The sequence below is a fragment of the Clostridium sp. Marseille-P299 genome, from assembly GCF_900078195.1.
In the GTDB taxonomy this organism is placed as follows: domain Bacteria; phylum Bacillota; class Clostridia; order Lachnospirales; family Lachnospiraceae; genus Lachnoclostridium.
In genome coordinates this window covers 1845485-1903155 of record NZ_FJVE01000007.1, presented here as the reverse complement: position 1 = coordinate 1903155, position 57671 = coordinate 1845485, and the positions used below count along the sequence as shown (strand labels likewise).

At 34.3% G+C, this 57671-nt stretch carries 49 protein-coding genes and 1 pseudogene (2 of these 50 running past the window's edge); 27 read left to right on the top strand and 23 right to left on the bottom strand.

Translation table 11 applies throughout. The features are described 5' to 3' along the window. Window positions 1-231: the 3' portion of a hypothetical protein gene (locus BN4220_RS16215; RefSeq protein ID WP_066718822.1), read on the top strand. It extends 180 nt beyond the left edge of the window; only the last 231 of its 411 coding nucleotides appear in the window; its start codon lies off the left edge, out of view; its stop codon occupies window positions 229-231. A 255-nt stretch (window positions 232-486) separates the two neighbouring features. Here BN4220_RS16215 and BN4220_RS16210 read toward each other — a convergent pair whose 3' ends face one another. Continuing rightward, window positions 487-2499 (bottom strand): SPFH domain-containing protein, encoded by a 2013-nt coding sequence (locus BN4220_RS16210; protein ID WP_066718820.1) that lies wholly within the window; start codon window positions 2497-2499, stop codon window positions 487-489. 285 nt (window positions 2500-2784) lie between these two features. Continuing rightward, the gene (locus BN4220_RS16205) at window positions 2785-3609 is read right to left on the bottom strand and encodes a MerR family transcriptional regulator (RefSeq protein ID WP_066718818.1); all 825 of its coding nucleotides are present in this window, start codon (window positions 3607-3609) and stop codon (window positions 2785-2787) included. Window positions 3610-3811: 202 nt separating this feature from the next. Between BN4220_RS16205 and BN4220_RS16200 the strand changes: the two genes are divergently transcribed. Next, window positions 3812-5149 (top strand): MATE family efflux transporter, encoded by a 1338-nt coding sequence (locus BN4220_RS16200; RefSeq protein ID WP_066718815.1) that lies wholly within the window; start codon window positions 3812-3814, stop codon window positions 5147-5149. Window positions 5150-5152: 3 nt separating this feature from the next. Here the strand turns inward: BN4220_RS16200 and sfsA are convergent, their stop codons facing one another. From sfsA to BN4220_RS16185, 4 genes are all read right to left on the bottom strand, one after another. Continuing rightward, complete coding sequence (gene sfsA, locus BN4220_RS16195; RefSeq protein ID WP_066718813.1) at window positions 5153-5833, bottom strand: DNA/RNA nuclease SfsA; 681 nt, start codon at window positions 5831-5833, stop codon at window positions 5153-5155. A 261-nt stretch (window positions 5834-6094) separates the two neighbouring features. Further along, window positions 6095-6244, bottom strand: a complete 150-nt coding sequence (locus BN4220_RS20135; protein WP_156476424.1) for a hypothetical protein — start codon at window positions 6242-6244, stop codon at window positions 6095-6097. Continuing rightward, on the bottom strand, window positions 6245-6826 hold the full coding sequence (locus BN4220_RS16190) for a methyltransferase (RefSeq protein ID WP_066718810.1): 582 nt from the start codon (window positions 6824-6826) through the stop codon (window positions 6245-6247). A 75-nt stretch (window positions 6827-6901) separates the two neighbouring features. Then, window positions 6902-7789 (bottom strand): LysR family transcriptional regulator, encoded by an 888-nt coding sequence (locus BN4220_RS16185; protein ID WP_066718806.1) that lies wholly within the window; start codon window positions 7787-7789, stop codon window positions 6902-6904. A 113-nt stretch (window positions 7790-7902) separates the two neighbouring features. Between BN4220_RS16185 and BN4220_RS16180 the strand changes: the two genes are divergently transcribed. The 14 genes from BN4220_RS16180 (at window position 7903) to BN4220_RS16115 (ending at window position 19563) form a co-directional block, all read left to right on the top strand. Continuing rightward, a complete protein-coding gene (locus BN4220_RS16180; protein ID WP_066718804.1) occupies window positions 7903-8406 on the top strand; it encodes a flavodoxin in 504 nt (167 codons plus the stop codon). Window positions 8407-8428: 22 nt separating this feature from the next. Then, window positions 8429-9208: a dihydrofolate reductase family protein gene (locus BN4220_RS16175; protein ID WP_066718801.1), complete on the top strand. Its 780-nt coding sequence runs from the start codon at window positions 8429-8431 to the stop codon at window positions 9206-9208. Beyond that, window positions 9171-9581 carry a cupin domain-containing protein gene (locus BN4220_RS16170; RefSeq protein WP_066718796.1) on the top strand — a complete coding sequence of 137 codons (411 nt, stop codon included), beginning with the start codon at window positions 9171-9173 and terminating at the stop codon, window positions 9579-9581. The genes BN4220_RS16175 and BN4220_RS16170 overlap by 38 nt, the downstream gene beginning before the upstream one ends. 27 nt (window positions 9582-9608) lie before the next feature. Further along, on the top strand, window positions 9609-9935 hold the full coding sequence (locus BN4220_RS16165; RefSeq protein WP_066718793.1) for a carboxymuconolactone decarboxylase family protein: 327 nt from the start codon (window positions 9609-9611) through the stop codon (window positions 9933-9935). A 300-nt stretch (window positions 9936-10235) separates the two neighbouring features. After that, window positions 10236-11798 carry an amidohydrolase gene (locus BN4220_RS16160; RefSeq protein WP_066718790.1) on the top strand — a complete coding sequence of 521 codons (1563 nt, stop codon included), beginning with the start codon at window positions 10236-10238 and terminating at the stop codon, window positions 11796-11798. A 29-nt stretch (window positions 11799-11827) separates the two neighbouring features. Then, entirely contained in the window at window positions 11828-13324 is a 1497-nt protein-coding gene (locus BN4220_RS16155; protein WP_066718788.1) for a methyl-accepting chemotaxis protein, read from the top strand. A gap of 133 nt (window positions 13325-13457) precedes the next feature. Beyond that, window positions 13458-14003 (top strand): hydrolase, encoded by a 546-nt coding sequence (locus tag BN4220_RS16150; RefSeq protein ID WP_066718785.1) that lies wholly within the window; start codon window positions 13458-13460, stop codon window positions 14001-14003. 45 nt (window positions 14004-14048) lie between these two features. Beyond that, complete coding sequence (locus BN4220_RS16145) at window positions 14049-14438, top strand: GyrI-like domain-containing protein (protein WP_066718782.1); 390 nt, start codon at window positions 14049-14051, stop codon at window positions 14436-14438. A 158-nt stretch (window positions 14439-14596) separates the two neighbouring features. Further along, window positions 14597-15481: a DUF4085 family protein gene (locus BN4220_RS16140; protein WP_066718779.1), complete on the top strand. Its 885-nt coding sequence runs from the start codon at window positions 14597-14599 to the stop codon at window positions 15479-15481. Then, window positions 15478-16476 (top strand): C45 family autoproteolytic acyltransferase/hydolase, encoded by a 999-nt coding sequence (locus tag BN4220_RS16135; RefSeq protein ID WP_066718777.1) that lies wholly within the window; start codon window positions 15478-15480, stop codon window positions 16474-16476. Before BN4220_RS16140 ends, BN4220_RS16135 begins: the two co-directional genes overlap by 4 nt. A 192-nt stretch (window positions 16477-16668) precedes the next feature. Then, window positions 16669-17343, top strand: a complete 675-nt coding sequence (locus BN4220_RS16130) for an HAD family hydrolase (protein ID WP_066718774.1) — start codon at window positions 16669-16671, stop codon at window positions 17341-17343. A 334-nt stretch (window positions 17344-17677) separates the two neighbouring features. Then, on the top strand, window positions 17678-18607 hold the full coding sequence (locus tag BN4220_RS16125) for a dienelactone hydrolase family protein (RefSeq protein WP_066718771.1): 930 nt from the start codon (window positions 17678-17680) through the stop codon (window positions 18605-18607). Window positions 18608-18633: 26 nt separating this feature from the next. Next, the gene (locus BN4220_RS16120; RefSeq protein WP_066718768.1) at window positions 18634-18954 is read left to right on the top strand and encodes a hypothetical protein; all 321 of its coding nucleotides are present in this window, start codon (window positions 18634-18636) and stop codon (window positions 18952-18954) included. 135 nt (window positions 18955-19089) lie between these two features. After that, a complete protein-coding gene (locus tag BN4220_RS16115; RefSeq protein ID WP_066718764.1) occupies window positions 19090-19563 on the top strand; it encodes a hypothetical protein in 474 nt (157 codons plus the stop codon). 96 nt (window positions 19564-19659) lie between these two features. Here the strand turns inward: BN4220_RS16115 and BN4220_RS16110 are convergent, their stop codons facing one another. After that, the gene (locus BN4220_RS16110; RefSeq protein ID WP_066718761.1) at window positions 19660-20715 is read right to left on the bottom strand and encodes a tyrosine-type recombinase/integrase; all 1056 of its coding nucleotides are present in this window, start codon (window positions 20713-20715) and stop codon (window positions 19660-19662) included. Between the two features lie 443 nt (window positions 20716-21158). Further along, a complete protein-coding gene (locus tag BN4220_RS16105) occupies window positions 21159-22775 on the bottom strand; it encodes a DEAD/DEAH box helicase (protein ID WP_066718758.1) in 1617 nt (538 codons plus the stop codon). Window positions 22776-22967: 192 nt separating this feature from the next. On the opposite strand from BN4220_RS16105, the gene BN4220_RS16100 reads away from it, so the two are divergent. The 4 genes from BN4220_RS16100 to ltrA (BN4220_RS16085) all read left to right on the top strand — a co-directional run bounded on the left by BN4220_RS16100 (window position 22968) and on the right by ltrA (BN4220_RS16085) (window position 28065). Beyond that, the gene (locus BN4220_RS16100) at window positions 22968-23750 is read left to right on the top strand and encodes a hypothetical protein (RefSeq protein ID WP_066718755.1); all 783 of its coding nucleotides are present in this window, start codon (window positions 22968-22970) and stop codon (window positions 23748-23750) included. 232 nt (window positions 23751-23982) lie between these two features. Continuing rightward, window positions 23983-25230 carry an alpha/beta hydrolase gene (locus BN4220_RS16095; RefSeq protein WP_242867807.1) on the top strand — a complete coding sequence of 416 codons (1248 nt, stop codon included), beginning with the start codon at window positions 23983-23985 and terminating at the stop codon, window positions 25228-25230. 399 nt (window positions 25231-25629) lie between these two features. Beyond that, window positions 25630-26172 (top strand): beta-class carbonic anhydrase, encoded by a 543-nt coding sequence (locus BN4220_RS16090; RefSeq protein ID WP_066718749.1) that lies wholly within the window; start codon window positions 25630-25632, stop codon window positions 26170-26172. A gap of 480 nt (window positions 26173-26652) precedes the next feature. Then, window positions 26653-28065 (top strand): group II intron reverse transcriptase/maturase, encoded by a 1413-nt coding sequence (gene ltrA, locus BN4220_RS16085; protein WP_066713335.1) that lies wholly within the window; start codon window positions 26653-26655, stop codon window positions 28063-28065. 111 nt (window positions 28066-28176) lie between these two features. Here the strand turns inward: ltrA (BN4220_RS16085) and BN4220_RS16080 are convergent, their stop codons facing one another. Then, a complete protein-coding gene (locus tag BN4220_RS16080) occupies window positions 28177-29316 on the bottom strand; it encodes a peptidoglycan DD-metalloendopeptidase family protein (RefSeq protein ID WP_066718742.1) in 1140 nt (379 codons plus the stop codon). A 348-nt stretch (window positions 29317-29664) separates the two neighbouring features. Here BN4220_RS16080 and BN4220_RS16075 point away from each other — a divergent pair, with 348 nt between their 5' ends. From BN4220_RS16075 to BN4220_RS16065, 3 genes are all read left to right on the top strand, one after another. Further along, window positions 29665-30372, top strand: coding sequence for a hypothetical protein (locus tag BN4220_RS16075; RefSeq protein ID WP_066718740.1), 708 nt, complete (start codon window positions 29665-29667; stop codon window positions 30370-30372). Window positions 30373-31610: 1238 nt separating this feature from the next. Then, window positions 31611-33023, top strand: a complete 1413-nt coding sequence (ltrA, locus tag BN4220_RS16070) for a group II intron reverse transcriptase/maturase (RefSeq protein WP_066713335.1) — start codon at window positions 31611-31613, stop codon at window positions 33021-33023. Window positions 33024-33544: 521 nt separating this feature from the next. Then, window positions 33545-34813 (top strand): SLC13 family permease, encoded by a 1269-nt coding sequence (locus BN4220_RS16065; RefSeq protein ID WP_066718737.1) that lies wholly within the window; start codon window positions 33545-33547, stop codon window positions 34811-34813. A 1099-nt stretch (window positions 34814-35912) separates the two neighbouring features. Here the strand turns inward: BN4220_RS16065 and BN4220_RS16060 are convergent. Continuing rightward, window positions 35913-36473 carry a recombinase family protein gene (locus BN4220_RS16060; RefSeq protein WP_066718734.1) on the bottom strand — a complete coding sequence of 187 codons (561 nt, stop codon included), beginning with the start codon at window positions 36471-36473 and terminating at the stop codon, window positions 35913-35915. 97 nt (window positions 36474-36570) lie between these two features. Further along, entirely contained in the window at window positions 36571-37323 is a 753-nt protein-coding gene (locus BN4220_RS16055; RefSeq protein WP_197467949.1) for a hypothetical protein, read from the bottom strand. A 665-nt stretch (window positions 37324-37988) separates the two neighbouring features. Here BN4220_RS16055 and tnpA point away from each other — a divergent pair. Further along, a pseudogene (gene tnpA / locus BN4220_RS16050) lies at window positions 37989-38460 on the top strand (IS200/IS605 family transposase). 350 nt (window positions 38461-38810) lie between these two features. On the opposite strand, the gene BN4220_RS16045 reads toward tnpA, so the two are convergent. The 8 genes from BN4220_RS16045 to BN4220_RS16010 form a co-directional block, all read right to left on the bottom strand. Next, window positions 38811-40250 carry a S8 family serine peptidase gene (locus BN4220_RS16045; protein WP_066718730.1) on the bottom strand — a complete coding sequence of 480 codons (1440 nt, stop codon included), beginning with the start codon at window positions 40248-40250 and terminating at the stop codon, window positions 38811-38813. After that, window positions 40231-42066, bottom strand: a complete 1836-nt coding sequence (locus BN4220_RS16040) for an ABC transporter ATP-binding protein (protein WP_066718723.1) — start codon at window positions 42064-42066, stop codon at window positions 40231-40233. Before BN4220_RS16040 ends, BN4220_RS16045 begins: the two co-directional genes overlap by 20 nt. Window positions 42067-42073: 7 nt before the next feature. Further along, entirely contained in the window at window positions 42074-42736 is a 663-nt protein-coding gene (locus BN4220_RS16035) for an ABC transporter ATP-binding protein (RefSeq protein WP_066718720.1), read from the bottom strand. Between the two features lie 12 nt (window positions 42737-42748). After that, a complete protein-coding gene (locus BN4220_RS16030; protein WP_066718717.1) occupies window positions 42749-45856 on the bottom strand; it encodes an FtsX-like permease family protein in 3108 nt (1035 codons plus the stop codon). 188 nt (window positions 45857-46044) lie between these two features. Continuing rightward, a complete protein-coding gene (locus BN4220_RS16025; protein WP_066718715.1) occupies window positions 46045-46254 on the bottom strand; it encodes a hypothetical protein in 210 nt (69 codons plus the stop codon). 84 nt (window positions 46255-46338) lie between these two features. Beyond that, window positions 46339-46617, bottom strand: coding sequence for a hypothetical protein (locus BN4220_RS16020; protein ID WP_066718711.1), 279 nt, complete (start codon window positions 46615-46617; stop codon window positions 46339-46341). A 15-nt stretch (window positions 46618-46632) separates the two neighbouring features. Further along, window positions 46633-47733, bottom strand: coding sequence for a hypothetical protein (locus tag BN4220_RS16015; RefSeq protein ID WP_066718706.1), 1101 nt, complete (start codon window positions 47731-47733; stop codon window positions 46633-46635). Further along, window positions 47730-49181 carry a radical SAM protein gene (locus BN4220_RS16010; protein ID WP_066718703.1) on the bottom strand — a complete coding sequence of 484 codons (1452 nt, stop codon included), beginning with the start codon at window positions 49179-49181 and terminating at the stop codon, window positions 47730-47732. The genes BN4220_RS16015 and BN4220_RS16010 overlap by 4 nt, the downstream gene beginning before the upstream one ends. Window positions 49182-49479: 298 nt before the next feature. Here BN4220_RS16010 and BN4220_RS16005 point away from each other — a divergent pair, with 298 nt between their 5' ends. The 3 genes from BN4220_RS16005 to BN4220_RS15995 all read left to right on the top strand — a co-directional run bounded on the left by BN4220_RS16005 (window position 49480) and on the right by BN4220_RS15995 (window position 52293). After that, window positions 49480-50364: a helix-turn-helix domain-containing protein gene (locus tag BN4220_RS16005; protein WP_066718699.1), complete on the top strand. Its 885-nt coding sequence runs from the start codon at window positions 49480-49482 to the stop codon at window positions 50362-50364. 166 nt (window positions 50365-50530) lie between these two features. Then, the gene (locus BN4220_RS16000; protein ID WP_066718695.1) at window positions 50531-51724 is read left to right on the top strand and encodes an IS110 family transposase; all 1194 of its coding nucleotides are present in this window, start codon (window positions 50531-50533) and stop codon (window positions 51722-51724) included. A gap of 95 nt (window positions 51725-51819) precedes the next feature. After that, entirely contained in the window at window positions 51820-52293 is a 474-nt protein-coding gene (locus tag BN4220_RS15995; protein ID WP_066718691.1) for a hypothetical protein, read from the top strand. 1061 nt (window positions 52294-53354) lie between these two features. On the opposite strand, the gene BN4220_RS20540 is transcribed toward BN4220_RS15995, so the two are convergent. The 4 genes from BN4220_RS20540 to BN4220_RS15980 all read right to left on the bottom strand — a co-directional run. Next, a complete protein-coding gene (locus tag BN4220_RS20540) occupies window positions 53355-53612 on the bottom strand; it encodes a hypothetical protein (protein ID WP_242867843.1) in 258 nt (85 codons plus the stop codon). 68 nt (window positions 53613-53680) lie between these two features. Beyond that, the gene (locus BN4220_RS20535) at window positions 53681-53875 is read right to left on the bottom strand and encodes a hypothetical protein (protein ID WP_066718688.1); all 195 of its coding nucleotides are present in this window, start codon (window positions 53873-53875) and stop codon (window positions 53681-53683) included. Between the two features lie 1594 nt (window positions 53876-55469). Beyond that, window positions 55470-56375, bottom strand: a complete 906-nt coding sequence (locus BN4220_RS15985) for a cation diffusion facilitator family transporter (protein WP_066718685.1) — start codon at window positions 56373-56375, stop codon at window positions 55470-55472. Between the two features lie 696 nt (window positions 56376-57071). Next, window positions 57072-57671: the 3' portion of an ABC transporter ATP-binding protein gene (locus BN4220_RS15980; protein WP_066718682.1), read on the bottom strand. Its footprint extends 1275 nt past the window's final position; only the last 600 of its 1875 coding nucleotides appear in the window; its start codon lies off the right edge, out of view — the gene reads right to left on this strand; the stop codon is at window positions 57072-57074.

The following is a 57671-nucleotide window of genomic DNA, read 5'->3' as shown; positions in this document are numbered from 1 at the left end:
GAATTAACCAAAATACTGAATGATGTAGTTATATATAACAAGGACAATTCATATAAAGATTATGATGGTCAAGCAGTTATCTATACAATTATCAAGACAGATGGGACTAGAATCACAGTAACCGCTTACAATCCATTCTTAATCATTGATGGTGTTGGATATAAAACCAAATATGAACCATGTCAAGCGTTAAATTCATTAGCAAACAGCATTAGAAATAAATATGAATAATGATAGTTAAGGCTCACCGCTGGAAGGAACGAATGTATATAAAATATAGATAAAAAATAAAAATGTCCCCAAAAGATTTATCATTTCTAGAATGTTTTCAAATCTTGTAGGGACATTTTATTCATAAATATTGGTGTGTTGTGCTTATGCTTTTTCTATATGAGACACAGCTTTTTATGTATGCTTATAAGAGATAGCAAAAGACTTAAATTGTCGTTTCCAGTTCGTACATCTATATAATTCCATTCATCTGATCTACTCTATTGCTTGATCTACTTCATTTGTTGATTTTGCTCCACTTATCGATTCTACTTCACTCACTTTTTCTATTTCCTTTGGAAGGGATATTCCAAGCTTTTCAATTGTAATAAGCTTAAGGAGAGTATCTATAATGGAAGCATTCGAGGAAGTCTCATCCTTTGATGAGCTTCCCATCGTAACTATAGTCTTTGGAACGATATCAACATTGGTGTACTTAATTGCATCTGCTAATTTCTCTGTGATTTCCTGAGTGATTCTGTATTCCGCTCCTCCGTATGCCTTAACCTGTGCGTCAATAGCCTTAGCTTTTGCAAGACCAATATTGGTTTCTTTTGAAGCATCGGCCTCACCTTCTAAGCGGACTTTTGAAGCATTGGCTTTTGCAAGGGCAATAATTTGATTAGCCTCTTGTTCGGCCTTACTTGCTAAAGCAGCACCGATATTACCTTCAATTTGAATTTGGATGCTGGACTTCGTTAAGTAGCTTTGTTGCTCTGCAATGGCTTGTGCTTCACGAAGTGATTTCTCGCTCTCAGCAGCGGATTGTTGTTTTTGATATGTAATTTTCTTTTCCTCTGCAATTTGCCGTTCCCGAAGCTGCGTCAAAATATTTTCTATTTGAATATCATCTTTTGAAGATTTTGGGGTACCGATTAATACTTCTTCTAGTTGAAGGTTGTATTTTTCGAATTTATCCTTCATTTCAACAACAGCTCGCTCTCTAATTTCGCTACGTTCTTGGATTAACTCAATTAAAGTTTTCGTTTGGGCGACATCTTTAAAATATGCGCTTACCAAAGGGTCTAGAGACTGATTTACAAGCATGCTGATATCTCCAAAACGTTGAATTACCCATGGAGCCTGTTTATAATCAATATGCATAACTACCGAAAGTGGGAGAGAAGGTTCAAAGGCATCTTTCGTTATAATGTCGACTTCCGATAGATTCTGGTCATATTTATGTTCTCCTACTTCTCCACGGTTCCATTTTAAAATAATGTTTGTGGTAGGTACTAGAATTACTTTACCTGCATCGGTATTGAAGGCATATTTACCCGGCATCAAAGGCTTTTGTAATACACCTTTGCAGCCAGTTTCCACTAACTCTCCATGTCTATAATTATCACCAGTGGTATCGACTCCTTGATTACCAAAGAAACTTACGACAACGCCGACATAACCAATTGGAACGACAGTTTTAGCACGAAATTCCACTGTTGCAAATAGACGGTTTATATAATAAGTACCATCTGTTAATATTTCAATTTGTTTACCTCGGCGTCCACCGAGTTCAATGAATTTCTCGGGATCTTGATAACTGGAATGCCCTTCACCAACCGATGGTGCAATAATTTCACCCTGCTGAAGAGGTAAGCTATCATGTACTGTAACAATACCCATTAAGTCACTGGTTTCATTTCCTTTCCCCATAATGACAACTGGAGCAAAGGCATTTCTTTGAATTAAAGTCTGTTGCATGCTTTCTAATTCCAAATGTTCCTGTTTGGAACCATTAAAAATTGCCTTGATATCATTTTGTGTAATAACAATGAACTGGGCGACGTTAATGGCATAGGTACCTTCTCTTAGGAAGCCTCTTTGCGGCCCTTTTTGACCACCATTTTGAAGAAAGCCTCGAACATCCTGGAAGTTATTTGCTTCCATAACTACTTTACCTAAAGTCTGAGTCGGTGAAAGTGGAATACCATCCTTCGCAAAGATGTAAGCAATTTGACCTTGTGGTATTGTAATCAAAGGGTACTTATGAATACGGTACATTAAAGTAGAACGAAAATGGATACCACCTCGTAGTAAATCAGGAGAATAGCCAGCTTCGCCATTCAAAGCGATAATAGAGTTTTTTAAAGAACCATGGATACTCCACCATTTTTCGACTACCGCTACTTCATTTGACTTAATAATACGAAGCCCTAGAATATGAAAGATAAGCAAATAAAGAGCAAGTAGAATGCCACCAATCATTATTACAATAAAATATGAATCCATAAAGTACTCCTTCCGAAGAATAAAATGTTGTTGCTAATTGTTCTTAAATCTCGTTTTATAGCTAATTCATTATATTCGGTGAAAGTGATGTTTAGAATTTGCTAGTAAAAATATTGAGACATAAGATAGATGGGTGAAAGTTCTTCAAAGGATTAGAAGAGATGAAAGGTAAGTTTTGAGGATAGAATTCAGAAATTATAGAAAATAAAATAAGGTCTTTGCGAATTATATTATGCAAAGACCTCTTTTGAACTTCTAAAATATCGAGGGGTTTCAAGTATGCATTTATTTTTTTCTTTCAACCTGCATGGAAATTTGTATCACAAAATCATTGGTATTACAAGTTGCAAGGTAGCTTAAAACATCATAACAATAGGCATTTCCAATGAGTTCAAGGTTGTTTTTTTCAATGTAATCAAGCATAAGCTTATAGGAATCTTCAATGGTCTCCATAGAACCACGATGCAGCATGGTTAAATAAGTTCCCTTTGGTTTCACAAATAAACGCTCACTTTTTACTGACTTATAAATCTTACTGTAATAATAACTATCATAACTTTGTCCAGACAACAGGGTTTCTTTTAATACAATACTTCCAAGAGGAAATTCATCCCCCAGCTTATGACTAAAGCAATATTTAAAATGGTCAGCGATTTCGTATATTTCATCGATTTCACTGATTGGCTTTGCCGTATTTAATTTTACAACAATAAAATATTCTTCCTCACATTCCTCCAGTTTTGGTAAACCAACAGGAGTCTGCATGGCATATTTTGTAAGTTGTTCGGAGTTTTTTAGCAGCCGTTCCATACGCATAAGCTTTAATCTCTCTTGTCTTAACTTTTCACGATTCATCTCCAAAATTTTAAGATAATTTTCTGGTGTATAAGTCTCAATATATTCTTTAATCTGGGCCAAAGAGCTGCCAGCTTCTTTTAAGGTTGCTATTAAATCAAAATCATAGAACTGCTTTGGTGAGTAATACCGATATCCATTTTTAGCTACATAAGTAGGTTTTAAGATACCGATTTCATCATAATGGAATAGTGTTTCTTTTGTAGTCCCACAGACTGTGGCAAATTCACCGCTTGTAAAGTATTTTTTGGACATCATAACCTCCATATGCTAATTTATCAAATACTAGAATTACTAATAGGGAATCGTATAAATGAGTCCTTTAAAATTGTAATTTAGTTTGTATAACTTTCAAATGAAAATATATTTTAATTTCTTCTTGACTATAGGGTTTCACCATACTTTAGAATACCGTAAGTATAGCTTTTTTGCAAGTTAAGGATAAGGAGTATTTAAAATGAATCATGAAGTATTATACGAAAAATCATCACCGATAAAGTTATTTTTTCTGGTAGCTATTCCAAGTATTATTAGTATGCTAATGTCATCTTTTTATGTGATTGCAGATGGCATCTTTGTAGGACAGTTACTTGGATCACAAGCCCTCGCAGCAGTAAATATTGTTATGCCATTAGTAATTATAGGTTTTTCTATTGGTGATATGATTGGTGTAGGTTCTTCCGTACCAATTGCAATTCGCTTAGGAGAAAAGGATAACGCATCTGCAAATCAAATTTTCACATTGTCTTGTTTCTTAATAATAGGAACTGGACTTTTAACCGGAGCTATCTTTTTTATATTTGCAGAAGATTTAATTCGCTTAATGGGAGCGGATGAGGAACTAATAAATCTTTCTGTACAATATTTATATGTATATGCAATACTTGCACCATTCCTCTCAATCTTTTTTGCAGTGGATAATTATCTTCGAATCTGTGGTAAAATCAAATACAGTATGTGGGTAAATATCACAATGGCAATCGAAGGGGTTTTTCTTGAATGGTTGTTTCTTGGTGTATTTAAGTGGGGAATTTGGGCAGCTGCTCTTGCGTTCAGCCTTAGTATGATAATTAGTACAGTTGTCGCATTTTATCCATTTTTTCGAAAGAAATTATTATTACAGTTCGTAAAACCAAAAGGGTCTATAAAAATGGTGGGTAAAATAATTGCTAGTGGTAGCCCAACTTTATTAAATAGTATTTCAGGACGTGTTACATCTATACTAATTAATGTCATATTGCTAAGAATGGCAGGAGAACTGTCGATTGCAGCCTTCAGCGTTGTTTTATATATTGACAACATAGTGCATTCACTTATATATGGACTTAGTGATTCCTTGCAGCCAGCCATCAGTTACAATTTAGGTGCGAAAAATTATAAGCGAATACACGCATTGATGAGGCTTTGCTATCTTGCAGGTTTCCTAATATCACTTATATTTACGCTATGGATTTTCTTTGGTGGAGAAAGTGCAGTATTGTTGTTTGTTCAAAAAAGTGATACAGAGCTCATTGAACTATCTCTTCATGCATTACAGCTATTTGCCATTACGTTCCTTGTACGCTGGTTTTCCTCGGCTACACAGTCGTATTTTACAGCAATCAATCGCCCAGAATATGCAATTGCAATTACGGTGACTATGACCATTGTATTTCCAATCGGATTTTTATTAATTTTACCAAAGACGATGGGACTTGACGGAATTTGGCTTACAACGCCATTTGCCACAATCGCAACCACCGTGTTAGCTGCTATATTATTAATTCGTTCAAAGAAGAAAGGTTTTGCGAAGTAATTATTAAAGTTTAATTTCAATTGGATTTCGAATATTCATGCTATTGGGTGTAATCTCACAATCATAGGCCATGATATGAGTACCTTCTTGTTTTGCTTGTCGAAGAGCCTGTGCAAATTCAGGATGCATTATTTCATTTGGAGTAAAATAAAGGATACCATCCATTTGAATGACAAATAGAATAGCAGTTACAAATCCTTCTTTTGAATGCCTTGCCAACCCTTCAATATGCTTTACTCCACGAAGGGTTGGAGCATCTGGAAACAGAGCTACTCCATCTTTTTCTAAGGTAACCCCTTTCACTTCAATGAGCCAGCGTTTATTATCGTGCTCCAGATAAAAATCGAAGCGGCTATCTTCATATTGATACTCTGGCTTTACTATGTCTGGTATGAAACCAAGTCCTCCTAATAATAGCCATTCCTTTACGGCTTTATTTGGCGCTTGACTGTCCATATTTATTAAAACTTCTCCTTTTTTCACAGCAATCAAATCCCAACTTGTCTTTCTTTTAGTATTTGGAAAATGCTGTACATAAACAGTAGCGCCAGGAAGCAAAAGTTCTTTACATCTTCCTGTATTTTTCACATGGCAAATCTCTATTGTGTTTTCTATTTTTACATGGGCTATAAAACGGTTTGGACGGCTTATAAATTCTCCCACTTGTATATTTTTGTATTCCATAGGTACTCCAATCTAATATGTTAATAGTTTTTTCTATTATAGTTTTTAGAAGATCTTTTAATTGTAAAATTATAAATGTAGTATTATAAAATGTCTAATATAGTTTGCATCTGTCCATTAGCATAAGTCAATATCAAATATTATGTTTACATATTATATTAATGTAGACAATTCTCTTGACATTGTAATTTATTAGAAAACTCCTTTAGCCGTGAGTTGATAAGTGAAATATATAATATGGAATTAAACATTATTTTAAATTTAAATTAGTTCATTTTTCAATCCTATCATAGCAAAGGAAGATTCGATATAATCTTTATTTCCATAGATACCAATAATTTTATTAAATTCATTGCTGTTCCAGAATCGAAGTCCTTTCCAGTTCTTTAGATAAATCCCTAATTCATCCATCTATAATTCATTTGTATAAATACAGAAACATTCACGAACATCTTTTGCCAACGAGATTGTTATTGTCTCTTCAAGTTGAAAAATAGTATTATTTTGTAAGTAAAATGTATATTCAGGATCTGGATAATATAAGATTAATTTACATTTTCTTGGATTATCTTCTAAACTTGTTAGAATGTTTCCAATTACTTTACGAAACAATTCAATGGAAAAAGGATTAAAAAAGTAAAAATAATTTTCTTTCTCAGTAACAATATAATTTTGGGCAGGGATACATTCAAAATGAATCTTTTGTTTGAAGGACCCGTTATAGGTGTTTAGATTATCAAGTGCATCTTGGTAATATGCAGCATTGAGCTCGATACCTACCGTGTGACAGTGAAAACGGGAATTTACATAAAAATTTAATCTTCCTTTTCCACATCCATAGTCAACAAGTGTATCTTCTGGTGTAAGCATATATTCATCGAACAAGATGTCTAAAATCTCATAAGAAGTTGGTTCATAACGATGGTTGTAATAGGAGTGCCTATCATCTAATTGGACACCTTCAGTCTTGATACAAAGTTTCTTATCTGTCATTTGTTTACCTCAATTTATATATAATACATATTTTATCTTGAATAATAGTTGGCTTGAAGGAATCTAAGTAAAAATCTACATTTTCCTTTCCAAAGTATTAACAAATCTGAGTACATCTTCTGGTGCATCTAAACTATATAATAATCCATAAGGAATACTGTAATCCCAATTTACGGGAATGGTCACTAGTCCTGGGTGAACGTCTTGCCAGCACTCGGTAGTAAGCAAAACCTTTCCTGTTTCCGCACAATGATTAAACACAGATAAATCATAAAACTGAGTAGTATCTTCTATGTGGACTTTAGGGTGATGTCTTTCTAAATCGTTGCGAATAAAATCATTGACGTCCGAATCTCCCGGTTTTACCATCATCAATGTTTCACCGTATAAATCTTCTAGGTTTATACGACTTTTTTCTGCAAGAGGATGTTCTCTTGAGACGGCTATCATTTTTTTATATCTGCCAATGGGAAGCATATTACAGAGATTCAGCCATGCTTTGGAATCACATACTCCAATGAGAAAATCGAACTTCTCTCCCAGTTTACTAATTTCAGATAGGATGCCCTCGTGGTTATCTTCAAAAGGAACAAGGTGCAGCTTGTATTCTGGAAAATCTTTGTTTACTTGATACCATAAATCCATAAAGGGCTTGGCAGGATTTAAAAGGGAAGTTCCGACACAAAAGGTCGTATCATTAGCGAATAAAGTAGCTCTTGCACTTGAAATGGATTTTTTTGAGTAGTCTATCATAAATTTTGCATCCTGATAAATTAAAGCGCCTGCTTCTGTCAAACGTATGCCAGAGGGGGTGCGCTCTATCAGCTTTAAATCCAAATGACTTTCCAGTGCGTTCATTTGCTTCATAACAGCTGTGGGTGAGATATATAAACGTTCTGCTGCTTTTGTAAGGCTACCACAGTCGGCAACCGCTATAAATGTATCAAGCATTTTATTATACATAAAGCACCTCCTAGGTTTTTAGTATTAACTATAAGTTTATACAACGATAACATATCGGAAATTCTATGTCAAGAAAATCTATGCTATGATGAATGCATAAAGGAGGAAGCAAAATGGGGAATAAACTTATTGCTTTTTATTCAAGAGCAGATGAAAATTATGTAAATGGTATGATTAAAAAACTTGATATAGGTAACACAGAGGTTGCTGCTAGTATAATTAAAGAGTTGACAGGTGCACCACTTTTCAAAATGGAACAACAAAAAGGTTATTCAAAGGATTATAACGTGTGTATCGCTGAGGCACAGGCTGATCAGAAACGCAATGCCAGACCCGAACTAAAAACCTATCTCGAAAGCATTGACGATTACGAGGTGATTTACTTAGGGTTTCCTAACTATTGGGGGACGATGCCAATGGCGGTGTTTACCTTTTTAGAGCATTATGATTTTGGTGGAAAAATTATCAAACCATTCTGCACACACGAGGGTAGCGGGCTGGGAAACAGCATAAAGGATATTAAAATATTGTGTCCAGATGCAACGATTGAAAGCGGACTTGCCATTCACGGTGGCAGTGTTTGGCAAGCTAAAAATGATATTAAAAAATGGATATAAATTTTGAAAGGATGAGATTACAATGAACAGACCTTATATTTTTTGTCATATGATGACTTCTCTTGATGGTAAAATTATGGGCAAATATATGGATACTCCTAAGGGAAGTGCGGCAGGAGATGTATTTTACAACATAGCATTCGGTAAAAATCCTTATTATAAGCATCAAGGCTGGCTGTCGGGACGTGTTACAACCGATGACAATTTTACATTTTATGAAAAACCGCAGCTAGACGACAACGCACCCGAAGTTCCTGCTGGAGATTTTATTGCTGAACCTAATGCTACTATGTACTACGTGTCGGTTGACCCTACCGGAAAACTTGGCTGGAAAAGCAGTACCATTACTTATATTGACACTACAGCCCATGTGATTGAAGTACTGACAGATAAGGCAAGCAACGCATATAAAGCGTTTTTAAGAAAGCTTGGCATATCGTATATTATTGTTGGCAAAGACAATATTGATTACGGTCTGACATTAGATAAGTTGGCTAATGCGTTTTCCATCAAGACGTTAATGCTAGGAGGTGGCGGAGTGATTAACTGGTCTTTCTTACAGGCTGGGATGTGTGACGAACTTAGTGTTGTCATTGCAGCGTCTGCCGATGGATCTGATAAAACTCCTGCCTTGTTTTCCACAAAGGAAGGATTAAGCACAGATAATCCAATTAGCTTTGAACTTGAACATATAGAAAAAACAGATGGCGATAGCATTTGGCTCCGCTATAAAGTAAAAAATGCAAATAAAGGAGGAATTGGCAATGAGTGTGAAAGAGATGAGCGTTTTTCCCATAGGTAAATCAAATGATGGATTTGCACAGTATTTCAAAGGACAAAGCTATCTGAATATGTTGTCAACTGAGCAAGTGGTTATAGGAAATGTCACATTTGAACCAGGCTGTCGGAATAACTGGCATATTCACCACGCAGACAAGGGTGGCGGACAGATTCTGCTTGTTACAGCAGGTCGTGGTTATTATCAAGAATACGGTTGTGAACCGAAAGAATTACACCCCGGTGATGTGGTAAATATTCCAGCAAATGTAAAGCATTGGCACGGTGCTGCACCGAATGAATGGTTTCAGCATTTAGCAGTCGAAGTTCCCGGAGAAAACTGCAATAACGAGTGGTGCGAACCTGTGTCTGATGAAGATTATAGCAAGCTGAAATAAAAATTGTAAACAGGAGGTATTATCAATATGACAAAGATAACTGCAGGTAGGGATGAACTAGGCAAATTTGCACCAAAATTTGCTGAATTAAATGATGATGTATTATTCGCAGAGGTATGGTCAAGAGAGGATAAACTCTCTGCAAGGGACAGAAGTATTGTTACGGTAACATGTCTTATGGCAAGTGGTATATTAGATAATTCTCTAAAATTTCATCTCCAAAATGCTAAAAATCATGGCGTAACAAAGGAAGAAATTTCGGAAATTCTGACCCACGCAGCTTTTTATGCAGGATGGCCAAAAGCGTGGGCTGCTTTTCGTATGGCAAAAGAGATTTGGAAAGAAATTGATTAAATAAAAAGTGTATAGATTAGTTCAGTAAGTCCGAGAAAAAAAGGCAATTCTAAACATTTCATATGTTAGAAACTCAATAACTGCGTTTTAAAAAGATTATCTTATAATGTGAAAACATTATTAGGTAGTCTTTTTTGTTGTCTGGAAAGTTTTTAGTAGGTTGATTTATTAATAAATACGAATTGCATAGATTACCTTTTTGTATGTAAAAACAGGAATTAATATGTAGAATTAATGTAAAAATATTCTATAATAGGAAAATATAGTTATAACAATGAGTTCATTGGGAGGCATAAAAACATGAAGATATACGAAGGTACAATCATAACATGCGATGAACATAATACAGTCGCACGTTATTTGATAGAAGATAAGGGGAAAATACGTTTCATAGGAAATGATATACCTTCTGAATATGAAGGAGTAGAAAGAGTATCTCTTGGAAAGAAGGCTTTAATACCGGCATTTGCAGATACGCATATTCATTTTGCAAGTTTTGCTATCTTTCATGCAGGGCTGAATGTTATGGAGGCTAGAAGTAATAAAGAGATATCTTTCATGTTATCAGAGTTTGTAAAGAAAAATAAAGATAAGTTAATTATCGCTTTTGGGGCATCTCCCTATTCGGTGAGTGAAAGAAAGCTTATTTCAAAGGAAGAGATAGATGCAGTCTGTTCTGACCGGCCAGTGATGGTAGTAAAATACGATGGACATGCGTGTACGATTAACTCGGCATTATTAAATATTTTGAAAGATAAGATAAAAGGTTTACGTGGTTACAATGAGGAAACAGGGGAAATGCAGCAGGAAGCATTTTTTAGGGTATCAAATTACGTTACAAAATCAGTTTCTGTGCTTAAATTAGTCTCGAATATGAAGCAAGCTCTTGATTATATGGCATCCAAAGGAATTGGAATGATACATACTGTTAGTGGGGTTGGATTTACCAAAGATCTTGATGTAGATTTGGAACGGTGGTTTGGTAGGGGATTAAATAATGGAATGCAGCTAAGAGTGTTCTTCCAAACATTAAATGTTAAAAATGTAGTAAAAAGAAAATTACCACGAATTGGAGGCTGTTTTGCCACAGCCCTTGACGGTTGCTATGGCTCCCAAGATGCTGCTATGAAAAAGCCTTATGAAGGAACGGACCAAAAGGGCGTTTTATATTATTCAGATGAACAAGTTATCGAGTTTTGTAAAAAGGCAAATCGTGCAAACCTGCAGATTGAGTTACATGCCATTGGAGATGCAGCCTTTGACCAGGCAACGAAAGGGATTCAGGCGGCACTAGATGATTACCCAAGGAAAGATCATCGTCATGGAATCATACATGCCTGCTTGCCAACGAATGAGGGACTTAAGATATGCAAAGATTATCACATTCAGATACCACTTCAGACTTCATTTATTAACTGGAAACAAGAGCCAGATGAGTATTTGGAAGAGATATTAGGGCAGCGTTGTGAAGCCTTAAATCCCCTTGCGACATTATTAGATAATCATATAAGGTTTAGTGCTGGTTCAGATGCACCTTGTACAGCTCCTGATCCATTGCTTTGGATTCATAATGCTTGCAATCATAGCAATAAAGTTCAAGCAATCTCTGTATATGAGGCATTAAGAATGAGTACCTATCATGGGTATGCCGCAACCTTTGATGAAAAGGAAAGGGGGAGCCTTGAAGTAGGAAAGATTGCAGATATGGTAATTTTGTCAGAAAATCCATTTGAGATAGAAAAAGAGAGATTAAAGGAAATAAAAGTGCAACAATTATATTTATCAGGGAAACCATACAAAGGAGTAAAGACGAACTCGGTACTCTTGTTACTTAAGGGAATGTGTTCCAGAAGAAAGATATAAAAAAGAACATACATTTTAAGGAGAATATAATGAAAACATTCGAAAAAGAACAGAGGAAAAGCGCAGCTCTTTTGCAGCAAAGTAGTGTTACAAAGTTTACAACCATAGCATTTATCGTGCTTAGTTTTTATATTATGGGAACGATTTGTAATACAGTGTTGTTTGGTTCAAAGGACATCACCCATATAATATTAGCAATTCTTATATTTCTAGTGGGGACATTAATCAATCTTTATGTATATTTTAAAACAGATGGAACTTTCATTTGTTATACTGGTATGGGAATGTACTTAATATTACTTACCTATTTAATGTTTTATGGGCTAAATACAAGTACATATATCTATCTATTTCCTGCATTATTTTTATCCATGATGTATTTTAGACCAAAGTATTCCTTGGGTGTTGGGATTATTGTTTCCTTTGTTAATTTTATCGATGTAATCTTACTGTTAAAAGCAGATACGACAACTAAATTTACGTTGGATACACCATATGCAGTGCAGATTTTTGGTATTGTGTTATGCAGTGTTTTAACATATGCGGTAACTAGAATCTCCAAGAAAAATAATGACAATGTGCTTTTTGAAGCAGTTGATGAAAAGAAAAAACAAGAAGAGTATGCAAAAAATATACTTGCGGTAGCAGAGAAGATAAAGAACAAGATTGATAATAGTGATTCAATCATTAATGAAATGAATACATCCAACGATGTGATGAATTCAGCTGTAAAAGAGATTTCAATGAGTACGGCAAATAATGCAGAAAGCATTATGCATCAGACTATGATGACTCAGAATATTCAAGGAATTATTGATGAAACCAATCACACAGCAAATGATATGACGAAGTTAGCAAGTCAGTCGATAGAGGCAATTAAAGAAGGACTTGAGGCGATTCATATTATTAAGAATAAGTCAAATTATTTAGAACAAGCGAATCAGAAAGTATCAAAAGTTATGGAGAATCTAGAAGCAAAGATGCAGGAAGTGCAGCAAATTACAGATATGATTTCAGGTATCACCAATCAAACAAATTTGCTAGCGTTAAATGCATCCATTGAAGCAGCAAGGGCTGGGGAATATGGAAAAAGTTTTGGAGTAGTGGCTGAACAGATTAGAGATCTTGCACAGGGAACTAGAAATTCAACAGAATCAATTAACACCTTGCTTGCTGAATTAACTGAAAATACAAAAGATGCAAAAGAAGCCTCAAACAATGTTTTGGAGATTACGTCTGAAGAGACAGACTTAATCATGCATGCGGAGTCAAAGTTTACGAATATCGATCAGGTTATCAATCAGCTGACGAATTTAATAGATGAAACATCTAGCAAGGTAACCGACATTAAACAATCGAATAATCAGATCATTGATAGCATAACTCAGTTAGCTGCTATTAGTGAGGAAGTTAAGGCAAGTTCAGACGAAGCATATGAATTATGTAGTCATAATGCAGAATGTGTAGCAAAAGAAACTAACTTGCTAAAAGAGGTAGATCAATTGATTCAAGGGTTTAAATTATAAAAAGTTTGTCTACATTATGAGATGGCGAATTACTTTATTTAAAATTCAGTTTTAATGTTGACTAAGCTATCGTATGATAGAGAGAAGTAAGATCATAATATATAAAATTTTTAAATAGGACAGGTGTTTAGAAATGATAAGAGATGAAGCATGGAATTTATTAACAGAATATAATCAAGACAAATTTCATTTAGAGCATGGACAAATAGTAGAACAGACTATGAGATATTTTGCACGGAAACTTGGATATGCAGAGGAAGAGGATTTCTGGGGCATCGTGGGATTATTACATGACTTAGATTTTGAACAATTTCCAGAGGAGCACTGTATCAAACAACAGGAAATTATGCGTGAACGAGGGATTGATGAAAATATCATTCATGCAGTCGCAAGTCATGGGTACGGAATTACGGTGGATATCAAACCAGAACATATGATGGAAAAAGTCCTATATGCCGTAGATGAATTGACTGGTTTGATTGGAGCGGTGGTCCTTATGAGACCATCAAAGAGCGTGCAAGATTTGGAAGTGAAATCCGTAAAGAAAAAGTTTAAAAGCAAAGGATTTGCAGTGGGTTGTTCCAGAGACGTAATCCAAAATGGAGCAGATATGTTAGGCTGGTCCTTAGATGAACTTATAGAACGAACCATTGAAGCATTAAAAACCTTTCAGGACTAAATAAGAAGAATCTCATGTATTAACAGAGACAAAACAAAGCAAGCAATGACAGGAAAAATAACACACAATCCATTTCCAGAAGGTAAGAAAGATTTGTATGGCTTGTGCAGTCCAAAAGATAAGGAATCTGCAACGTTTGATTATGGGATAGCGGTTCTAAGTGATAAAGATACAGATACGAGTAATTTAGAAGCACTATATGCAGAAGGATTTACAGTGTGGAAAATAGAACCTACCGATTATGTCGTGTTTAAATGCTATGGGAATGATGGAAATAGCATAAGTGAAATGTGGAGTAGATTTTTCAAGGAGTTCCTACCACAATCAAGCTATGAACATACGGATGACACGGATTATGAAATATACTTTGAACATGGCGAAGAAGGGCTTTTTTGTGAACTTTGGATACCGATTGTAGAAAAAGGAAAACGTTAAATAAATCTGAGTAACCATTAAAAATATCTTAGTAACTAAGAGCAGTACATCAAAAAATCTAGAAAGGTAGATTTATTCTAAAGGACGATGTATATGCACTTAGTTTTTATTAGTATAAATATAGATTTTATTATAAAAGTCATGGGGAGGCGTTTCTTATGAAGTATCTTACAAAAGAATGGTACAAACTATGTCAGCGTACCTGTTTACACTTTGGCATGAAGGTAATAAAAGGTGCATCTGTCTATAACGAGGAACTTTATAATCGCTTATATAAGAGAAAAGAAAATGAATTTGTAAGAGTGCAACATAATTTTTATGACTTTGACCCACGTATAATGTTAGAAGACGATGGAAAGGTTTTTAAACCTTTGATGATACTTTCCAATAGTGAAATGTTTGAGGAGGATGAAATAGTCTATCACATGCCAATTGAGGAAAGGGAACGTATTCAGAAATTGATAGAGGAGTACGATGTACGACCACCCTTTGATGAGGTGAAATGTAGAGAAGAGTTCCGAGATATTCAAGAAACATTTAAAATTATTCAAGTGAAAGAGAAACTGCCAATGGAACTTATTGATCAAATTGCGGACATACGTCTATTTGCTTTGGGGTATTGTACAAGGAAAGTTCTTAATCAGTTGGAAGGAATCAGCAATGAGAATGAAATGAAGGTGAATAGTATCTCTAAGGAATGTATGAATGCGCAGCAGGCAGAGAAAATACCACAATCTATAAAAGAGGCATTTGGTTTCCATGACTGCAGGGTAACGGATTTTATTGTAGACAAAGATATTGTCATGCGTCTCAATACGCAGGGGGGATTCACCAATCTGAATAAAATAACTTTTGTTTCTTCTGAAATTATTAAAGATGATAAGTTTATAGTTGGTAGTGTTTGGATTTATCATGAGCTGTATTGTATGGAAAATGGTTATGAAGCTCATATACTTCTTGAGAGGAATGAGCTATCAGAGCTAATTATTCGGTGTAAGGATATCGTGATAGTGAAAGAAGATATGAGAAAGGAAACACAATGATTCATTTAACTTTAAAAGGAACTCCATATGAAATTGGATATCAACATGGGAAACAATTAATGCCTTTGGTGGATGGGATTATGAAATCTCTTTCCAAAGACTATATGATGAAAAGAAATATTTACGAAATGGAAGCGAAAAAAGTCTTAAAGAATTTAGAAAAAAGAACTCCAGAAATAATAGAGGAGCTACATGGAATTGCAGATGGGGCAGCAGTTGATTTTATGAGACTTCTCTATGTTAATATCAAATATCTTACATATTGTACTGTTGTATCATTTGAAGATTCCGAAGATGGTCCTATCTTAGGTAAAAATATGGACTTTCCCGGTTATGCGTTTCAAGTATTATTTACGATCATACCGGATAAAGGCAATCCTATTGCCCATATTGGCTGTGCTGGAACAGTAAGTTCCTATGGTGGAATTAATTCAAAAGGTTTGGCAATGGGACATTCAGTTGTATTCTTAAATGACGATTCATTAATAAATGAAGAAGGAATACCATTATCATTTTTAAGAAGATTAGCGTTACAACATCAAAACAATACTGAGGATGCGATTAAGTATTTGTCTGAGATTCCATGTGATAGTAATGGTGATAACATAGTGTTTTTAGACAAAAACGGTAATGGTATGGCAATAGAAAAAAGCCCATTCAGTCATCAGTTACGTTATTCCAGTCAGCGCTGCATTTACAGCTCAAATACATTTACTCATGATCAAAACGCACACTTAGTAGATTATAAAGAAGAAGCGGTGAAGAGATATGAAAACCTTAGCGAGATAATTCGTTTAAATAACCAACCATTAAACAATCAATTTTTAAAGAGTATACTTAGCCAAAGGGAAGGAAGTTTTCCTATCTGTAGAAAAACCACACAGCTTAGTTATGTTGTATATCCAAACAAGTTAATGATGGAAGTGTCAGATGGACTTCCGTATGTTAATGGATATAATGATCATATTATAAGCTTGTTGGATATAGAAAAATAAATATAGTAATTAATGAAACAACTTTCTGCTGTGAATTCACACGGTAGTGTAACAGATGACCGTTCTTGGAAATAAAAGTTTCCAATGCAAGAATATAACGTCTTGAATTAAATTAGTTATATATAACGTCTCGTATTCATTTGGTTATTTTGCTTTACTGTGATAAAATTAAATTTGTAGGAGGGAGAAACAATGACACGAGCAGTAATTTTTGACATGTTTGAAACGTTGATTACGCACTATTGTAGTCCATTATATTTTGGAACACAAATGGCAGAGGATGCAGGAATTCCAGAAGATAAATTTCAGTCACTTTGGCGTCCAACGGAGCACGTACGCACGATAGGAAAGTTAACATTTGAAGATACATTGGAATTAATACTTAGAGAAAATGATTGTTACTCCGAAACTCTTTTTAAGAAAATCGTAGAAAAACGTATCGTGACAAAGGAAGAATGCTTTAAACATTTACATACAGAAATAATTCCAATGCTTTATACATTGAGAAAAAGGGGAATTTTAGTGGGGTTAATAAGTAACTGTTTTTCAGAAGAAGCGGAAGTAATCCGAAGAAGCGAACTATTTAAATATTTTGACGCTATTTATCTTTCCTATGAACAGGGGATTCAAAAGCCAGATGAGGAGATTTTCCAAAGATGTATAAAGGACTTATCTGTGAAGGCTGAGGAATGTATATATGTTGGAGACGGTGGCAGTTATGAGTTGGAGACTGCTAGAAAGCTTGGAATGAAAGCAGTTCAAGCAGTTTGGTATTTAAAAGAAGGAACATCACAACCTTCTAAGCGAAAGCATGATTTCCTTCAAATAGAAAAACCGCTTGATGTGATGAGTCTTGTGCATATGTAGGTTATAAAAGTTAATAGCACTCACAGACTTTGTAGGTGCTATATCTGTAAATAAAATTAAAGTGTATACTTGGCGATACCACTATCATAAGCACGGACTTCACAAACGATACTTAAGCTGATAAAGACTGTATGAAAGTAATGAATATAATCGTTTATAGTGCATTAAGATTTATAGACTTCTAAATTATGCAATATCAAAAAAGTAATCTATATTTGCATAATTTTCATAAACTTACATTGACATCTCTTTGAAATTATATTAGAACAACAAATATTCGTGTTTGTTAGATATCATAAAGTGCTAAAATTTTATATTAAGCAAGGTGGTTAACATGGAAAATTTAAGAAATGAGATAACAGAAGCCATTGGAATTACATGTTCTAATAACATACCCCATATTGATTACAGACTGCTTGATTCTACAAAGGAAAGTGGATATACAAGACATTTAATAGAATATGATTCTTACGAAGACAAAGTCATTGCTTTTCTTTTGCTTCCAGATATACTTGACAAAAATCCCGCAATTCTTATCAATCATCAACACAATGGGGAACGTCATTTAGGTAAGAGCGAAGTTTGCGGTTTAACTGGAAATCCCTTGCAAGCTTTCGGGCCTGAACTAGCGAGAAAGGGATTTGTTGTGTTGGCGCCTGATTCCATTTGCTTTGAAGAAAGACGCAAAAATGCACATGGAACGGAACCTCTTTCAGACGATGGAGACTTTTTACAGCATTATAATGAAATGTGCTATCGTATCATAAAAGGCGATTGCCTGATGAAAAAAGTGATTAATGATGCTATAAATGGAATTACTTTGCTTTCAGGGCTTACTTATGTCGATAACAAAAATATTGGCACACTTGGACATTCATATGGCGGGAATACTGTTTTATTTCTTTCTGCGGTTGATGAACGAATTGCTTATAGCTGTGCAAGCGGCAGTGCTTGTACTTATGAAAATCGAATTTTAAACAATGTAGGGATTGAAATGGCGAGTGTAATTCCGAACTTCCATAGTAAATATGATATATTCAATTTGGTATCATGTATTGCACCAAGACGGCTACTTATTGTTTCTACAGAAGATGATAAATATTCAAGAGATGCGAATTATATCGTTGAAAAAGCCAGCCCGGCTTATGCAGAGCATAATGCTATAAACCACCTATGCCATAAGAGGTATCAAGGTGGTCATGGATTAACAAAAGAAAGATTCGATTTTATTATTGATTGGATCAATTCAAATGCAAAACAATAATTAGAATTTGTGGAGGAGATGAGAATATGAAAATAATAACTGTATGTGGTAGTTTAAGATTTATGAAAGAAATAATGGAAATTACAGAAAAAATGGATTTACAAGGAAATTGTATGTTAAGCCCTATATATACTACAAAACCTAATAAAGATGATTATACAGATGAAGAAGCTATTATACTAGATAAAATGCATAAAGAGAGAATAAAATTATCGGATGCAATTTTAGTTGTAAATGTAGATAATTATATAGGAAGTAGTACAAAAAGTGAAATTGAATTTGCTAAATCATTAAACAAAGAAGTCATTTATTATACAGATTTGATTAAATTACATAGTAAGAAGTAGAAACATATTCGCGTTATATGAGAGTTGAAAGGTTACTGAATTGCAAAATAATTAGTCATATAAATTCTAATTTATTAAGGTGATTTGTTTTATATCGTATCACATCCGACAAAATGATTAAAAGGGTGGGGAATTATGAAAAATAAAAATAAAATTTTATGTATGATAGGGATTGTAATTATTGTAATACTAATTGTTTTTCATGTATGTAAAAAAGATGTCTGGGATATTAACGCTGATAAATTGATAAACTCATTTAATGTTATAAGCGGAGATGCAGATATTGAGGATTTAAGCGAATTTATACCATTTGAGTGGGATGCGTTATATAGTTTCGCTCCGTATACACCCAAAGAAGTGATATACGAAGTCATTGGGTACAAATGGGATAATATTAGTGAATCTGTAAATGAAAATATGAATCAAATAGTATTTGTTAAAGATGGTAAGGTAGTATGCTATTTATATGGGTATCCAGAATATATTAAACTGGGGTTTGATTTTGGTGACTATGAAGGTAGTTATATAAAACTTACACCTAATCAAAACTTATGTTTTACAACTACACTTTCTGATAATGGGGTACGGTATTTCAAGTATACTAAATAAGAATTAAAATAAACAGTTAAATCGCATTTTTTAAATAATTGCGAACTTAAAAGGAGGGAAAATTATATCCCTCCTTCAATCATATCCATATACTAATTATTCCTTCTCCCTCAATCTTACCTTATTCCTAGCCAACCTTCTTCGGCCATCCTCAATAGCAGCATAATGCTTCTTTGTGGTATTAACATCACGGTGTCCTAAAACATCTGCTACCAAATAAATATCGCCTGTTTCTTGGTATAGGTTTGTGCCATATGTACTACGTAATTTATGAGGCGTAATCTTTTTTAGCGTGGTTACGGTTTGAGCATATTTTTTAACTAAAACTTGTACACTTCGTACGCTAATTCGTTGTTTTCTTGAAGATAAAAACAGCGCATTTTCATCGTTTTCGGTTGCAATAATATTCTTTCGTTCTTCTAAATAGTCGAGTAGTGCTTCACGAACTTCATCACCAAAGTAAACAAAGGATTCATACCCACCTTTTCGAACAATTTTAATGCGATCATTATCAAAATCTACGTCTGTTATATCAAGACCAACACATTCAGAAACACGGATTCCAGTACCTAATAGTAAGGTTAATAGAGCCAAATCTCTCGTTTTAAGCTTCTCATGATATAACTGTTGATTTTCAGATAAAGTACTACCAGATTCAACAATATCTAATAATTCAGCAACTTCATTTGCTTCTAGTCTTATGATAGCTTTGTCATGGATTTTCGGCATATCAACTTGAATGACTGGATTTTCAGTAATAATTCTATTTTTATGATAATAATGATACATGGAACGAAGCGAAGCAAGCTTTCTACGAAGGCCACGCTCGTTGTTAGTTATTTCTTTACCTTCTTCATTTTTATACAATTTCAAATACTCTAAATACTCTTCAATATCTGTTGCTTTTAGCTTAGATAAAATGTCAATCGGTATATCTTGCACATTCATGTTTTTATACATTGGGTTATGTTGTTGAATGTAATCAAAGAAGATCTTCAAATCAATAGCATATGCTATACGGGTTCTAGATTCTTTTGTATATTCAATTCCACGAAAATAATCCCTTAACCAACGAGGGAGTTCTTGTTGTAATTCTCGAAGTTTCTTGACATTTTCAATGTCTTTTTCTTGATGATATGTTCTATGTTCCATAATTCATACCTCTTTTCTAACGTGTTTTACTACAATTGTTAAAGTATAATTATTTTATTGCACATGATAAAGTTGAACCTTACTACTAATTAAGTAATTATAGGTACGTACTTTACACGGTAAATCAAATTAAGAAGTTTGAAAACTTCTCAGAAATAGCTTATCAGAAGAGCACCTCTCTCTTGAGAAAAGGTGCGTCTTAAGCACAAATAGGGAAAATAAGTCTAATTTTATGCCATGAAACTAAAGAATCGAACATATGTTTAATATACGTATTTTTAAAATATCTATCTATCAATACCATAATCAGTTAAAATATGCTAATATTCAGTAGATATAAATCAAAAATCGGAAAACAATAGCAAAATAAGTAATTAAGTTGATGCTACAACAAATAGAAAGTGTACTTTTTACGAGGGTATGAACACATGTTCTGGTACTTGCTAACGTCTAGCAATATTCACCTTACGTACTTTACCCTTAATCGTTTTCTTTTTAAGTTCCTCCAAAACATGCAAACCCTTGTTATTTAATATTTCAACAAATGTAGCGATGTCGGTAATTTGAATAACGCCAATATCCGTATCTAAGATTCCTTCGATACTACATATCGTAGCCACAATCTCATTCGTACGTATCTTAGCCTTTTTACCTGCGTTTATATGAAGTTTAAGAATATCTTTTTCAACGTTCTTACTTTTATTCGGCTTAACTACAGGGGTTTGTTTTAGTTTTTCTTCAAAGCGTAATTGTTCGTTTGAAGATATGATAAAGGTCTCATTCTCGATTCGTTTAATAATTGAATCAGAAGAGTCAGAAGGTAAGTAAGCAGCGGATTCAATATCAGTAGATTCAATATCAGTAGATTCAATATCGGTAGATTTAATTTCAGTTGATTCAATATCGTCAGATTCAATTTTAGTTAATTCAATATTAGTTGATTTATTTTCAGTAGGCACCTGTAATATAGATGTTTTTAAATAATCTTCTAACTCCTCTAACTTGCTTTCTTCATTTTTCGTATAAAACGTTACAGCAGTTCCTATTTCTCTTTGTCTGCCTGTCCTACCGATACGATGTACATAATTTTCTAGTCCACGATACATATCAAAATTAATAACTAATGATAGCTTATCAATATCAATCCCTCTTGCAACGACATCCGTTGCAACGAGATAGCGAAAGCCACCTTGTTTAAAACTCTCCATGATTTTCATCCGCTCTTTTTGTTGCAAGCCACCGTGAAGACAATTCACAGGATACTTATTCTTTTTTAAAAACTCATAGATTTCATCCACTTTTACTTGTGTATTCGCAAAGATTATACAACTGTCAGGATTCTGAGTGATCGTAACATATTTTAAAGCATCAAATTTTTGTTCTTCTTCAACTAAAAAGGCAAGTTGCTTAATCTGATCCATAGTTGTAGTTTCACTTTCAACTTCAATATCGAGAGGTTCTATCATGTATTGTTTAACAAGTTCATTAATATCCTCGGATAGGGTAGCAGAAAATAGCATAGTTGTACGTGATTTTGGTAGTTGTTTTATAATATCCTCAACCTGTTCCTTTAAGCCAATAAAAAACATTTCATCCGCTTCATCTATAACGAGATATTTAATTTCATCAATTACCAGTGAACCACGTGAAATCAAATCTCTAATTCTGCCAGGAGTACCTACAACGATATGTGTTTTTTGTTTTAATTCTAATTCTTGACGTTTTATATCCACCCTTCCAAAGATAGCGCTAACTTTTAATCGTTTTAAACGACCAATGCTACGAATTTCTTCAGAAACTTGTATGGCTAATTCTCTTGTTGGAACAAGGATAAGAGCTTGTGGCTTATTTTCTAGCCAATCAACCATTTCAGAGATAGGAATTCCAAAGGCAGCAGTTTTTCCACTGCCAGTGGATGCCTTCACGCGAAGGTCTTTCTTTGACAATGCCTTTGGTAGAACCAATTGCTGCACTTTTGTAGCTTCTTTATAGTTTAAGAGGTTTAGAGCCTCTAATATTTCTTTGCTAAGATTATAATGTGTAAAACTTTGTCCGTCCATTTATTCCTCCGTGATGCAATGTGTGCATGTATATTACTAGTATAGCGGATGCAATCAAATTTATCTATAGAAATTTGGTATGTATCATAGCCTAACTATAAATAATTATCAATTTCCTAAACAGCCCATGTATTTACATTTCAATACATTCCTGTTATTCTAAAATTATATTTCCATAGAAAGGAAATGAGTATGTTTTTACCTAAAATTATAGTTAAGAAAATAGAACCAAAAAAGAATGTGGAACTTATTTATGAGCTTACTCAGACGGTGATAAAGAATACAAACAATAGCCTTGCTTTTTCAGAACGTTTATGTGGCAGGTTCCCAGCGTTTAAGGATAAATTTAAACCAAGCTTATCGGATGCTGAGATATATCAAATCGTGGATTATGAGATTAAAAAAGAACTAATAGAATCGAATGAGGCATTAGAAGCAAGAGTTATTGAGATTCAAGAAAGATTTAACGAGATTGAGCGCCCGCTTTTACAAAGTATGCTCTCCTTATTTGAAGTTGAATGGTCAGTATCAGGTCCCAATATTATCTGCTACCTTGGCTGCTTACCCGTTTTCCCTAGAGATGTAATTACGAAAGAATTTTGGATAAATTATAATAGCATAGAAGAGAAAATTATGGGTGGAGCGATTCATGAAATAAATCATTTTGTATTTTTTGAAAAATGGAAGTCTATGCATGGTTATACGAAGACGACGGAACCAACTCATCCAGAAGCTCTTTGGTTTTTAGAAGAGATTATTGTTGGTCCTACCTTAGCAGATCAACGAATTCAATCTGTATTTCCGAATAGTCAAAAATCGTATGCTTCATTTTATAGGGAGAAGATAAACAATCGATTTATAATGGATTATATTGAAGAGTTTTATAACAATAGAGTTAGTATGGAGGATTTTTTAAATCGGTGTTATGAATTTATAACTGACAATATTGAAGAGATTATTTTAAAATGTGGTTAGAGAAGTACTAATTTAAAATGTGGTTAAAAAAGTATTATTTGAACTGTGGATCGGGAAGTAATCCTAAAAACATACTGAAATATAGTTAGAAAGGAAATATTGATATAATTAATCATAATACATTTAGAAAAGTAACATTATAGAAATCTGAAAGGAATCATATAAAAATATAGTTATAGAAGCATTTTATACATATATCGACATTAAATAATTATGGAATGAGGTATAAATTTTGAAGTCTAGATTAGAAAAACTAAAGTTATTTTCTAGTATTTTTTTTAAGATATTCGTAATTCTACTTTTAATTATGTTTGTGCACATCCTTATTAAATATATTGAAATTAGAAAATCAAATGTCCATAGTGCTCCTGATTATTTCGTAATCATTTACGGATTATATTATGTCTTTCCTATTATAATCACTTATATGATTCATATCGTGTGTAAGTTTAAGGCAAGAAAGCTTGAACAATTTGAAAATAAAGAAGTTTACCAATCTAGAAAGTCCCAACATACAATTTTAACGAGATTAAAGAAATTAGCAACAAAAAAAGTTATCTTGCTTATTTTAGTGATATTTACCTTGGTTTGCATTATCATTCCAAGCATAGTTATATGGGCCGTTGTAAATAAACATGTGGACTATACAGGAAATACTGCACCGCCATATCCATTGCAAGGAATTTATACAGCCAAAGATTTTGGAATCACGTCAAATGAATTAACAATTAAATCCGAGGATAACATTGACTTATGGGTTTCAGAAGTAACAGTAGAAAATCCCAAGGCTATTATCATATATATTTCAGGCATCGTGCAGCCCTCCGTTACTTATTACTATGGACATGCAAAATGGATGAAAAACAATGGATATGCATCGTTTCTATTGGAATTAAGAGCACATGGGAAAAGTGAAGGCGATAAGATTTGTCTTGGATATGAAGAAACAAAAGATGTAGAAGCATTGGTTCAGTATATTAAAGGACAAGAGAAGTATAAAGATATTCCTATTGTTTTACAAGGGGTCTCCATGGGTGGGGCAGTGGCAGTCAATGCATTTGGCAGTATAGAGGAGATTTCCGGACTAATAGCAATGTCTGCATATTCTAGTTTCGAAGATGTTGTCTATGACTATATGAATAATAACAATGTCCCACAATTTATATCAAACTTTGGAAGATTGATTACTCATATTGGTCTTTATTTCAATTTTGGAAATATAGTATACACGATGAAACCTATCAATCAAATTCAAAATGCCGATGGGAGACCAGTATTTTTGATTGCAAGTAAAGGGGATACATCGGTTCCTTATGAAAATGCATTGCGCTTAAAAGAGAAATTAGAAGATTGTGAGTTATGGATTCGGGACTCAGATGCGCATTTTATTATAAAAAATACTGACTTTATCAATTTTGAGCAAGATGAAGAATATTGTAATAAGATTCTTATGTTCTTGGAAGAAAAAATAGTGCAGTAATAATATGTTAAATTATAGATATAAATCTCAATTTTGCAAAGAAGAAAAAATTAACATATTGAGGTGTTTATTGTAATTCTCAAATTATGTTTACATAATAATAATACGTATATATAAGCTTATTGAACATACTATAATTGGAAAATATAAATAACCTATAATTGGAATTATATAATGTACTATAATTGTAAAAATCAAATTTACTAAAATTAAGAATTCTAAGAAATAGGATTATACTCTGATGAAATTCTTTTCGATATTTTAACCAAGATAATGACTAATTTTTATCAGTTACGAATAAATCGTAATAAAGTTCAAGTATTTGTTAGATTCCTTTCTTGTAATCTCGTTCAATTTTGATATAATACTTTTAATCTAAAAAAGGAAGGTAATAAATAGATGATTGAAGATATATTAAAATATAATGAGCAATTCGTAAAAGATAAGTCATATGAGAAGTACATAACAAGTAAATACCCAGATAAAAAAATAGCGATTCTTTCTTGTATGGATACAAGATTAACGGAGCTGTTACCAGCAGCATTAGGAATAAAAAATGGAGATGCCAAAATAATTAAAAATGCTGGTGGCGTAGTTACTCATCCATTTGGTAGTGCGGTACGAAGCTTATTAATTGCAATAATGGAATTGAATGTAAGTGAAGTTATGGTAATCGGCCATACAGATTGTGGTGTACAGCACCTAGACGCTGATAAAATGATTGAAAAATTAACAGAACGTAATGTTTCAACAGAACAAATTGATATGATTAAATATATTGGAATAGATTTAAAAACCTGGTTAAAGGGATTTGATACGGTAGAAGATTCTGTGCATCAATCAGTAGAAATTTTAAAACATCATCCACTCATACCTAAGGATGTAACAATTGCTGGTTTTGTAATGGATTCTGTAACCGGACAACTATATCCAATCGAATAATAGTAAATACATTATATTAAATAAGCGTTAACGAATTAAGGTCGTTAACGCTTTCTTATAGTGTGCCCAGCATGGGCGCAATCTAATGGGTTAAAGTCCCTAACACAGCCTAGTAGTGGCAAGTGTATAGCCCAAGACAAGGGTGTCGTTCGTGAGGGCGAATCTGAAGGAAGTCCGTGGGCAAATCTCTGGTCTGACGAACAGAAATCACATACAAGGCATTAATTAAGGATAAGATTGCTATACAAATCGAAGTCCAATAACTACTCGAAATTAATTAATGTAAATGTGGCAGATAGATGGAGAGGAAGATTGCGTTCTTACCTGGGGAGGTCTTAGTGATACGTCATGGAAGTGAACTCTGAAATGACAACCCATGCAGTGATGTATGGCTGAACACTAAGAAGTCAGCAGAGGTCATAGTACCGGAGGTAGTCGACGACCTTTGGGAAGGACTGAACAATAGGAGGTTTTGAAAGTTTGAAAGAAACAAAGAAATGTGATGACAGCAGACAACTGAATACAGAATCAGGTCATTTGCAAAAGGATAGAGTGGAACTCGAAAGCTATGCAAAGGCGCCGAGCATTTCTATGACGTCGGATAACAGACAGAACGCCCGAAGAGAATATCACTATGGATTGCTAGAGAAAATCATTAGTAATGAAAATCTAAATGAAGCCTTTAAACGTGTAAAGAAGAATAAAGGAAGTCATGGAATCGACAAGATGGGAGTAGATGAACTTCTACCATATCTAAGAAGTCATGGCGAAGAGCTTAAGCAATCCATAGCAGATGGAAGTTATAAACCGAATCCCGTAAGAAGGGTAGAGATACCAAAGGATAACGGGAAAACAAGACCATTAGGGATACCAACTGTAGTAGACCGAGTGATACAACAGGCAGTATCACAAGTACTAACGCCAATCTTTGAGAAGAAATTTTCAGAGAATAGTTATGGATTTAGACCAAATCGAAACGCGCATCAAGCAATTCTAAAATGTAAAGAATACATGGATGAAGGCTATAAATGGGCGGTAGATATAGATTTAGAAAAGTACTTTGATACTGTCAACCACGATAGGTTAATTGGGCTGATTTATAAAGAAGTCAAGGATATACGAGTAATCGGACTGATAAGGAAGTATCTAAATGCAGGAGTGATGGAAAAGGGATTAGTAAGTGCTACTGTAGAAGGAGTGCCTCAAGGTGGGAACTTATCTCCACTATTAAGTAATATCATGTTGCATGAACTAGATATGGAATTAGAACGAAGAGGACTTAAGTTCTGCCGTTATGCAGATGATTGCAATGTATACGTGAAATCAAAGAAATCAGCAGAGCGAGTTATGAAAAGTATCACGGAGTTTATAGAAAAGGACTTGAAGCTTAAAGTTAACAAAGAGAAAAGTAAGGTAGACCGACCATGGAAACTAAAATATCTAGGATATACCTTTTACAATAAGAAAGGTGAAATGGGAATAAGAGTACATCAAGTTTCTGTTAAGAAGTTAAAAGGAAAACTTAAGAGTATCACTGGAAGAAGTAATGCAATGAGTATGGAACTCAGAGCTATTAAACTAAAACAATTAATTGTTGGCTGGATAAGTTACTTCAAACTAGCAGATATGAAAGGTACTTTACGAGAACTTGATGAGTGGCTAAGAAGACGTTTACGTCTTTGTTACTGGAAACAGTGGAAAAAGATTAAAACGAAACATGATAACTTAGTTAAACTAGGGGTAGAGAATTGGAAAGCATGGGAACATGCGAATACAAGGAAAGGCTACTGGAGAATCTCCAATAGCCCAATCTTAAATTCAACTCTTACCAATAAATATCTTAGAGAACAAGGTTTTATAACACTTAGTGAAAGATATTCGCAAATAAGGTAATCTTATTGAACCGCCGTATACCGAACGGTACGTACGGTGGTGTGAGAGGACGGAAATTCAATTAATGAATTTCCTCCTACTCGATTTTTAAGTACTTTAAACTATTTTATGTTAATGTACTGCTTTTAAATATGGATATGGGTCTACATTATTACCGTTAATCACTACACTAAAATGTAAATGTGGGCCAGTTGAAACACCAGTAGATCCAACAAGTGCGATGGTATCTCCTTGCATAACAGTTTGTCCAACAGATACTAATATTTTAGAGCAATGTAAATATCTTGTTACAACACCATTTCCATGACTTACTTCAACATAATAACCAGAAGTGCTATTATAAGAAGTTTTTGTTACCGTTCCAGATAAGGCTGTAACAATATTAGCACCATAAGGCCCACCAATATCTAAGCCTTTATGGAATGTACTAGCACCAGCGGTTGGAGGGGTACGATATCCATAGTAAGTGTAGATTGTATGATCGGATGGAAGAGGCCAAATCATATTATTGATATCATATGAATTCTTTCTAGCAATTTCTTCTTCTTCCTCTTTTGACACTGCATAGTTAAACTCATAGTTAATATCTACATAATCTTTTGATACATATGCTTCGGATTGATTACCATAAGCAACCTTAATCCATTGATCACCCTCAGATATGATTTCTAATTCTTCTTCCATAGGAACTTGTGCGATAATACTATAATCTGTTCCTGGGCCACTTCGAATATTAAGAGTCATCGTAGTAGGAGTAGCATATTTTTTAAAGTTTTGATTAGCAATGGCAACTGCTTCCTCACCAGTACTTAAATATTCAGATTTGATATATCCATCTACTGTACCAGAAGTAATCTTAGCCCATTCTCCATCATTTGAAAGAATGGTGGCTACTGCATTGCTATATAATTTACCAACAACTTCAGAGTCTGTGGATGCTTCACTTCGTATATTAACATAATCAGATACTTTTGAGACTCCTAAATTACTAAATTCTAAAGGTATATGAACTGCATCAATTAAGACACCGTCAACATATACAGGAGTAGTAGCGTTGCTTACAGAGATTCCTGTTTCTGATAAACGTTCATCATAATATTTATTCATTATTAGTGACATACCAGCGAGACTATTATCGGTAAGACATCGTTCTACATTTGTTTCTTCTGCTTTTACATCTTTTGATGCAACATTAAATAAAAGAGCTGCAAGCAATATAGTAGCAGTTCGAATTAAATGCTTTTTATACAAGAATATTCCTCCTTTAAAAGCTGAAATATTACAAAATTGTTACATATCATCCAGTGGATTATATCAAATGATTTGAATTCTGTCAATCATCCTAGTTATTAATATTCATATTATAGTCTTAATAATTTCTTAAGAAATGACTATATATTGCTTATAAATCCAGTTCTTGTAAGAGTTTTAGCACTATTTTTTACATCTAAGGTGATATATAACATTTAGTAAAAATATTGCCATACAATTGTTACAAAAATGTTAAGTAATTTTATTGATTTTGAAATATAGTTCTGATATAATAACACACACCGAGTTGATTTATAGTTTGGTATTTATATGGAGGAAAGATATATTATGATAAAAGATTTTAAAGACTGGAAAAAGGTTATTTACGGCGGAATTGGTGTTGTATGCGTTGTTGCTATAGCGATCGGAATAAATGTATCAAATAAAGATAAAGAAACATTAAATAAAGCTAAAAGTAGCACAGAAACTTCGCAGATGGCATCTTTTGATGCAAATATGGTAGAAGAGGAATTAAAGGCAATTTCCAGTGCTGGTGCTGAAGAAGTTGAGAAAGAACCATTACTAATGGAAGAAGGTTTTCCAAAGATTAATGCACTTATTACTAAATTTTTTAACGCAAAGTTAGAAAGTACGAAAGACTCTTTTGAAGGTTTAGTTACAGATCCATCTGGAATTGACTATGAAAGACTACATAGAAAAGTTGAATATATTGTAAGTTATCAAAATATTAAAACCTATGTAGCAAAAGGTATTAATGAAGTTGATTATGTGGCTTATGTGACCTATGATTTAGAGTTACCTTCTATTAAAACCATGGCACCATCCATTGATGAAGTTTATATTTCACTTGATGAAAATAATAAACCATTCGTTTATTTAGGTAAACTTTCTGAAGAAACACAAAAATACGTTGACGATCTTCGTAATTCAGATGAAGTTAAGACATTAATTTCAGATGTAACGGATCAATTGACAGCGGCAGTTAAATCAGATAGTGATTTAAAAGATTTCTATGATAGTTTTACTGGAGAATAAGTTGTAATAAAGATAAAAAAACGTTAAATGGTAATAAACGTCTAAGAGTAATAAATATCTTATAATATTTACGCTAAATAGCAATTAACGTTAAATAGTTTTAAAATTAAATAGCAAAAAATGTTGTACTGTATTAAATTAGGAATACTGTTAAACTAATCCATTTATAAGTTAATCAAAACGAGCTTTTACATCTAGTTATATTTTAAATGTACTTCATGATTTGTGTAAGCAAGCGTGAAGAATTACATGAAAAAATGATACTATAAAGTAAAAGCTCGTTTTTGTGTATAATTTACTATTTCTTAGCGATAGAAAGTAATCGATTAATATGGAAATATATGGTATAATTTCTTTTGTAAGAGGGAGTGGTTAATACCCCCAAGGGAAAGGGGGTGTTCTTATGTCAGATTATGAGTTGATCTCTTTGATTCTTGTCATTCTAGGTATGGTAACGTCATTCCTATTAAGATACATAGATCGGACAAACGAAAAAAAATAACCGCCCCCCGCTAAGGTCTACGGTTATTTTAACTGTTTACTTTCAGTAAGGCGGGTGTGAAACCACTCCCTCTTACCTGACATTTCCTAGTCTACCATACATTTACAGTATATGCAAGAGATAGAAAAAATTTACTATTTGTTATAGAAAATTTATATTATATAGCAATGGAAAATTACATGGATAAAGTTATCTTAATAATAGATTCAAATAATAATGGAGATCATTTCTGAGGAGAAAATAGTTGTTTTAAATGGAATATACCATCTATGAAAATAAGGCAGATTATCGTATTAGATAATATGCCTTTTTTATAGTGTGCCCAGCATGGGCGCAATCTAATGGGTTAAAGTCCCTAACACAGCCTAGTAGTGGCAAGTGTATAGCCTAAGACAAGGGTGTCGTTCGCGAGGGCGAATCTGAAGGAAGTCCGTGGGCAAATCTCTGGTCTGACGAACAGAAATCACATACAAGGCATTAATTAAGGATAAGATTGCTATACAAATCGAAGTCCAATAACTACTCGAAATTAATTAATGTAAATGTGGCAGATAGATGGAGAGGAAGATTGCGTTCTTACCTGGGGAGGTCTTAGTGATACGTCATGGAAGTGAACTCTGAAATGACAACCCATGCAGTGATGTATGGCTGAACACTAAGAAGTCAGCAGAGGTCATAGTACCGGAGGTAGTCGACGACCTATGGGAAGGACTGAACAATAGGAGGTTTTGAAAGTTTGAAAGAAACAAAGAAATGTGATGACAGCAGACAACTGAATACAGAATCAGGTCATTTGCAAAAGGATAGAGTGGAACTCGAAAGCTATGCAAAGGCGCCGAGCATTTCTATGACGTCGGATAACAGACAGAACGCCCGAAGAGAATATCACTATGGATTGCTAGAGAAAATCATTAGTAATGAAAATCTAAATGAAGCCTTTAAACGTGTAAAGAAGAATAAAGGAAGTCATGGAATCGACAAGATGGGAGTAGATGAACTTCTACCATATCTAAGAAGTCATGGCGAAGAGCTTAAGCAATCCATAGCAGATGGAAGTTATAAACCGAATCCCGTAAGAAGGGTAGAGATACCAAAGGATAACGGGAAAACAAGACCATTAGGGATACCAACTGTAGTAGACCGAGTGATACAACAGGCAGTATCACAAGTACTAACGCCAATCTTTGAGAAGAAATTTTCAGAGAATAGTTATGGATTTAGACCAAATCGAAACGCGCATCAAGCAATTCTAAAATGTAAAGAATACATGGATGAAGGCTATAAATGGGCGGTAGATATAGATTTAGAAAAGTACTTTGATACTGTCAACCACGATAGGTTAATTGGGCTGATTTATAAAGAAGTCAAGGATATACGAGTAATCGGACTGATAAGGAAGTATCTAAATGCAGGAGTGATGGAAAAGGGATTAGTAAGTGCTACTGTAGAAGGAGTGCCTCAAGGTGGGAACTTATCTCCACTATTAAGTAATATCATGTTGCATGAACTAGATATGGAATTAGAACGAAGAGGACTTAAGTTCTGCCGTTATGCAGATGATTGCAATGTATACGTGAAATCAAAGAAATCAGCAGAGCGAGTTATGAAAAGTATCACGGAGTTTATAGAAAAGGACTTGAAGCTTAAAGTTAACAAAGAGAAAAGTAAGGTAGACCGACCATGGAAACTAAAATATTTAGGATATACCTTTTACAATAAGAAAGGTGAAATGGGAATAAGAGTACATCAAGTTTCTGTTAAGAAGTTAAAAGGAAAACTTAAGAGTATCACTGGAAGAAGTAATGCAATGAGTATGGAACTCAGAGCTATTAAACTAAAACAATTAATTGTTGGCTGGATAAGTTACTTCAAACTAGCAGATATGAAAGGTACTTTACGAGAACTTGATGAGTGGCTAAGAAGACGTTTACGTCTTTGTTACTGGAAACAGTGGAAAAAGATTAAAACGAAACATGATAACTTAGTTAAACTAGGGGTAGAGAATTGGAAAGCATGGGAACATGCGAATACAAGGAAAGGCTACTGGAGAATCTCCAATAGCCCAATCTTAAATTCAACTCTTACCAATAAATATCTTAGAGAACAAGGTTTTATAACACTTAGTGAAAGATATTCGCAAATAAGGTAATCTTATTGAACCGCCGTATACCGAACGGTACGTACGGTGGTGTGAGAGGACGGAAATTCAATTAATGAATTTCCTCCTACTCGATTGCGTTTAATAAAATATAAGTGACATATATTGTTTATTTATGGTAGAAAACGTTGAATTATGTTGAAGTGATTTGGTATATATAGTAAAATAGATAATTATGTAAAGGTATTTTCTAAGAGTAAATATAAGTTTTTAATAAAATATCTTGATAATTGCAGGAACGTATCAAAAATATCAGGAATACGGGAGGTGATTTAATTTTTGTGTCAAGAAAGCTCGTACCAAAAGATCTTATAGGTATCATAGATCTATCTATGAAAAGTTGTTTAAGAACCTTAAAGTAGATAAGTGAAATCTTATAAGTTTAAAGAAAAAATGGTAGAGCAGATGGTGTACAATACATAGTTATAATTTAATAGGAATTAATAGTTTATATTTATCCATCAATAAAAAATATTTAGATGCAATAAGACACGAATGATTATGGAGGTAAAATGTTAATAACAGCATTAGTTTTATTTATTATTACATATGTTTTAATGCTTAGCTTGTCTAAGTATCGTTACATTGTTGCATTAATTTCAGCATTTTTGTTTGTAGTAATTGGTATACTTCCTATAACGAAGATATTACCATCCATAGACTTTAATGTAATATTAATGATAGCAGGTACTATGGGAACAGTATCCTTATTTATTGATTCGAAAATGCCCGCGTTATTGTCGGACCTACTTATTCGTAAGGTTCCAAACGTATGCTTTGCTGTCGTAGTGTTATCCTTTTTTGCTGGTATTATCTCGGCGTTTGTTGATAATGTTGCCACCGTATTAATGGTTGCCCCTGTTGGGCTTGCTATTTCAAAGAAAGTAAAAATATCACCAGTTCCAGTATTAATTAGTATCGCTGTATCGTCTAATCTTCAAGGTGCAGCAACCTTAGTAGGAGATACAACTTCAATCTTACTTGGTAATTATGCAAATATGGATTTCCTAGATTTCTTTTTTATGAATGGTAAAATAGGTATCTTCTGGGTCGTAGAAGTTGGTGCACTGGCAACCCTTTTGGTTTTAATTCTTTTATTTAGAAAGGAAAAACAACCAATTGATGTGGGAGCTTTGACAAAAGTAACTGATTTTGTTCCAACTATCTTACTATGTGGCACTGTAGTTTCCTTAATTATGGCTTCCTTTATACCAAAAAAACCAGCAATTACAAATGGTTTGATATGTGTTGGTTTCTTTGTAGTTGGTATCTTATGGTCTTATATTAAGACTCACAATTCTACCTCGGCATTAAAAGCCATAAAGGAGGTAGATTACCAGACACTTTTATTATTAACAGGTTTATTTGTTGTAATTGCAGGCATTACTGAAGCGGGTGTAATAAAGAAAATCAGTGAATATTTCGTTCTCCTTGCTGGAGATAATGTTTTTATCGTTTATACCTTACTGGTGTTTGCTTCTGTTATATTTTCTGCATTTATAGATAATATTCCATATGTTGCAACAATGCTTCCAGTAGTAAGTTCTATCGCTGTGATGATGAATGTAGAGCCTTATTTACTTTACTTTGGTTTATTGATTGGTGCAACCTTAGGCGGTAATTTAACACCAATAGGAGCATCTGCCAATATTACAGCCATTGGTATTCTTCGCAAGGATGGATATGAGGTTAAGACCAGGGACTTTATGCGAATCGGTGTACCATTTACATTAATGGCGGTTTGGATTGGATATGTGCTTCTCTGGGTTATTTATCGTTAATTTTATAAAATAGATAGTGAAAGAATAGTGAAAGGACGGATTTAGATGAAAATTCTAGATCCGTCTTTTTTATACAGATTTTATCATAGTCACTAGAAATTTATCATTAGAGTTATATAGGAGCGTATAGTAATGCTTTTTAATATTACTTTTAGTTATTTTAATATGGAATAAGAAGAATAAATATACTTATTAATTTGTGATAAACTATGAGTAATCTATAGAGTTTCTGATTAATAGGGTAATAAGTATAATAACATATGTTAAATATTTAACAAATCATATATTATTAAAAACATGCTAATAATTTAGATAGACCGGCTATTGAATCTAAGATAGATTGAATGTACTTATTCATGGGTAACCCCAATGTAAGACACAAAAACGATATTGGTATACTAAAATATAGAACATTAATTAAAAAGATCCATATAGAAAAAGTACTAGATACTGAAGATATTCAATAAATGTATGAAGATCATTAAATATAGAAGTTTTCATTGATTGGCTTTTAAAATTTCCAATATTTTTAGGTAAATATGTAGAATACACAGTTAGAAGTTAAAATAACGTTAATAAGCGTAAATTAATATAGGTAAGGACTTTGATGCGTGGAATCAAGGTTCATGATAAAAACAACTGAAATAAGCTTTAAGTAATATAAATGTAAAAGTTTAAGATCAATTAATAAACAGTATGTTTTGTCTATAAATTTAGGAATGCGTATAATGTAGAAATGAAAATATAATTAAAGCAGAGTTATGAAATTTGAATTAATATAAAGATATAAATAAAACCATTAAAGAGATTAATAAGACGTGTAAAAATACAAGTAAATATAAACCAGAGAAAAAACACCAAAAAAAGGGTTTAAAGAGTTAAAACTTTAAAAACAACTCAATCTTTGCGTTAAACCTGAGTTTAGCGCAATTCTATTTTATTTATTTTGAGGTATATCATAATACTCTTTATTCAATAAAATTCATTTATTTAATGTTTAAGCTACATATCATATTTTCTATAACTCAAAAAAACTATAAAGTTGTAGAAAATTTATATATATACAATATGTTTACTAATATTCAAGGATTTATACATTTTATAGCTGCATATTTTTACTTGCTCTTAATAATGTACTTTTACTTATACCAGTAATTGAAGCTATTTCACTGAAAGTATTTCGATCACGAAGCCTTAAAGCATCACTTAATTGTTTTTTAGAATATTTCGTTGATCTTGATTGTTTATTTTTTTTGGATTTTAAATGCCCATTACAAATTCTTTCATACTTTATATCTTTTTCAAATTCTTTTATAGCATTTATCCATAGCTCATTCGTGATTTTATTAGATATAGGAACTATAATTCCTATATCAAGTACCTCTAAAGTAACTCCTAATACATCTAATGCATTACATAATTCAGATAATTCATTAAAATTATCAGCTATTCTAGATAATTTGGTTATAACTAATGTTTCACCTTTTTGTAAATTATCTATAAGGATATAAAGTTTTTCTTTATTATTTTTCTCTTTAGTTATTATGTCTATGTAAATCTTGGTTATGCCTAATGTAGTTAATTCATTAAGTTGTTTATTGATTGAAATACTTCTTTCTTTCGAACAATTTTCCATTGCTTTAATATATCCATAATTCATAATAGTATCATCTCCTATTCATTTAAATTGTATTATTACACCAAGTGATGACACCTATACACGGTGTCATCACTTGGTGTAATAATTATTTATTTCCTTATAAGTGTTCTTTCTTAGAATTTAAAATTGAAGCCATATCAAAAATATTATTTGCAATGATTTCGTCTATTTTAGAATTTTTTGAATCATTATGATTGTATATCAATTCATTTATTAGATTAGTATTATCATTAAAGATTTGATAAATAGTTTTTTTAATATTTTCATCTCCTTCTTTTTTCAATGTTATTACATCATTAAGAGAATTATTAGAAAATCTACTATTATAGAATAGCATAAATAATACTTTCTTATACTGTTCTACCATAATTTTATATTCATTAAGTGTATTATGAATTTCATAAAATGTTTTATCATTATTTGCATTACTTCTTCGTTCTTTGTTGAACATTTTAATAAGAACTCTTTTCATCTTCTGTGGATTATTAATATTGTTGTCTATGATTGTTTCTATATCGTATGTATCTACTTCAAATATTTCTCCAGCAGCTGTCATAGGGGTATGTTGCTTGTAAAGATCAATTTGTTCTTTCCCATAATTAGATTTCCCTTTGTAGTTTGAATATTTGTATCCAGTTTCAATATTATTTGTAATGGTTGAAAGTAAGTCCCTAAAGGTTATAATTCCATCATCAATCTTTCGTGCATAACTATCGCCATTGATTGCTCTAAGTAAAATTATTCTTCCTCCTAGTAAAGCAAGTATTTTATTAACAATTATATACAATATTATAATTGATTGTATTAATACACAACTGACATAAAAAAGACACCTAAATTTAGATGTCAACTGTAATATTTATTCATTTCTTTTATTGTGATATAATCTTATACCCCTATTCCAATAAATTTAATATGATACCTTGTTCTTTAAAAATACTCAAAATACTCGACAATTCTTCAAAGGTTTCACAGATTCTTGATAGTTATTGAATATAACCATATCATTTTGTTCGACAATATATAACAGTTCAAAAAAGCCTCCTTATTCATATTATTGTCCATAATTATATCCTTATAAATATTATCTATGTAATTTATAACTCCTCTTATATATCCATAGACCATAGTTCAAAGGCACTCCTACCCTATATTAATATCTTAATTTCTCTGACTTCCAGCTCGTTATATTGTGTCTTTTGTCTCACACTTCGTCTGCCTGTTTCATTTATTATTAGTAACAGCCTCCATATCAAAATTAATAATCATAATGTCCGTTTTTTTTAATATTTCTTTTGCTATTTTCAAACTCCTAATAATTATTAATGAATCTCTTATCTAGACTTGTGTCTACATTATTGACACAAGTCCAGATCTTTGTTGTATCGCGATAAAAATAAACCACCGGCTATGTCGGTGTGTCCCCAGTTAGCTTTAGCTTCAAGTAAAAAACCTCCTATGATATAATAAATGTGGGTTTGCCAACCACAAAAATTACATAGGAGGTATCCAAAAATGGATATGAATAGTTTAGCGCATACGAAATGGGAATGCAAGTATCATTTAGTTTTTGCACCAAAATATAGAAGACAGATTATATATGGAAAGATAAAAGCAGATGTTGCTCAAATACTAAGCACACTATGTAAAAGAAAAGGTATTGAAATAATAGAAGCAGAGTGTTGTAAAGATCATGTGCATATGCTTGTAAGAATACCACCAAAGTATAGTGTCTCTGAAATAATGGGATATTTGAAGGGGAAAAGTTCGCTTATGATATTTGAAAAGCATGCGAATTAAAATATAAGATAGAAATCGACACTTTTGGTGTAGAGGCTATTATGTTGATACTGTTGGAAAGAGTACAAAAAAGATTCAAGAGTATATTGCAAATCAGTTAAAAGATGATCTAGAAGCCGATCAACTCACACTGAATGAGTATATTGACCCGTTCACGGGTGAGCCAGTACAAAAAAGCAAAAAGTAATCCCTGAAAGGGAGGCTGGTAAATAAAGCTATCATGAAAGGCTCAAGGAGCTTGCAGGAGTAAGAAGGCATAAAGAAAGCCCTTTAGGGCTAGCCCGAGAAAGAAGTGCGGTTGGCTAATCCTTCAGGCGCCTTCCGGGCGCAAGCAGGTAAGAGCTCCTTATAGGGGCAGAGCAAACCACCGGCTTAGCCGGTGGTCCTGATTTCAAGAATAATATACCTGATTTTTAATTTATCAATCAATTTAAATACTGATTACTAGTATTAATCTCTTGTGAAAGTTCATCAAGTGAAGTTTAAATGGCAGAAATCGACACCGTCAGCAATTCCAACATACGCAAATAGGCGAAATCACTCTAAGAAATAACTTAATATTTTTATGTACACTGCTCGCAAGGATTCGGTATCAATAACTGACAATAAGCTACTTTGACCTTTGGATATAGAATCATAAAGTTTACAATCACCTAATAGAATATGGTATGCTTCTACGTCAAATTCTGTAGAAGAACCGGTACATTGAAATCCACATATAACTACATCAGGGCTATATGTTTTGTCCAGATACATTATAGCTGATTGTACTGAAGTATTAGGAGAAATAAACTCTAAATCATATAAAAAATATTCCGGAGCATCTGTTAACCCTCGGCATAGATAGCCATCATCAATGAACATCTTACGAAGTGTACATAGTGTGTGAAGGATTTTTACACTATCTCCATGGATACAGATAATAACAGAAGATACTTCATACTGCATATCAACCAAGCAATTTGCATACTCGTTATTTTCTTTACTCCAGATTAGCATCCTTTCGCTAAGAGCTTTTTTAAATGGCCCGGATATACGTCCTCCATAAAGCAAGGTTGTGATTGAATCCGGTATATCAGTAAAATTCGTATTATTTTTTTCTGATTCGTTACTATCGTATGGAGAAAGAAGCACAATGCTCTTACATTCATTGCAGTTATTATTCATATTCGTAAAATTTGAGTATTCTGCGATACAACGAAAAAACAGATGTTCTTTCAAAAATGGAAGCGCCATTGGGTTAATAATATATGCATCTTCAATAAAGTCTGGTTTAGAAAATATATTATCAGTTGATCCGTTCAATAATTTTGTATAGATTTGTGAAACAAGCATGGAAAACTCGCCGTACTGTTCAAGAATATTATGTACAGCTGCGGTAACCGTTGGTGCGGCATAACTATTAGCTACAATAGTCACCAAATCTATTCCTGATGAGGTTCTCAAGTTGTGTCGCGATGATGCCTTAATCATGTTATTTATTGCATATAAATCAGTGGACATTTGGTAGGTACTACCCTCAAATTCCGAATCAGCTATAACCCCGAGTACGCCATTAAGACACGCAGGTACAGAATACTTCGAGGAATTACTATGAGCAGCTACGACTATATGACGCCGTTGTATTAATTTTGCAACAGCCACCCTTAGTTTTGAAAAATCATTTGGCTGACTAGAACCAACGCTTAAGTGAATGATTGGTACTTGTTTTTCCATACACCACTCCATAGCAGCAATTAGCTGGTCACATGATGAGCGAAGTCGCTCATCATGAAAAATACGAATACTACAAAATTCTGCCATTGGAGCATATTTTGATATAATTCCAGCACAAGTCGTGCCATGATCAGTCATAATCCAATCATCTGCTTGTCTCTTCCTGACTACGCAATCATTTCCAATCTGCATATCGTATTTGACATGAATATTCGCATATGCAGATGAGTCAATACCATCATCAATCAATGCAATCAGCATTAGTTTTATCTCCCCCACAATATTTTTCTTGTTGGTATCGAAAGAGTTCAAAATATCTTTGTTTGTTTTTTAACAACTCGTCCTGTGTCCCATCTTCAATAATTTTTCCATTTTCTAAAACAATGATTCTGTCTGCTAAAAAGACGTTTGACAATCTATGGGAAGTAAAAATCGTCATTTTCCCTTGCGTAAGCGTATGAAGTGACTGAAGAATCATATGTTCGGCTTTAGGATCAAGGTTTGATGAAGGTTCATCAAGGATCAATGCTGTATGACTGCGAAAAAGAGCTCTAGCTAATGCGAGTTTTTGATGTTGCCCTCCCGATAATTCTACACCGTCTTCATCAAAAAATCTAGTTATACTCGTTCCTAAATTACCGTTTACTTTTCTTAGGATATCTTCGCACGATGCGTTTGCTAAAGCAGATTGAACAATAATATCGATATCCTCAATTTTCTGATCAGAAATAGCGAAGTTATCTCTTAGTACAAAACTATAATTTTGCATTTCTTGAAAATAAACACTAAAGTTACTACGTAACTCAGTCATAGAATAATTCTTGATGTTGATTCCATTTATTAATATCACTCCGTCATCAGGATCATAAAATCGCAAGAGTAATTTAATAAGTGTTGATTTACCAGATCCATTGAGCCCTACAAGTGCCACCTTTTCCTCACGCTTCATGTGAAAGTTAATATCATCAAGGGCAAGGAAGTTTGCACCAGGGTATGAAAAGCTTACATGGTCAAAGGTTATTGAATCAATTCTTTCAAGATGAATTTTCCTCTCTTCTATAACACGATTTCTAAAATTTTCAAGTTCTTTTATGTTATTTATCTTTATTTGATTATCATATATCTGCATTGCTGAAGATGAAAGCAACGATATCGAAGCCCAAAGTTGGCTAATAAGAGCAGTATATAAAGAATAATCCCCTACCGTGCCAAAGCCTGACATCACGCCAAGTGCAATATTTATCCCGATAATCACAATGGCTAGCTCGGGCAATAGATCCATTAGGCACGTGATAATCGTTCTTATCTTCGTAATCTTTTTTCTTTCCTTAAACAGTTTTTCCCACAATATTATATAGCGGTTTCTCAGATACTTCTCTGCGTTAAACAAGCGTAAATCTTGGGCATAACGACGATCTATAGCAATACTTTGATAATAGCTCTTCTTTCGCTCTCCATTGAGTTGTTCCAAACTTAGCTCAAATAATACTTTTGTGTATTTAGACGTAGCTATAGATGACGGAATTGCTACAACAATCATGATTAATCCATAAAGTATATTTATTTGGCTCAAAATGGTAAACGAGATAATGAATGACACCATTGCACTAAGACAAGAGAGCACATTCCACAAAATATGAGCTACCATCGACATATCGCGAGTGGCAGATGTAAATTTATCATGAAACTTAGGGTTATCAATATACTCCAAGTCCGCATTGAGCGATTGTGAGATCATCATAGCCGAAAGATACCCGTTAATTTTATCACTTTGCATAGATTGACAATACAACATTACCTTTTGTCCAAGAGAACGAAAAACAGTCACAATCAAAAGCCAGAAAAACAGATTGAAAAGCATTTGTCTTGCATCTTTCTGAACCCACTCACCCGTTAATAGATCAATGATATATTTCCCAGTGTAAGAAACAACAATCGTAAACATAGATAGTAAAATTTGACATACAATTCTGGTAATTGTGTAAAATCGTGATGAATTCCACGAAAGTGACATACAATAAGCAGTTGCAGAAAAAAAATCTAATATTTTTTTTAAATTTCCTTGAAAAAATTTCATATCTATCCTACCTATTTTCTTCAGCAAGTATCCCATCGGTCATGCGATACACGCGATCAGCGGAGTTCGCAATACTCAAATCGTGAGTGACTACAATAACACAGTAACCGTCGTTGTGTGCGAGATTGCTAAGAATTTCAATCACTCGGTTACCATTGACAGTATCCAAGTTTCCTGTGGGCTCATCCGCTAATAGTATCCGAGCACCACCTGCCAATGCACGTGCTATCGCCACCCGCTGCTGTTCACCGCCCGATAATCGCGATGGGTAACGTCGATGTTTCTCTTTCGTTATATCCACCGCACCTAGAAGCTCCATAGCCCTCATCTTAGCTTGCTTAAGCGGCACGCCGTTTAATTCCATTGGATATATAACATTTTCGATTGCAGAAAGCATAGGGAACAGCTGAAAGGCTTGGAAGATCATTGACACTTGTTCCCGGCGGTAGCGGTCTAAGTTAAGTTTTGACAAATCTTCGCCATTGATCGATATTCTGCCGACTCCTGGTTTATCAAGTCCTGCCATAAGAGATAACAACGTGCTTTTTCCACTACCAGAAGTCCCAATAATAGCATGAAACAATTCGCTATCAAACGTACAATTTATTCCGGTCAGTGCATCGCGGTCACCCTGTTTATATCGATATCCAACATTTTCAAGTTTAAGCAATGTCTGTTCCTCCTATTCTTTGACCTGTAAAAGTTCAAGAGGGCTGCGTTCGACAGCAAAGCCTGCACCAACAACCGCTCCAAGTAATGTTCCAGCGAAGTAAACGAAAGCACACAGCACAACAGAACCTGGTAATGAAATTGTACTTCCGTTTAATAACGTAACCAATATCAAGCCTATGATAGCCCCGGTGAGGCAAAGTATGGCTTGCTCTAAAGTGAGTGCGATACGAACGCGTAACTTCGTTGCCCCCAGTATCCTCATAATGGCTGTCTCTTTCGATCGCTGCGTAATCAACAGCAGTGATAATACAATGGCAATCAACGTTGACACCACTACAACTACTGGGTAGAGTACGGTTAACAGCTCAATGTTTTTTTCTAGAGGACCAACGACCTTGGTAAGTTCTTCATCCCAAAGCAATAACCTAAGCTCAACAACCCCAGCGTCAGACCGCATAACAATGCTTTCGGCTTCTTCTCGAAACGACGCTAAGTCTCTATTCTTTGCTGGGTCTATCACAAATTCTGCCGAGATGTACAATAGCTCACCTTCTTTTAAGAGTGTAAGCATAGATAACGGCATAAGAATGGTCTCCACACTGGAGCCAAGGTTGCCAGCAATCGGCTCGGAATACTGCCCTGCCACTCTAAATGTGTAGGCTTTGTAGCCACTTTCAATATTTATCACATTTCCAATTTGTACGCTTAAGCGCTCCATTAGCATTTTTGGAAGCACCGCAGGTGGAGGCTCTCCCGTCGAGATTATGTCACTGTCTGAAGAGAATTTCTTGGTAAAAAGAGTTTCACTTATGCTTCCTGAATATTCTATTTTAATGTTTTTGCCGCTCCCTGAGAAAAAGTGCTCTGGCCTGTCAAATCCGTACAAAACGATACCACTTTTGGCAATATTAAGTTGTAATATACCATCTATCATAGGATAAACAACAGCTTCCGCTGCTGATTCCACATACATATCTTTGATATAACCTGTGCTCACGAGGTCGTCAATCGTTTGTTTTCTGATAAATGAACCACTCTCTCCTCCATTATACGAAGTTGTATTACCTTTGATGATGTCACCGGTTACGACGGTTGTTTCATAAAGACGTGCTACTTCACCGGTGCTGAATACTATCGTTTGATGTATCCACCCAATAGCTGCGATAGAACACATTGGCAAAACAATCGCAAGACAGGTTTTAAGGGGGGCGCGGACGATATGGTGGAATACATAGCGGGTAATTTGGGCAAACCCAAGATTCGTATGAGACTCTGGGTTTTTGCCGATGCTGCAAACTATGTTTGCCGCAGTGCTCCCTCTCACAGGGGAAGTATTATCCTCTTTGATTTCGTTGACTGTGTTACCAACTTTTTTATTCTGCTTTACTCGTGAACCAGTATTCAAAAGTAACATCAAGACTGGCTGGCTGGCAAGTGACAACACCCCGAAAAACGTAAGAGTAATCATAAAAGCTACGATGCTAATACAAAGTAAGGCTAGCCAGGTAAGAGGTAGCGACGCAGACACTGTAAATTCCGTGGAGCCTTTAAGCGAAGCCAGCGTCTTAAAAACTTTCCCAAGTGTGTACCTCCATGATAAAACCCCGCTTATGATGGTGCCACCGCCGCCAATCACTAGCATCGGCAAGAGCATCCAGAAAACGGTGGCCTTCTTAGATACTCCCAAGGCTCGCAGGATGGCAAAGTCGTGCCTGCGTCCACGTAGATAAAGGAACACAGCTAGAAGCAGTGCTAGGATGAGAGTCAGTCCAGATACCAGTGCATTCAAAGACGTGGAACTTAATATCGGTTCGGTTGACGCATTGAAAGTCTCCCATCCGTTGTCCATAAACACCGCACGCATACCGATTGCCGATAACGCAGTGCTGGTCTCTTCGGTGAATGACTGTATGTCTCTAGGCGAGTTCAGGACAAAACTATAGGAACTTTGAGTATTCCCTAAGATACCGATTTCAACGGGCATACAGGAATCTGGTATGAAAACTCGGAGATTGCGTGAAGTTAATCCTGTGCTACTTGTGGTCATAATGTTATAAATACCCGCAATCTCAAACGTCTCGGTATACGTATCGTAGTTTTCCCAATGATCCCAATCCTCGCCGAATATGATATATCCATAATACAGCGTTTTTAATTCCCTCATCGTCAGCGTAATCCTATCTCCCACCGACAAGCCGCGAAGCTGGGCAAACTCTTGGCGTACCATACAGACACGGTTGGCATTGTTGTTATCCTCCATATTCAGCCATCGCCCATCAACCAAATAGTAGCGACCTTCCTTGGAATAGGTAGGTTGCACCATAGGTTGAGCGCTCATGTCTTTTAAGCCGACAACTAGCATAGTGCTTTGATTTTCCTTTAGTACCGCTACTTCATTGGCAAAGTCTGCCCACTCATCGGAACTAAAGTCAATGGTTTCTCCTGCTTGAACGGGAAAAGCCCACAACTCACCGATGATTGGCTTGAGTCGGAATTCCTTTGAGTCGGGATTGTAATACGCCCGAAGGAAATAACGTACGCCCTGGTTGAGGGACTCATACAGTTCTTTTGCAACCTCTTCACTTTCATCGTCGAGGGACAGCGTAACAAGCTGTCCAACCCTCACACGTTCAGGATAACCAGCTTCCACATAGTCCACCTTAAAATTAACCTGGTATTGAGTTTCAGTTAACCTGTGCAAATCTGACGGTATTTCTAAAATCTCCTTTGAATCAATCGTTCCGTATATTAATATATCGCTAACATTCAGCCCGACAGAAGAGACGGGGGAACCGGGGTAATCACTGCTGGTTCCGTCAATGTCTGGATTATATAACCCTTGAAGTACACCCGTGGACATCCGCCAGTTGTCGTCGAACGCCACGTATTTACTGTCCTTGACAATAGAGATACCATTGGTGACATCGTCCGTATCCTGCGTATGTAAGGTGGCGATCGCACGGTAATAAGCGGAGATACGCTCTACCTCCTGATTTATCACAAAATACTCGACTGCCCGGGAAACAAATAAAAATGAAATAGCCCCCACAAGCAAAAATAAAAGAACCGAACGTACCGGCTGTCGAATTGTTGAGCGAAAAAGCACATTCAATTTCATGTTAGCACTCCTCTGATTCTTTACTTTCATTAACCGCTTAAAAGTTATAAATTTCAGAATTTCTTCTTAATATAATCCTGGTCTCACCTATAGGTGAGACGAGGTCACCAAGTTCAATGTAATGGAGAAACCTGATTCGCTAGATTCAATTAGTCGTAGTTACACCAACATAACATTAAGACAAAGCTTTATCTTCCGTTAGCTGAATCGCCACCTGTGTAGTTAGTAACGGGGTTATACGCACCAGTGATGTCATTCTGATTATCAGTAGCTGTCGGATTACCAACTTGACACACACACACACAAGCACAAGTGCAGGAACAAGCTGCATATGCACACATACATACATACGCCTCAACTGAATCTGCAACAATACCTCTTTTACGTAAATTTTTCATTGTACTTCACCTCCTCTCAATAAATTATGAATCCCCATTGTACTTGACTTGCAGAATAAATAATATATCAAAATAAATACTAAATTAAATAACACTTTGTACACCAATTGCATATGCAATTTTATTCACAGTGGAAAATCCATATTCCTTAAGAAACGTATTAGATATTCTAATATCAAATGCTTTTTCTAACTCAAAAAAAAGATACACAAAATCAACACCCGAAAATTGAAAAATACTTCCGGTTAGTGGTTCATCCCAAAGCTCTGGTATGAGTAATGTCTCTGGAATATTAAACCTATGTAGTAAGACATCAACTATCTTATAATGGATAACATCATTCAACTCCACAATAATAATCACCTATTCCCTTTCCATTTAAGACAGTAAGAAGGATCGCATATGGGTGTATAAATCATCTACACCTTGCCCCACAACATCAAAGAGCGGAATCTTCGAGATTGCTCTTTGGCTATTAATTTGCTTTTGTACAGTTTGCAAATCTACATGAACATGAGAGAGCGCATACTCTTGCATAACATTCATAGAATCTATCACCACATTACTGACATGAACTGCATGGATTGAAGACCCGAACTTATTCGAAAAGTCAGCACTCAGCCTATCAACCAATTCACCAATCGCTAGATCACATGGCACACAACACACCAAGTAATCAGGATTTATCGCTTGACATAGCATATATGTACGAATTCCAAACCCATTAGGAGCATAATCATTAAAACGCTTTAAAGCATCCGGAGCCTCGAGCAAAACAACATCCGGTCTTTCAATCAATTCGAGAGCTTTAATAAATCGGTTAATTTCGTGTACTTTTTGTGCTTCGCTAAGATCACATCTCCCAATAATATGAGATAATGTATGAAACCCAAACATTCTTCCGATGGAATTCTTTGTAACTGTAGTCACAGTGAGACCCTCGTCACGAAGTTTATCCACCAACCCCAACAAAACTTCAAAAACATCTGCTTCCTCAAAAAGCCCGCCAACCAGCACAACTGGTTTATCAAGGTACGAGAATTCGTTTTCACTTATTCCATACTTGGAAGCCTCTAGAATAGTTTCCTCGCTAAACTTAACCTTTTTCGAATAGATTTCTGAAAGCAACTGCACTCTCTGTGGAGCATTTGTATAACTGCTAAAATAGTGAAGAATCTTATCCGCTTGCAACAAACGTTCGAAAATATCCTCAATGTTTACGGCGTATTCATATTGTGCACTCGTCACATCTGCGAAAACCAACATGTCCCACGCGGAACGCTCTGAAAATAACGCATCTGTTACAGTTAATCCTACATCAGGATGTGCACGCGAATAACCTGCATCTTTCCCAACAAGTCCATTGCCAGGAAATGAAATTAATTCACTTAGTGTATAACGGTTCTGTAATTTATTAAAGAATTTTACAACTGGTAAATGTTTGGAACTGAATGGATATAGTGCTACCGGAATTCTCATTGATTGCTCACCTCACAACTCTTTATACGCCTAACTTCAGCAGAATAATAAAATGGTACTTCCTTAAACAAAAGATAATGCTTCAACTTATTAATAGTAGCTCTTTTAACTTCGTCACAATTAGATATCTTTACTATATCAGACAATTTATCTGTACCATCATCTGCTTTTTTTGCACATATCGTACAATATCGAAAACACCAACAGTTTTTACAAGCACTTTCAGTGATTTTACCAACGTTTAATATGGCAGAGGCATTTTCATAGTTAAAACCTTCTTCGAGACTTCCGATGCACATACAAGGCGTAGTTTCGCTTACACGTTCGCAAGGAAAAAATTTACCATACGTATTGACAAATAGTCGTAACTGACCAGGAATACACGGTCCTGACGGAGCATCGAAATAGCGAAGAGCTGACGGAGCATCAATTTTAATATTATCTTTGACAACCATACCCACAGAACGTTTTAAAATCGGAGAAACTAATTCGTCTGGAAAGCGTCCAAAATGAGCAAGTAGTGCTAAAAAACGTTGATATTCATATTTCCACGTGTATTCTTCAGAAAAACATAGTGTTTGTCCATCATAGGTATAATCTACAATTGAAGAAACTATATTTAATTTATCAAACTCGTCTCCATCAATGCAAACAGAGTTGAAACAATCAAAATCGAGCTGTGGATCCATAACCATGCTTATCTGCATATTCTTAGCATAATCTGGAGCGACTTTCCGTACCAGCGAAATACCTTTCGTTACTGCGTCATATGAGCCACGACCATCTGCAAATACACGGTTAAGGTCATTGACTTCCCTAGGTCCATCCAGGCTTATCATCAGTGAAATATTATGTTTTTCAAGAAATAGAATAATATCTTCATTTAAAAGTGTACCATTAGAAGTCATGTTGAATGTTAATGCTTTGCCCCGAAAACGTTCCTCACTATACTCGACAATCTGTTTAAGCAAATGAAATTCTAACAGGGGTTCACCGCCATAAAGTCCGATGTTAACACTGTTACTATCTACAGCGTGTTCCCATATGAAATCTATAGCACATTTTGCTGTTTCCCATTCCATAATTTGGGGTGAATGGGTGCGCTGACCAAGATTGCGAGTATCAGAATAAATGCAATACTTACATCGAAAATTACAGTTTTGGGTCAATTGCAACGTGATTTTAGATAGTTTGCGTTCAAGGAAAGTAGGTAGAAAATCAGTATAAGAATGTTTAATTTCTTTTACCTTACTATCGGAGGATATATATCCGTTCTCTTTTAGTTCTCTTAATTCATCTGGTAAACATACATCATCTTGAATTTCTTCGGACAAGAGCTTTTGCAGATATTCAAACGACGACTCTAAAATTGGTAACATCATGTTGCTATTCACATCAAATATGTATTTCCCATTCGGTGTGCTAAATAGCTTAATATATAACGACATTCGCATTATCCTCCTATCGACTAAATCAATCTAAAGTCCATAGCGCCATTACCGCTTGCTATAATAATATCGTGTTGTCGGTCTTTAGTCAATATAAAATGTAATAATTTTACATATAAATTACATTAATTTACAATGGAATATACCTCAATTTTTTCCCTTGTTAAATGAAAAAGTAAATTCCAGTTTGCACGAGTAAATTCTAGTCTCCTTATTTACTGGAATTTAGTCGTGCACAACTCTTTATGTTCTGTTACTATGGTTATATGGTTATCTGTCTGTGCAGAAAGAGGAAACTATGAAAGATAACCAAAAACATTTAACACTAAGTGATCGTATTATTATTGAACTAGGATTAAACGCTGGAAAGCCCTTCTCTATTATTGCAGCACAGGTGAACAAAGATCCCTCCACCATTTCAAAAGAAGTAAGAAAACATAGGACTTTAAAGCAGCATAAATCACGTAATTCATTACCACGATGCATACATTACAAAACTTGTAATGAAAGACATGTATGCAAAGATATAGTATGTTACAAAACTTGTAATGAATGTTCCAAGTGTTATAACAAATGTGCTAAATATACGTCAAAAACATGTGGTAGATTAGATAAGCCACCTTATGTATGTAACGCATGTCCTAGTCTTGTAAGTTGTCCTTATCATCGATTAATATATGTAGCCAAATACTCTGATGATTGCTACCGAGAGCTCCTATCGTCCTCTAGGGAAGGTATAAATCAATCACCTGAAAGTATGCAAAAGTTAGATCAATTAATATCACCACTTATATTAAAAGGACAATCTCTAGCGCACATTTATGCCCATCATTCTGGCGAGATTCTTTGTTCTCGTCGAACCCTTTACAAATACATAAGTAAGAATGTTTTTACTGTGAGAAACATTGATCTCCCAAGAAAGGTAAAATATAAAATCAGAAAGTCTCATACATCTAAGGTTTCTGTAAATAGGGAGTATTGTTTAAACCGAACATATAGTAATTTCACAGAGTTGATCCAGCACCATACTGACTTATCTGTGGTCGAAATGGATACCGTAGAGGGACAAAAAGGTGAAAATGTTTTATTAACACTCTTGTTTAGAAAATCTAGTTTGTACTATATAAGAGTAGAGATTTTGTCTCTATTCTTATTTTTTGTTATGATGAGATTGATTGGCTGACGTAATTCTAGATGGGACACCACGCCCGACGTTAAACCTGTCAGCCAGCTCTCATTATCATTCATTCGATTCAGCAAGTTGGGACGTAGCTCCCGTGTAACTAACAAACCTGTTTAGATATTTGAGAAGTTGGAACCAATCATAACAAAGACAAAGGAGGATTACCATGATTGCAGTGGGTATTGATGTATCAAAATCTAAAAGTACTATTGCAGTTCTAAGTTCCACAGGAGAAATTATTCTTAAACCGTCCGAAATTCACCATAATGAATATGATCTAGGTCAATTCATTGCTATGCTGAAAAGTCATAATGATGAGATTCGTATAGTGATGGAAGCAACAGGTCATTATCACTATCCCATTCTCAAACAGCTTCTTGCTGCCAATTTATTTGTTTCTCTAGTTAATCCTTATCTCATGAAAAAGTATGGAGATAATGAGATTCGCAAAGGTAAAACTGATAAAAAAGATGCTATGCGAATCGCAAAATATGCTTTAGAAAAAGCTTATTTCCTTACTCCTTATACTGGAATCGATGAGAAATATAATGACTTAAAATTTCTTTCTCGGCAGTATAACCAAAACGTTTCAATGAAAGTAAAAGCAAGAGTTCAACTTTCTAATTTACTCGATGAAATAATGCCAGGTATTCAATCGATTCTCACATCAAACACGTACGATCCAGACGACAATCTTCTTTATCGTTTTATAGAAAAATACGAAAGCTTTGATACTATAAAAGCAATGACTGAGAAGCGCTTTATTTCATCTTATGTCAAATTCGCTTACAAAAGCGGAGCAAGAAACCCTCAAATGAAAGCCCTTAAAATTTATGAAACTGCCACCAAAAGCATTACTACTAGAGGCGTTAATACAAGTACTTTAGTTGCTGTTAAAAATGCTTTACTCTTACTAAAGCAAACAGAAACTTCATCTAATGCTATACTAAGTCAAATGCAATCAATAGCCTCTACATTGCCAGAATACCCAGTTGTAAGGGCTATGAATGGAGTAGGTGATAAACTAGCTCCACGCTTGATTGCTGAAATCGGGGATGTTCGCCGATTTAAAAATGCACGTGCTCTCAATGCCTATGCGGGGAATGATGCTCCACCGTTTCAATCTGGTCAATATGAAAGCCTTAACCGGCACATATCTAAAAGAGGTTCAGCAAGCCTACGAAAAGCGGGTTATGAGGTCATGCAATCCCTAAAGTTACATAAACCCGAAAATGATGCTGTTTATCTCTTTATGATTAAAAAAGAAGGTGAAGGTAAGCCAAAAAATGTAGCCAAAATGGCAGGGGTAAATAAATTTTTACATATCTACTATGCTCGTGTAACAGAAATCTATAGATAATATTTTTTTCTCATATCTATGAGGTTTATTAAAGTTACCCTTTTTTAAGCTAAAAATTATTTCAATTTATACTTGACTTTTATTAGCAAGGTTTAATGTTGATTTTTCTAATGGATACTAAAACACAAGAATGTGTAAAAGAAGTGTTTGACTACTTGACTAAGACCTTAGGTCTAAAAAATTTCAAAAAATTATTTCAAGTAGTATTAACAGACAGAGGCACCGAATTTCAAGCTCATAAAGATTTAGAATATAATAGAAGTGGTAAAAAACGTACTAGTATCTATTACTATGATCCGCAGTGTTCATGGCAAAAGGGAATGATTGAAAAGAATCATGAATTTATTCGATATGTTGTACCAAAAGGAAGTACCTTTGACTGCTACAACCAAAAAGAAGTATACAAACTGATGAATCACATAAATAGCATTTCTAGAGATAACCTTAATGGTTATTCACCATATCAGTTATCTCTAATGCTGCTTGACAACTCTCTACACAAAAAGTTATCACTATGTGAAATACATCACGATGAAGTAATACTAAAACCAGCATTACTAAAACACTAAACTAAGGCGCAGACAGAATTCCACTAACATACAAACTTAACTTCGAACTGGTGGAATTTAGTCATGCACGACAATATCCAGTTGCTTATTAAGTATGTAAAAAAGTTGATTTTTCTGAGTCTTAGAAGTTAATTATATATCATAAATTAATATATGTTAAGTGAAAAACTAGAATTTAGTCTAGCAAACAATAGTAGTTTAGCTGAACTGGAATTTACTTTTTCATGTAACCCAATTTTTTCCCTTGAATAATTCTAATAGAAATTAATCACTATGATGTTGGGGTATAAACCTAGTTTTTATTTACCCCATATTCTTTAGAACTTTGAAAAATTTATATTTTGTAGAAAAATTCAGTTACTTTATCATTTTTTAGTATATGCGCAGACCTTTTCTCCATTTTTGCATTTGTTTTTCTATGTACTGCTCTACACTATATCCATACATTTGATTGTAGTACAACCAGTTTGTTTGGGTGCTTATGTTGCATACATACCCTTAACCGCTGTCTTACATATGCATCTATGGCGTGAAGTTGTTTACTAAAACTTTTGAGATAGCAGTGGCTTTCCTGCCCGAAGAGTTTATTCTTTTCAACTGCTTTACGGATTTACCCTCTGTACCCACACCTCTTGACTTAACGTCAGCGTTTACAGGTTTCGTCTTTTAACTTCTTCTTGAAGTCTTTGAACGACTGTTCCGTCGTTTCTACTATAAAGTATTTCCCACTTCCATCTTCTCTTTCTCTCCAATGTTTGTTAAATCCTACAAATTTAAATTCATCATTATGTAAATCTGCTAATTTAGTTTTATTCATTGCTATTTCAAGTCCTAAATCTGTAATTACCCTTTTTGCTATTTCTCCGGCTCTCTTGACTTCTTATTCCGATTTTGCAAAGAGCAGAAAATCGTCGCAATAACGTACAAATTTTATGCCTTCTTTTTCTAGTTCCAGCCTAATTCGTTTAGATATACATTTGAAAGTAACGGAGATATGACCCCACCTTATTGGGTCCCAGAATTGCTTTCCATGAATTTACCTTCCTCCATATATCCAGATTTCAGCCATGCCTAAACCATATAACACAGTTCCATCCGCTATATATTTCGTCAGTACTTTCATTATTCTTATGCGGTATGTTATCGAAAAAGCTTTTGATATCGCAATCATAAATATGATTATATCCATGCTCTACGTACCACAGTATTATTTGCATTACTCTTTCTATACCTCTGTCTGGTCGATAGCCACAAGAGCATTTATATAATATTCCATCGTCAAACTTCGGACTTAATATATTCACTACACTTTGCTGAATTATCCTGTCCTTGATTACTGGTATTCCTGGTCTTTTGTCTCCATTTTTCTTCGAAATGTATACCCTTTTTACTGTTGTTGGCTTGTATCATTTGTTCTGAGTTCAAGCAGAATCTGAAGTACTTTCTTTTCCTCGTCTACTTTAAAGTCTTCTATGGTTTCTAAATCTATTCCGCCACAGCCCTTATTCTTTTCTACTTGTTTCCAAGCTGACATTAACTTTCGGTCGAATAAAATCTGTCCGTAAATACTATGCCATTTCATTTTTAGTTAATCATTCATTACTATCCTTGTCCTCCTTATGTTCCTTTGGTTCGTTTTTTCCGAAGCATCGTTGCCATTTGCATTATAATAAGTACTTGACTTGGTCTACAAAGGTCAACCCCCTTCCATTCATCATGCGTTTGGTCACATAATTACTTCTGTACTATGAGATTGTCTGACTCCCTTATATGTTGACATAATTTCGAATTATTCTTATATATATCAACCCTTACGGCAAATATATGGGTCTCACAGGGTCATCGCACCTTCCCTTCTAACATACCGAGCACCTACACATGGCAACCTCCATTTATCCGACTGATTCATTTGAATAAATGATTTAGATTTCTCGATTTTTCGCATGGTCATCAACTTGCATTGCCGCTACATGTGCTTCACTTTTCGTTTCGGTCTGCTAACCGCCTACGGGTCTCTCGACTTTCCGCATCTCCTTCAGACATAACCTTACGGTGATGCTCTAGATTAGACTTACCGATTTGCATCAGCGCTCACGGGTAGAGACTTTCACTCTAGAGAAAACTTGTTTTAAGAACTCTTGATTCGTGTTTGCATCCGCATCGTAATCGCTGTACCTAATACACAAAATAGTCCTAGACTAAACTAGGGCTGGTGCGACTGCCTGTCGCACAAAAAGATCAAAGTTGTTAATCTTTGATCTTAATAAATATACATTTTTTATTTTATTTAATAATATAATTTTCTTTAACCTTATAGAATATTTAAACCATTGTAAAATAAGGGATTAGTAAAGATTTTTGGATGAATAATAATTTTCTATAACTTGATTAAGATAATGAGGTATATCATAATACTCTTTATTCAATAAATGTCGATTGACAACTTTGTGGAAATATATTTGACAACAATTTGTAAATATTGCATTCCTGATGATGATTGCTCTTTCTAGGTTCACTTAGATTGACAACAAATTGGAAACAAATAATCCATCTCGTGGTATTTTATTATATTCGCATGAGAAAAGTCTGACATAATTATAGAAATATGTATTCAGATTGACTTGTAATTGTATATATGTGTTCAATCTTTAATCTTTTTAATATCAGATATAACGCATATTAAAAAGATATTTGGCTATCGAGATCAATAAAAAGTATATATAATAAGTTGTATATTCTCATATATGTAATAATCTGTTATTAGCATCTGTAAAACACCTGGAAGGCATAAAAATAGTCTTTCAGGTGTTTAAAGTTGCTTCGATATGTTTTATCTATCCAAGGTTCAGAAAGAGCCATAGACTCTACTCTCTTACTTTAAATATAGTAAGCTTTTTGAAAGTAATGCCAACTATAAAGTCAAATCGTACTCGCAAAAACTCTTAATAAATCTGGATAGATTTCTCCTTCTTTGCTTTGACAATTAACTCTGTCTTGATATCATTTTATCACTTAGTATTATTTTCGTAAGAACGCACTTTATTGTAATATACTACCCGAAAAGATACTTAGTCATAATCTGCTACTCTCGTAACTCAATAAGGAGGATATATCTTATGGATTTTAATGTTTCTGTCCATTACAAAGTACTGGAGATGGAAATACTTCACCTTCTTTTACACGCAATTGTCAAAATCACATGATTCTGATGGTCCTTCAAATTCTATTGTCGCGTGTCGTATTTCTTCTTCTTTCAGAATGGCACGTATTTCACCCTTTAGTTGGGAAAGTTCTTCCATTGACATTGATGTCTTTAACACGACATGCATCGTAAGCACATTATATTCTTCATCTAATGACCAAATATGCAAATCATGTACATCTTCAATTTGTTCCAGAGCTTTGAGATCTTCAATAATGTGTTCTTGTTCAATCTCTGCCGGAGTACCCTGCAATAGAATTGGCATTATCTGCCTAATGTTCTTTGTTACGTTGAACAATACAAAGATGGCAATTCCAATAGACAGAATGGGATCAATAATTGTAAGCCCGGTAAAATATATCACTGCGGACCCTATTAACACCCCAGCCCACCCCAATACATCCTCAAGCAGATGAAGTGACACAACCCTTTCATTGATTGAGCTTGCTTTTCGCGTCCGTAATACAGCAATTCCGTTGATGGCAATACCAATTACAGCAAGTATAAACATACCGCCTGCATTGGTTTCTTGCGGAGAAAACAATCGAGGGATAGCTTCTGTTAATATATAAATGCTCCCAACAGTCAATACAGTCGAGGTAATAATTGCTCCTAATAAAGAGAAGCGCTTATACCCGTACGTGTATTGATTCGTGCTTCCTTTTTTGGACTTTTTCTGAAAATACCATGCAAGCGCAAGAGACAAACTGTCTCCAAAGTCATGCACGGCATCTGACATAATAGCAATACTGTTTGTCAGAATTCCTCCGATAAGCTCAATAAAAGTAAATGAAAGATTTAGAAAAAATGCTAAACCGATATTACCATCACCGCCATGTGAATGATTATGACCCTGATGGCTCCCGTGATTATGTGCCATAACATTTCTCCTCCTTTTTGGGTTTTGACAATTAACCCTGTATTTGAAATATACACTTTATAGTAATATACTATCCAAAAAGATACTTAGTTATTATTGGTACTTTTACAGCTTAATTAGGAGGACACAACTTATTGATTCAAATGATATCAATCAAAACTGTCCCGTATCAGCAACAATCAAGCTGATTGGCGGAAAATATAAAGCTCTTATATTATGGCACTTGACCAGTCATCTTCTGCTCTTTAACTCAATTAAGGATCGGCGGTTAATAAATTTACTTGAATATTCATACAGCTATACGAATATTTGTGAAAAGGCCTAAGCTTAGATAATATCGCATTTTGCGATTAATATAGAAACTAGAAAATAACGAGAGGACTTCTAAAATACATTTGATAACTTTTCCACTCAGGGAAATGTTCATAAACCTTTTTAGTAGTCCCCTCTATTACTTTTGGTGCAGCACAGAAGATAAAGGAATTTTCTTCCGCCATACCTTTAGGTATTTCCTCTGAACTCTTGCTTCTTTATAAGCAGAACATATCTGGAAAAGTATTCGATGCTGTATGAAAATGCTTTATTGTAGAATTGTTATTTTTGCTGTCATTGCTACTATGAAAATTTAGGTTATGTTTTGAGAGTCCCAGATAAAATATCTAAAAAGTGAAGAAAAGAAAATGAAATACAAAATATTCAATCTCCTTGAGTAAAATACTTTGCTTGTGCATTATATAACTTAGCATACAAATTTTCTTTATCATAAAGCAATTCATCGTGGCTTCCTTGTTGTATAATTTCACCTTTATCAACCACTATAATATGGTCGCAAAATATGCAACTACTCATTCTATGTGAGATGTATATAGTTGTTTTATTTTGAGTTAATGCACCAAATTTTTGATAAATCTCATATTCACTTGCCGGGTCAAGGGCAGATGTTGGTTCGTCTAATATAATAGTGGGAGAATCTTTATAGATGGCTCTTGCTATTGCAATTTTTTGGGCCTCTCCGCCACTGATTTCGATACCATCTTCATCATAGTGATATAGATTGGTTTCAAGGCCATTTGGTAATTTTTCTATTTTATCTGCTAGCCCTGAAAGCTTTAATGATTGTAAAACTTTTTTATCTTCCGGGTTCTTTGAAGCTGCTATATTTTCACGTATTGGTAAAGCAAATAGGCGATAGTCTTGAAATACAACGGAGATAAAATCAATATATTCATGATAATCATATTCTCTAATATCAATTCCATTTAAAGTTATGTACCCTTCTGTTGGTTCATATAATCT

Excerpts from the sequence above, each read along its gene's own strand:
- BN4220_RS16010 (WP_066718703.1), bottom strand. The coding sequence starts at position 49,181 with ATGTCGTTATATATTAAGCTATTTAGCACACCGAATGGGAAATACATA.
- BN4220_RS16025 (WP_066718715.1), bottom strand. The coding sequence starts at position 46,254 with ATGAAAAATTTACGTAAAAGAGGTATTGTTGCAGATTCAGTTGAGGCG.
- BN4220_RS16120 (WP_066718768.1), top strand. The coding sequence starts at position 18,634 with ATGAAAATAATAACTGTATGTGGTAGTTTAAGATTTATGAAAGAAATA.
- BN4220_RS16130 (WP_066718774.1), top strand. The coding sequence starts at position 16,669 with ATGACACGAGCAGTAATTTTTGACATGTTTGAAACGTTGATTACGCAC.
- BN4220_RS16030 (WP_066718717.1), bottom strand. The coding sequence starts at position 45,856 with ATGAAATTGAATGTGCTTTTTCGCTCAACAATTCGACAGCCGGTACGT.
- BN4220_RS16200 (WP_066718815.1), top strand. The coding sequence starts at position 3,812 with ATGAATCATGAAGTATTATACGAAAAATCATCACCGATAAAGTTATTT.
- BN4220_RS16155 (WP_066718788.1), top strand. The coding sequence starts at position 11,828 with ATGAAAACATTCGAAAAAGAACAGAGGAAAAGCGCAGCTCTTTTGCAG.
- BN4220_RS16145 (WP_066718782.1), top strand. The coding sequence starts at position 14,049 with ATGACAGGAAAAATAACACACAATCCATTTCCAGAAGGTAAGAAAGAT.
- BN4220_RS16175 (WP_066718801.1), top strand. The coding sequence starts at position 8,429 with ATGAACAGACCTTATATTTTTTGTCATATGATGACTTCTCTTGATGGT.
- BN4220_RS16015 (WP_066718706.1), bottom strand. The coding sequence starts at position 47,733 with ATGAGAATTCCGGTAGCACTATATCCATTCAGTTCCAAACATTTACCA.
- BN4220_RS16040 (WP_066718723.1), bottom strand. The coding sequence starts at position 42,066 with ATGAAATTTTTTCAAGGAAATTTAAAAAAAATATTAGATTTTTTTTCT.
- BN4220_RS16065 (WP_066718737.1), top strand. The coding sequence starts at position 33,545 with ATGTTAATAACAGCATTAGTTTTATTTATTATTACATATGTTTTAATG.
- BN4220_RS16115 (WP_066718764.1), top strand. The coding sequence starts at position 19,090 with ATGAAAAATAAAAATAAAATTTTATGTATGATAGGGATTGTAATTATT.
- BN4220_RS16135 (WP_066718777.1), top strand. The coding sequence starts at position 15,478 with ATGATTCATTTAACTTTAAAAGGAACTCCATATGAAATTGGATATCAA.
- BN4220_RS20535 (WP_066718688.1), bottom strand. The coding sequence starts at position 53,875 with ATGAAATGGCATAGTATTTACGGACAGATTTTATTCGACCGAAAGTTA.
- BN4220_RS16180 (WP_066718804.1), top strand. The coding sequence starts at position 7,903 with ATGGGGAATAAACTTATTGCTTTTTATTCAAGAGCAGATGAAAATTAT.
- BN4220_RS16075 (WP_066718740.1), top strand. The coding sequence starts at position 29,665 with ATGATAAAAGATTTTAAAGACTGGAAAAAGGTTATTTACGGCGGAATT.
- BN4220_RS16110 (WP_066718761.1), bottom strand. The coding sequence starts at position 20,715 with ATGGAACATAGAACATATCATCAAGAAAAAGACATTGAAAATGTCAAG.
- sfsA (WP_066718813.1), bottom strand. The coding sequence starts at position 5,833 with ATGGAATACAAAAATATACAAGTGGGAGAATTTATAAGCCGTCCAAAC.
- BN4220_RS20135 (WP_156476424.1), bottom strand. The coding sequence starts at position 6,244 with ATGGATGAATTAGGGATTTATCTAAAGAACTGGAAAGGACTTCGATTC.
- BN4220_RS16150 (WP_066718785.1), top strand. The coding sequence starts at position 13,458 with ATGATAAGAGATGAAGCATGGAATTTATTAACAGAATATAATCAAGAC.
- BN4220_RS16045 (WP_066718730.1), bottom strand. The coding sequence starts at position 40,250 with ATGCTGATTGCATTGATTGATGATGGTATTGACTCATCTGCATATGCG.
- BN4220_RS16165 (WP_066718793.1), top strand. The coding sequence starts at position 9,609 with ATGACAAAGATAACTGCAGGTAGGGATGAACTAGGCAAATTTGCACCA.
- BN4220_RS15995 (WP_066718691.1), top strand. The coding sequence starts at position 51,820 with ATGTTGATTTTTCTAATGGATACTAAAACACAAGAATGTGTAAAAGAA.
- BN4220_RS16185 (WP_066718806.1), bottom strand. The coding sequence starts at position 7,789 with ATGTATAATAAAATGCTTGATACATTTATAGCGGTTGCCGACTGTGGT.
- BN4220_RS16210 (WP_066718820.1), bottom strand. The coding sequence starts at position 2,499 with ATGGATTCATATTTTATTGTAATAATGATTGGTGGCATTCTACTTGCT.
- BN4220_RS16140 (WP_066718779.1), top strand. The coding sequence starts at position 14,597 with ATGAAGTATCTTACAAAAGAATGGTACAAACTATGTCAGCGTACCTGT.
- BN4220_RS16125 (WP_066718771.1), top strand. The coding sequence starts at position 17,678 with ATGGAAAATTTAAGAAATGAGATAACAGAAGCCATTGGAATTACATGT.
- BN4220_RS16205 (WP_066718818.1), bottom strand. The coding sequence starts at position 3,609 with ATGTCCAAAAAATACTTTACAAGCGGTGAATTTGCCACAGTCTGTGGG.
- BN4220_RS16100 (WP_066718755.1), top strand. The coding sequence starts at position 22,968 with ATGTTTTTACCTAAAATTATAGTTAAGAAAATAGAACCAAAAAAGAAT.
- BN4220_RS16190 (WP_066718810.1), bottom strand. The coding sequence starts at position 6,826 with ATGACAGATAAGAAACTTTGTATCAAGACTGAAGGTGTCCAATTAGAT.
- BN4220_RS16105 (WP_066718758.1), bottom strand. The coding sequence starts at position 22,775 with ATGGACGGACAAAGTTTTACACATTATAATCTTAGCAAAGAAATATTA.
- BN4220_RS15985 (WP_066718685.1), bottom strand. The coding sequence starts at position 56,375 with ATGGCACATAATCACGGGAGCCATCAGGGTCATAATCATTCACATGGC.
- BN4220_RS16005 (WP_066718699.1), top strand. The coding sequence starts at position 49,480 with ATGAAAGATAACCAAAAACATTTAACACTAAGTGATCGTATTATTATT.
- BN4220_RS16060 (WP_066718734.1), bottom strand. The coding sequence starts at position 36,473 with ATGAATTATGGATATATTAAAGCAATGGAAAATTGTTCGAAAGAAAGA.
- BN4220_RS16170 (WP_066718796.1), top strand. The coding sequence starts at position 9,171 with ATGAGTGTGAAAGAGATGAGCGTTTTTCCCATAGGTAAATCAAATGAT.
- BN4220_RS16090 (WP_066718749.1), top strand. The coding sequence starts at position 25,630 with ATGATTGAAGATATATTAAAATATAATGAGCAATTCGTAAAAGATAAG.
- BN4220_RS16000 (WP_066718695.1), top strand. The coding sequence starts at position 50,531 with ATGATTGCAGTGGGTATTGATGTATCAAAATCTAAAAGTACTATTGCA.
- BN4220_RS16160 (WP_066718790.1), top strand. The coding sequence starts at position 10,236 with ATGAAGATATACGAAGGTACAATCATAACATGCGATGAACATAATACA.